Below are 57,671 nucleotides of genomic sequence, written 5' to 3'. Positions count from 1 at the left end.
TTACTGACCGTCTAGACGGCAGCTTCAACGACCTAATGAACTACGACTTCACTGCTCGTATGGAGCAGAAGTTGGACCAAATCGCAGAAGGCGAAGCAAGCTGGAAAGGCGTGCTAGATAACTTCTTCGAAGACTTTACTGGCGATTTGGAAAAAGCAGATTTAGACGAAGACGCTGGTGGCATGAAGCCAAATCATATCGTGGAAACCGATATTGAGTGTCCGACTTGTAGCCGTAAAATGGGTATTCGTACTGCTTCGACAGGCGTATTCCTTGGTTGTTCTGGTTACGCACTTCCACCAAAAGAGCGTTGTAAGACAACAATCAACCTTGGTGATGAAGAAGGCATTATCAACGTGCTTGAAGAAGACGTTGAAACAGCAGCACTTCGAGCTAAAAAGCGTTGTCCTATTTGTGAAACGGCAATGGATGCTTATCTGATTGATGATAAGCGTAAGATGCACGTATGTGGTAACAACCCGAACTGTGAAGGTTATGTGGTTGAGCACGGCGAATTTAAAGTGAAAGGCTACGATGGTCCACTTGTTGAGTGTGACAAGTGTGGTTCTGACATGGTTCTGAAGAACGGTCGTTTTGGTAAATACATGGACTGTACGAGTGAAGATTGCAAGAACACTCGTAAGATTCTGAAAAATGGTGAAGTTGCGCCACCAAAAGAAGACCCGGTGCATTTCCCTGAACTTCCTTGTGAAAATTCAGACGCGTACTTTGTTCTTCGTGATGGTGCTTCTGGTCTATTTATGGCTGCGAGCAACTTCCCTAAATCACGTGAAACACGTGCACCATTAGTGGAAGAGTTGGTTCGTTTTAAAGACCGTATCTCACCTAAGTTCCAATACCTAGCATCAGCGCCAGTTGCTGACCCTGATGGTAAGCCGACAGTGGTTCGTTTTAGTCGTAAGACTAAAGAAAACTACGTTCGTACTGAAGTCGATGGAAAACCGTCCGGTTGGACTGCGTTGTACATCGACGGTAAGTGGGAAGTTACGGATAAGCGTAAAAAGCCGAAAGAGAAGTAACTGAACGTTATTGATGAAAAAGCAGCCTAATGGCTGCTTTTTTTTGATCTCAATATGACTAATTATGCAACTTGTTGACTTGGTGTTTCGTCGGCGGGAATTTATTAAATTCACACCGCGAAATAAATGGCGTTAATTAATTATATCTTCTTATGCAACTTTAACGAGAATGTAACTTAATTAAAATATTGTAACTCACAGATCAGCGTTTAGTTGTATACCTGATGTGTGTCGGGTGTTAATGTAATGTTTCGTCTGGACGGTGTAGTGTGAGCTGCTTTAAGTCTTAGGAAAGCAATCAGCTTACGTACCACAGAATGGCGTATTAAAAATTGAATTCGGCCGAAAAGTCGATAACGTATATAAAACCAAGTGCAAAGAATAGTGCACACATAACAACGTTTGGCTTAGGATATTGTCACTGTATGTGAATGGATATTCGCTAAATACCGAAATAAGTGTTGGTGCTCATCCCCCTGAGGAAGATACCTCTACGAGTACTAACATCGACAAGCTATAGATATATGGAGAATAAAATGGCTGGTGTATTGGGAATGATTCTTGCTGGTGGTGAAGGCTCTCGCTTAAGACCTTTAACTGAATCTCGCAGCAAACCCTCGGTTCCTTTCGGTGGTAGTTACCGCTTAATTGATTTCGCTTTGAACAACTTCGTTAATGCTGATCTAATGAAGATCTACGTATTAACACAATTTAAGTCACAGTCACTGTTCCACCATATGAAAAAAGGCTGGAATATCAGTGGTATAACAGACCGTTTTATCGACCCAATTCCTGCGCAAATGCGTAAAGGAAAGCGTTGGTATGAAGGCACAGCAGATGCTATCTACCAAAACATGGGCTTTATGGAGTTGGAAGAACCTGATCAAGTATGTATTTTTGGTTCAGACCATATCTATAAGATGGACATCAAACAGATGCTTGATTTCCATAAAGAGAAGAAAGCGGCTCTAACAGTATCAGCATTGCGCATGCCGCTTGCTGAAGCATCAGAATTCGGTGTTATTGAGGTTGATGCTGACGGCCGTATGATTGGCTTTGAAGAGAAACCTGCAAATCCGAAGTCGATTCCGGGCGATCCAGAATCAGCGCTCGTTTCAATGGGCAACTACGTGTTCGAAGCGAAAGAGCTTTTTGCTGAACTAACGGAAGATGCTGATAGAGAAGGTTCGACACACGATTTCGGCAAAGACATTATTCCAAACATGTTCCCACGTGGTGACGTGTTTGTTTATGATTTCAGCACCAACCGTATTACTGGTGAGAAAGAAGAAGTTTACTGGCGCGATGTAGGTACGATTGACGCGTACTGGCAAGCGCACATGGACCTTCTTAAGAAAGATGCGCCATTCTCGCTATACAACCGTAAATGGCCTCTACACACTTATTACCCTCCACTACCACCAGCTACGTTTACTGATTCGGCAAATGGTCGAATTCAGATCATTGATAGCCTTGTGTGTAGCGGTAGTTATGTACGTGGTTCGCGTATTGAAAAGAGTGTACTGGGCTTCCGCAGCAATATCGCATCAGCGTGTGATATTAGCGAAAGTATCTTACTCGGTGATGTAAAAGTGGGTGAGGGTTGTATCTTGCGCCGCGTTATCATTGATAAAGATGCAGATATCGCACCGGGTACACAGATTGGTGTAAATCTGACAGAAGACAAAAAGCATTACCACGTATCTGACGATGGTGTAGTAGTGATTTCTAAAGGAGCACGAGTTGGTTACTAAGACTCTCTCTGTACTTTTTGTAGCGTCTGAAGTTGAAGGCTTGATTAAAAGTGGTGGCTTGGCTGATGTAGCCAAGGCACTGCCGAAAGCGTTGCAAACACTCGAACAGGACGTTCGAGTGACTATCCCCGCATATAGAAACATTCCAAACATTGATTCAGCAGAAGTTATTTTATCGACTGAACTCGATCATTGGCCTCATACGGCTTATCAAGTTAAAAAACTGAGTGTAGAAGGCGTTCCAGTTTTTGGTATTGAATGTGCCAAGTATTTCGACCGCCCGGAAATGTACGCAGAAAACAATCAAGCTTATGCTGATAACGGAGAGCGCTTCTCGTTCTTTAGTGCAGCCTGTCTTGATATGCTTCCTAAGCTTGGCTTCCAACCGGATATCATTCATGCAAATGACTGGCATACTGGTTTCGTACCTTTCTTGCTTAAATCGCGTTACCAACAACACGATTTCTTTGAAAATACGCGCAGTGTTATCTCGATTCACAATGCGGTTTTCAAAGGTGTGTTCGCATACGATGAACTTCAATTCCTGCCAGAGATGCACAGTTACCATGCGCCTGAAGCTTCAGTGAGTGACACTCATGTCACTATGCTAAGAGCTGGCGTGATGTGCGCGGATAAAGTGAACGCAGTAAGTCCTACCTATGCAGAAGAGTTGAAAACGGAATTAGGTAGCCACGGTATGGCTGCAGAATTCCAACACAGATCGGCTGATCTGTTCGGCATTTTGAATGGGTGTGATTACGGGGCTTGGAATCCGGAAACTGATGCTTTCCTACCTCGTAAATACAAAGCGACCAAGCACAGCATGGCTCGCGGAAAATCAGCTTGTAAGCAAAAACTGCAACAAGATGTAGGTTTACCCGTTGCCGACTGCGCGGTTTATGGCATGGTTTGTCGCTTGACGAATCAAAAAGGTGTTCATTACTTACTGCCTATCATCGAACAGTTTTTGAAAAATGATCTGCAGATCGTGATTGTCGGTACTGGCGATCCGGTTTTAGCGAGTCAATTGAAAGAGCTATCAGCGCTTCACTCAGATAAGTTCTCGTTCGTGGAAGCGTACAATAATGAACTTGCGCACTTGGTTGAAGCAGGCTCTGATTTCTTCTTGATGCCTTCGGAATTTGAACCGTGTGGCTTAAACCAAATCTACAGCATGGCTTACGGTACTTTGCCGATTGTTCGTTCTGTGGGAGGTTTAAAAGACAGCGTGAATGATTACGATCAGGATCCTGAAGTCGCGACTGGGTTTGCTTTTGAAGAGCCAACACCGCAAGCGTTATTAGCTGTGTTACATCGTTCATTACTGCTTTACGCACAAAACCCATCTGAAATTAAGCGTGTTCAGCTTTATGCGATGCAGCAAGATTTTAGTTGGGAAGATGCGGCTAAAGAATACCTAGCTATGTACCATTCAGCATTTTAACTTGTTGACTTAGTTTTAAAATTAGCTGGCGAGCAACAACCGCTCGTACTAAATGAAGGCGCTCTAATTGTAGAGTGCCTTTTTGTTTCCTGGTCAGAGCACATCACGTTTACGAAGACAAAGCTTGCAAACTCATTTTAGTCAGGTAGAAAAGGTGAGGTAGGTATTCACATGACTAATGATAGGTTTGACACTATTATCACTTAAAGTTCTTAATAGCGTGATATCCTTAGTCATCGCCTCGTGATGAGGCATAGCTCCATTCCAATAATTAAAGCGATAGGTATGTCTGAGAGTTTACTATTTCATAAAACATTTACTCACCCTACGAGCGATGAGTGGGTTGTATTTGTGCATGGCGCAGGAGGCAGCTCCTCCATCTGGTTCAAGCAGATCAAAGCGTATAAACAGCATTTCAACTTACTTCTCATTGATCTGAGAGGGCACGGTAAATCAGACAATATACTTAAAGGGCTGATTTCGAATCGTTATACGTTCAAATCGGTGACGCTTGATATTCTTAAAGTGTTAGACCATCTTAAGATCCGATCTGCACATTTCGTTGGCATGTCTTTGGGCACGATTATTGTGCGTAACGTTGCCGAGTTAGCGGCTGGCCGTGTACGTTCAATGGTACTGGGTGGCGCTGTCACCAAGCTAAACACTCGCTCTCAAGTGTTAATCAAGTTGGGTAACCTCAGCAAGCACATCATTCCTTACATGTGGTTATACAGCCTTTTTGCTTATGTTGTGATGCCACAAAAAAGCCAAAAAGAGTCTCGTCATCTTTTTATCCGCGAAGCTAAAAAGCTGTGTCAAAAAGAGTTTAAGCGTTGGTTTATCTTAACGGCTGATGTAAACCCATTGATGAAGTATTTCAAAGACAGAGAATTGCCGATCCCAACTCTTTATTTAATGGGCGAACGTGACTACATGTTCATTAAGCCTGTAAAAGAAATGGTCGCAGCGCATGAGTCGAGTGAGCTAGTAGAAATTCCGAATTGTGGACACGTGTGTAACGTGGAAAACCCTGAAGAGTTTAATCAGCGTTCGATTGCGTTTATTCAAAAACAAATTCAGTGATTTTCTAGACGCGAAAACAAAGATGATGGTTGAATCGAATTGAAATAAAAACGGGAAGCTAACTTTAGCTTCCCGTTTTTATTTGGAGGAGGTATCTGACCGAATCGCTCTATAAAGTCACTGAAACCTTGTTATTCAGGTGAGGCGGCACCGCACTGCCAGCACGAGCCGAATTGCGCTTCGTTGACTTCATGACACTCACCACAACGCCACTCTTCATAGATGATCGAATCTTGCTGCTTTTGGTAGTCATTTACGAGCATGCGAGCTTTACTGGCCAATTCTGGCTCATATAACCATACGTAAGGGTCAGTTTCTTCAGTGAATGGGATTTCCCCCTTTAATCCGAACAACCCCTCACCACGGACTTCACAGGCAACATTCTCGCTTTCTAACAATCCACAGATGATATGAGCTTCTGTCGGATTCGATGCACTGAAGATTTTCATTGAAATAGAACCTTATTCGGCTATCTGTGTTATTTAGATATTATAAACTATTCTGCTATATACATTATTCAGCTACGGGTGCTGAGCGAAACTTACCCATCAACCATTTAGCCACTATTGGGAATATCCCCAATAATGCAAATGACAATAGTACTGAAGGGGAGACGATGCCCGAAAGTGAATCAATTTCTGCGAGCTGAGTACCAGCATTCAAGAAAACCGCCGTCCCCGGTAACATCCCGATTTGACTCGTAAGGTAGTAACGACTCACTGACATGGGTGTTAGACCCATCAATAGGTTGATAAGGAAAAATGGGAATACAGGAATCAGACGCAGAGAAAACAGGTAAAACGCGCCGTCTTTTTCAACCCCCTTGTTAATCGTCGCCAATTTGTCACCAAATTTGGTTTGAATCCAGTCACGCAACAGGTAACGGCTACTTAAGAAGGCTAAGGTCGCACCGATGGCACTTGCGAAAGATACCAGCAGCAAGCTATTCCAGAAGCCAAATAGCGCGGCGCCTAACAGGGTCACAACAGCGGCACCAGGAATGGAGAAAGCCGTAATCATGACATACGCGACAAAATAGATAGCGGCAGCCGCTATAAAGTTGCTGTCAATGTAGTCATTCAACACAGCTTGTTGGGCCTTAGCATTTTCAAGCGTTAAGTACTGGCCGAAATTGATGCCTAACAACACGATGGTTACGACCAACACAATACCCAATATCATTTTCTTACTCATTGATACTTCCTCTAAATTTTCAATGCATACCGATAGTATAGATAGACAGGCAAAGCATAGATTAACTTTCACCAGATATAAAAAAAGCCGCAGTAAATGCGGCTTAGTTATGTATATTGATTGCACTGACAAAGTTAATTGACGCGATTGATAAGCTCTTCGCGACGCTGCTGCGGTATAACAGACCAATGTGTACCATTGATCGCGCCTTCTAGCGCCCAAAGTAGTTCAATACTGACAGAAGACGCATGCGATTCTTTGATGGCGTTAAATGCGTTTACAGAGCCAGATTCATATAAACGTTCTACAGAATCGATCCCTGCCTTTTTCAACATACGCTCGGTAGCGAGTCGAAGATTCGGCAGATCTTTGAGTCGGGTCGGCTTAGCAGAAGACTGCTCAGCTTTTTCTTCTTTAGCAAAACCTAGAGACGTGGTTGCAAGCTGCAAGATTTTCTCTTGGTCTTGCCAGAGGCCTTCAGGTAAAGCGAAATATTTAGTAACGACAGGGAAACCACGTTTTTTGTAGACGTACGGTTGAAACCCTTGTTGTTCGAATTGTTTCGTTGTGCCTTTGTCTGCGCGTATGTGCAGCTGGTCATTTACAACCAGAGCAAACATAGTGTCATCAGCAAAAAGACCGAAGCCACCAAACATTGAGCGTGATTTTATTTTTCCTAGGGACTCAAATAACTTCATCGAGTCCTTTAGTATCGGTTTATCCATGTTATTTATCTCGGTGTATTTGAACTACGCCACCAAATAAGCAGGTCCGAGAGATTAGCAAAATGTTGCAATTAAATTGTCAATAAGCCGTAAATTACTAAATTATTAGTAGTTACTGCATTTTGCCATCGGTAACCCCGCTACCATACCAACGAGTGGTTTAGGCCGGAAGCTTTGCGTCTCACTCTTTCGAGTGGTTTGCCCTGTGCGTGACTGATTGAATAGAATAAAGTTTTTGTTGAATGAAGCTCACAGTTGATATTTCAAAATGTGACATTGCTTCAATTAATGATCTTTCGTTTATGCATAAAGGTTCATTATAGTTGCTGATAAAAAAAGCGCACCTAAAGGTGCGCTTGATGAAATTAAACTCGAATTATCAATTAATTTAACGTTTTAACTGTACTTCGTTCAACAATTTCAGGGTGCATTTCGAAGACGCGTTTTTCGTGGTCTTTGTCTTTGATGCGCTCTAATAGAATTTCGAATGCATTCTTACCAACACGACGTTTTGGTTGGTGAACGGTCGTTAGCGGCGGAGAGAAGTATTCAGCGAGTTCGATGTTGTCGTAACCGATCACTGAGATATCTTCTGGAATGCGAATGCCTTTTTCTTGTAGGCGGCTCATTAGGCCGAGTGCCATTGTGTCGTTAAAGCAGAATACCGCCGTTGGACGATCTTCCATCTCAACGATTTGTTCTGCAGCAAGAACAGCCGTATCACACTCAAAGTTGCCTTCGATGATCATATTTTCATCAGCAGAAATCTTTGCTTCGTTCAGTGCGCGCTTGTAACCGGCAATACGTTCAACACATGCTGCTTTGTCTAAGTGGCCACTTAAACATGCAATCTTAGAGTGACCGCGTTCAATAAGGTATTTGGTTGCTAGGTAGCCACCTTCTTCTGAGTTATCGATGATCTTATCAGCCTGAGAGCTCTCAGGCCCCCAGTCCATGATAACTTTAGGGATGTCAGCGTGACGGTCCAACATCTCTCTTAGTTCTTCAGTTAGGTCAGAACACATAACTAAGATGCCATCTACACGTTTCTCTGCAAGCATTCGAATGTAGTCACGCTGCTTCTCATAGATACCGCCCGTATTACACAGGATCAAAGTGTAACCTTGACGGTAGCAGTAGCTCTCAACACCATCGATAACTTCAGAGAAGAATAGGTTAGTTGATTGAGTCACTAGCATGCCGATAGTGCGTGTTGTATTGCATTTCAAGCTACGAGCAACAGCACTTGGTGCATAGTTCAGTTCATCTACGGCTTTGTTTACTTTTTCTTGAGTTGCTTCTGCAACAAAGCGAGTTTTATTGATTACGTGAGAAACGGTTGTTGTTGATACGCCGGCTAAGCGAGCGACATCTTTTATAGTGGCCATGGTTTTATCCTATTAGAAGCTACTTTCCCAAAGTACGGAATAAAGTAGCCGTTAAGCTACCTAATTAAGAGCTTAAATTTGTAGGGCTCTTTGGGTACTAAAGTGCTAAAAAACAAAAAACCGCTATTGAGCGGCTTGTCTTAACACCGAAATGCTCTGAACTTTAATAAGCATAGCATTTCGTGAATGTTTCATATTTTATCGTTTGCGGTCACAATTTTAGACTGACTAGAAATTACTCGCAATAAAATTCACCCAGAAATCCGGGTGAATTGTCACATTCTACTGAATTTATTTACCTAGTCATCCAATAAGCTATTCACCAGCTAAATATTGAGTGTCTAATTGACAGAATGCGAGTAGCAAAGATGAGACACTAGCGTAGAAACCGAATTCATCAACGTCATGACATTTCACGTTGAACTTTGGTACCCAAGTCAGCAATTGTTGTTCGATAAACTGCTGTTGAATGGCAAATGAATTCTCTAGCTCTTCTTCAATATCCGTTTCGTTTGAACGAATGATCAAGTTACCAAGGAAATCGAGTTCGATAGCAATGTGGTCTGCTGGCTCTTTTAGATCTTGGTTCACGACTAAGTTGTGCTTAGCCATGATCTCTTCCATATCTTTTGCTGGCTTATCATTCAAAAGGCCAGTTTCGCCGATATACATAGAAGCGTAAGGAAGAGCGCCGTGTTTATCTGTCTTTAAGAAAAGGTCGCAAAAGTCTGCAGACAGTTCTAGCTGGGCATCTTCACGTGTTTGTAGACGGTTCAGCGCATCCACTAACTTATCAATCGCTGGCTTTAGTGTTTCATTTTCGCCTAAACCAGTTAGGAAAGAACGAATTTCAACAGAGTGGTAGTGATCGAGTTCTTCTTGAGTGAGCTCTTTGGCAAATAAGCTTGATAGCCACCAGTATATTTCTGCTCTTTGCTCGTTGAACGCTTTCGTATCTTTCATTTGTTAGATCCTGACTTAGTCTTGTGATGTTGCTTATAGGCATCTTGAAATCACTTGGGCATAAGCACACCAAGGCTGAATAACAAGGTTATTTGCGAAACGCAAAGTTACTCGTTAGTAGTAATGCCTATATTGAATTGCGATGGACGATAAATAGCAAGGTTTAAGATTGTCTTGTATCAAAAAAAATCCATGTTTCTGGCTTTTATCTTCTGTACCACTAGAATTGTTACTAGTTATGAATAGAATAGTCACTGAAACTATTAAATAAGAAAAGTGGTGTAGATGAGCTATCACGTATTAGTCGTAGAAGATGATGTGGTAACCCGCAGTAAACTGGTTGGATACTTCCAGAACGAGGGTTACACAGTGAGCGAAGCAGAAAGCGGCGCTCAAATGAGAAACGTGTTAGAAGAAAACAACGTTGACCTTATTATGCTGGACATCAACTTACCAGGCGAAGATGGATTGATGCTAACTCGCGAATTACGCAGTCAATCAGACATTGGAATTATTTTAGTTACTGGACGCACGGATAGCATCGACAAAATCGTTGGCCTTGAAATGGGCGCTGACGATTACGTTACTAAACCCTTCGAACTTCGCGAGTTATTAGTTCGAGTTAAAAACCTACTTTGGCGTATTTCTGCCGCTCGTAAAACAGCTGCGGGCACAGTCGAAGAAACATCAGATGAGTCTGTGGTTCGTTTTGGTGAGTGGACATTTGATATCCCTCGTCGTGCGTTAAGCAAAAACGGCGAACCGGTGAAACTGACCAAAGCAGAATACGAACTGCTAGTGGCTTTGTCTTCTTACCCTAACCAAGTATTAAGCCGCGAACGTATTCTGAATATGATCAGCCACCGAGTGGACGCGCCTAATGACCGTACTATCGACGTACTGATTCGTCGTATGCGTGCAAAAATGGAGTTCGATCCTAAGAACCCACAAATCTTTGTGACGGTTCACGGTGAAGGTTACATGTTCGCTGGTGATTGATTTCCTTCGGGAGTGATTAATCAACAACGACATTTAAACGTAAAAAGCCGAGACATCATTGATGTCTCGGCTTTTTTATTACTTAGCTTTTATTGTTAACGACCAGAGAATCTATAAATATATTTGGCGACTCTGTCTGATCAGATGAGCTTAAAGATTCAATCGGTTTACTGAGGCTGGGCCGCAGAAACCTCACCGTCATCTTCAATTAAGCTGGAAGCCTCTGGAATAACCGGTTCTTCAACAATGTTATTGCTTGTATCAAGCCAATCACGCAGGCTTTGCCAAACCAATCCCATGGTTTCGTGCCAGTAACGCTCAGTCTGCTCAAGATAGATCGCCTTTGGCATGTACTTATTCCAAGGTTGCAAAACCCCTTGTTGAGCAAGGTAGTTGGTTGGTGCCGGCAGTGGTTTCATGCCAGCAGCATTGAATTCGTTCAGTGCGCGAGTCATATGGCTCGCTGAAGTCACCAACACCATTCTTTTATTCTTAACGAATGCAGCGGCTTGACGGGCTTCTTCCCAGGTGTCTTTTGCTGTTTCAAGCAGAATGATGTCAGGCTTTGCGACGCCAAGAGCTAGCGCTACTTTAGCCATCATTCTTGCATTACTGACTTCAGTAGCTCCGCCATAGCCAGACAAAATAAGTTTTGCACCAGGATAAAGACGTAGAATACGAATCCCTTCACTTAAACGCATCAGGCCGGTGCGGCTAAGTTCTGATGTCGGTGGAATTTGGTCGTCTACGACGTGACCACTTCCGAGAACCATCACATAATCGACAGTTTCATCGACAGGTAAAAATGCGGTGTGTTGCCTTTCCATTGGCATTAAAAGTTGACTAGAAACTGGTTGGAAAGCGATTAGGAAAATACCACATAGGGCTGAAAGGGTGATTAGGCAACCAGTCTTCCTTTTGGTAGTAAACATCACTAGGGCTAAACCCAGAAAAGCGAGAATTAACATTGCTGGCAGTGGCATCAATAGCGAAGACACTACTTTTTTCAGCTCAAACATATCCGAATAGTCCGAAAAAACATCACTTAGTAGTAAAAAGAGACATCGCCTCTTTATTCCTGAAATTCCTGTGACAGAATAGCAGGCACGATAGGACATAATAACTCAAGTAGCCGTGACTGAAGACCGTAATTTCGACGATATTGCCCACAAATTTGCAAAAAATATTTACGGCTCTGACAAAGGAGAGATCCGTCAGATCATCGTATGGGAAGATTTAGAACAAGCTTTGAGCAAGTTTGAGCAATCAGCTTCGCCGCTGCATGTGCTTGATGCTGGAGGTGGCCTTGCACAGATGTCGCAAAAAATTGCGTCGCTTGGGCATAACGTTTCTCTGTGTGATCTCTCTTCTGAAATGCTGAAGCTCGCAGAAGAAAGTATCAGCGAAGCGGGTTTGCTAGAGCAATATCGATTTATTCATTCACCAGTACAAAAAGTCGCAGAACATCTCGATGAAAAAGTCGATTTTGTGATGTTTCATGCCGTAATGGAATGGTTAGCCGACCCTAAAGAGGCGCTTGATTTATTGCTTGAACAAGTTAAACCGGGTGGCGTTGCCTCGATAATGTTTTACAACCACCACGGATTAGTCCTGAAAAATGTGATTTGTGGCAACATTCCTCATGTATTGAATGGGATGCCACATCGAAAACGGTTTAAGCTGCAACCACAAAAAGGCTTGAAACCGGAAGAGGTTTATCAATGGATAGAAGACGCTGGTCTAGAAATCTGTGGTAAATCAGGCATTCGCTCTTTCAGTGACTACATAGGTAATATGGAGTACATGGGCGATTACCAATTTGAAGATGTATTGGAACTGGAAAAACAGCTATGTCGCCAAGAGCCATATCTGTCACTAGGCCGTTATATTCACGTTTGGGCTCAAAAACCTGCGCAATAACAGCGGTGAATGTGGTAAAAGAAGCCACAACATGCGCTATGCAATCGTAAGAAGCCCGCGTCATAAAGAAATAGGCGTCATATCTAATACATTCGATATGACGAAGAACAGTAACAGGAACCACAATGAGTGAAATGACTCAAACTGCCGAAGAGCAGCCAATTGATGAGTTGGTGGGCTGGGTCAAGCAGCATGATTTTTCATTAAACTTGCCACCAGAGCGCTTAGCATTTTTGATTGCTATCGCAGTACTAAGCAATGAAAGGTTCGATGAAGAGTTGGGCGAGGGTGAACTACACGATGCATTTACCATCGTCACTCGACTGTTTGAAGATACTGGCGAAGCGTCCGCGTTTCGTGCCAACAATGCCATCAACGAGTTAGTTAAACAGAAGTTGATTAGCCGCTTTACCAGCGAAATCACCGATGGTGCGAGTATTTATCGCTTATCACCACTGGCGATTGGTATTTCAGATTATTACTTACGCCACCGTCAGTTCTCTAAGTTAAAACTGTCTATCCAGCTTTCTATGGTTGCGGACGAGATGGCAAAAGCCATTGAAGCTGCACAAAAGGGCGGAACTCCAGGGCATTGGAGAAAGAATGTTTACGGCGTGCTCAAGTATTCTGTTGGTGAAATTTTCGATCAGATTGATCTTAACCAACGTGTTATGGATGAGCAGCAGCAAACCGTTAAACAGCAAATTGCCGACCTTTTAAACAAGGATTGGCGAGAGGCGATCAACAACTGTGAAACCTTGCTTTCAGAAACCTCGTCCACGCTAAAAGAGTTGCAAGACACCTTGCAGGCGGCGGGTGATGAACTGCAAACACAGATCCTCGATATTCAAGAAATTGTTTACGGTGACGATGAACTCGAGTTCGTTGGCGAAACCCTGTTCGGCTTGCAGATGAAGCTAGACCGAATCACCAGTTGGGGTCAACAAGCCATCGATTTATGGATCGGCTACGACCGACATGTTCACAAGTTTATTCGTACCGCGATTGATATGGATAAAAACCGTGCCTTTAGCCAACGCTTGCGTCAGTCGGTTACCGACTACTTTGATGCGCCTTGGTTATTGACCTACGCCGATGCTGAAAAGCTTACCGATTTGCGTGATGAAGCCTTAGTACTTCGTGATGACGAAGTAACGGGCCAAGCACCAATCGACGTAGAATACGAAGAATTTGAGCAAGTGAATGATCTGCTTTCAGATCGAATTGCAGAGATGTTAAAAGCTCACAAACAGCAAGGCGCGCCAATTGATCTTGGCCTTGTGTTACGCGATTACCTCGCTGCACACCCTCGCACACACCATTTTGATTTAGCCAGAATTGTTGTCGACCAAGCCGTGCGCTTAGGTTACTCAGAGTCTGACTATCAGGCTATTCAGCCAGATTGGCAGGCAATCAACGATTTCGGTGCAAAGGTACAAGCAAATGTCATTAACAAGTACTGATGATTACATGCCAGAGAAACTGGTAAAAGCGATAGCGAACCCACTGTTCCCTGCGCTAGACAGCATGCTGCGTTCAGGTAAGCATGTTTCAACAGAAGATCTAGATAACCACGCATTACTGTCTGATTTTGAAGTTGAGCTTCAGCATTTCTATCAACGTTACAATACGGAACTGGTAAAAGCGCCGGAAGGTTTCTTTTACTTGCGTCCGCGCTCTACGTCTCTAATTGGTCGCAGTGTGTTGTCTGAGCTCGACATGTTGGTTGGCAAGGTGTTGTGTTTCTTATACCTAAGCCCAGAACGTCTTGCTCATGAAGGTATCTTCACCAACCAAGAACTGTTTGATGAGTTGATGTCGTTAGCGGATGAGAAAAAACTCATGAAGCTAGCAACCAACCGTGCGTCTGGTTCTGATTTAGATAAAGAAAAGCTCTTTGAAAAAGTGCGTACTTCTCTACGCCGCTTACGCCGTATCGGTATGTTGATTGCGATTGGTGAAACCGGCAAGTTCCGTATCAGCGAAGCGGTATTCCGTTTTGGCGCTGACGTTCGTGTTGGCGATGATATGAAAGAAGCGCAATTACGTCTTATCCGTGATGGTGAAGCTGTGGTGCATACCCAAGAGCCTAACCAAGGTAGCTTGTTGAATGAAGAACAAGCGGAAGCCGTATCAGAAGTAGACGTGGACGAAAACGGTCAACAAGACATTTTTAACGATCAAGCTGACTTTGACCTTGAGTCAAACGATGGCGAACAAACAAAAGTAGAAGGTGAAGCATGATTGAAAGAGGTAAGTATCAATCATTAACCATGGTCAACTGGAACGGCTTCTTTGCGCGTACTTTTGATATTGATGGATTGGTTACAACGCTTTCTGGCGGTAACGGTGCAGGTAAGTCGACCACAATGGCGGCATTCATCACAGCACTGATCCCCGACCAAAGCCTTCTGCATTTCCGTAACACAACGGAAGCGGGTAGCTCGCAGTCATCTCGTGATAAAGGTCTTTACGGTAAGCTTCAGCCTGGCGCATGTTATGCCGCGCTAGATGTTGTGAACTCTCGTAATCAGCGTCTATTGTTTGCAGTAAAACTGCAGCAAGTTGCGGGTCGTGATAAGAAAGTCGACATCAAACCGTTTGTTATCCAAGGCCTTCCAAGCCATGTGAAACCAACGGATGTGTTGATTCAGAACGTTTCAGATAGCCACGCTCGCGTATGTCAGTTGAACGACGTGAAAGCGGCGGTTGCACAATACGAAGGCGCGCATTTTAAGGCCTTCTCTTCGATTGTTGATTACCACTCGCAAATGTTTGAATACGGCGTGGTACCGAAGAAACTGCGTAACAGCAGCGACCGTTCTAAGTTCTACCGTTTAATTGAAGCATCATTATACGGTGGTATTTCTAGTGCGATTACGCGTTCTCTGCGTGATTACCTTCTACCGCAAAATGGTGGCGTGAAGAAAGCATTCCAAGACATGGAATCAGCACTACGCGAAAACCGTATGACGCTAGAAGCGATCAAGACGACTCAGTCGGATCGTGACTTGTTCAAGCACTTGATCACTGAATCTACCAACTACGTGGCTGCGGACTACATGCGCCATGCCAACGATCGTCGTAACAAGCTTGATCAAACCATGAAGTTCCGTGGTGAACTGTTTGGCTCTCGTGAAACCTTACTTGATCAAAACAACTTGTTGAACCGCGTTCAAGAAGAACTAGAGTTACTTGTCGATCAAGAATCAGCACTAGAGCAAGATTACCAAGCGGCTTCGGATCATCTTCAACTGGTTCAAACTGCACTTCGTCAGCAAGAGAAAATTGCTCGCTACAGTGAAGATCTAGAAGAGCTTAACGAGCGTCTAGAAGAGCAGATGATGGTGGTTGAAGAAGCTCAAGAGCGAGTACTTCTTGCAGAAGAGCAGGCAACCATCACTGAAGAAGAAGTAGATAGCCTGAAAACTCAGCTTGCTGACTACCAACAAGCGTTGGATGTTCAGCAGACTCGTGCGCTTCAATACCAGCAAGCGGTTCAAGCATTAGAGAAAACTAAGCAGCTACTTGGTGATGAATCTATTACGGCAGAAAGCGCACTAACTCTGGTTTCTGAGCTAAAAGCACAAGAAGAATCAAGCACTCAAACGCTACTGTCGACCAAGCACAAACTAGACATGTCTTCTGCTGCTTCTGCGCAGTTCGACAAAGCGCTCGCTCTTGTTAAAAGTATTGTGGGTGACGTTGAGCGTAAAGAAGCCTCTTACAGCGCTAAACAAGCGTTAGAGAAAGGCCGTAACGCAAAACACGTTGTTGAAAATGAACAACAGTGGCGTGCTCAGCACCGCGATATGGCTCGTGATGTGGCTCAGCAGCGTCAAGCAAAAGAGCTAGCGACTGAATACCAAAAGCAACACAACATATCACTGACTGACGAAGCGGTTTTCGATGAAGAACGTGAACGTCACGCTATGCAGATCGAGTCTCTTGAGTACGCTCAAGAAGAGCTGCGTGAAGCGAAGAGTGAGCAACGTCGTGTACAACAAAACCACGACCAAGAGATTCAAAAACTTGAGTCTATTGCTCCCGCGTGGATCACGGCAAACGATGCGCTTGAAGCACTGAGAGATCAAACCGACGCTGAGCTAGAAGATAGCCAAGCGGTGATGACTCAAATGCAGCAAGTACTTGAAGACGAAAAGTCTCAAGCGGTAGCAAAAGATCAGTTGGCTACGCGCCGAGCTGAACTTGAGCAAGAGATTGAGCGTTTAGCTTCTCCTGGTGGTTCTAACGATCCTCGCCTGAAAGGCCTAGCGGATACGCTTGGTGGCGTACTGCTTTCTGAGATCTACGATGACATCACGATTGGTGATGCGCCGTACTTCAGTGCGATGTACGGCCCAGCTCGTCACGCAATTGTGGTTTCTGATCTTGATGGTATTAAAGAGAAGCTGGTGGATCTTGATGATTGTCCAGAAGACCTTTACATCCTAGAAGGCGATGTCGACGCGTTTGATGACAGTTCATTCAATGCCGATGAACTTGAAGGCGCAGTGTGTGTTCAGCTGAACGATCGCCAAATGCGTTACTCTCGTTTCCCTGAGATCCCACTGTTTGGCCGTGCGGCTCGTGAACAGCGTCTAGAGAAATTGCGCGAAGAGCGTGACGTTGTTGTTGAGAACCACGCGAAAGCAGCGTTTGACTCTCAAAAGCTGAATCGCCTATACCAAGCATTCAACAGCTTTGTTGCGAAGCACCTGCACGTTGCGTTTAACGCAGACCCAGAACAAGCACTTGCTGCGATTCGTGATAAGCGTAATCAAATTGTTCGTTCTCTGGCTGAGCTTAACTCTAAAGAGCAGCAGCAACGTAGCCAGCTTCTACAAAGCAAGCAGGCACTCGGTGCACTAGACAAATTAGCGCCAATGGTTCGTATTTTAGAAGACGAAACATTGGCTGAGCGCTTAGCGGAATTAGAAGCGCAACTAGAGCGTTTAAGCGAAGCTAAGTCTTACTTGAACACTCATGGCAAAGCGCTTACTTCTCTGGAGCAAATTGTTTCTGCACTAGACGCTGACCCAGAGCAATTCGAAGCTTTGGAAGCCGAATATCGTCAAGCAGACAACGCGCTACAAACGCTAAAAGGCAAAGTGTTCGCACTGTCTGATCTGATTGAGCGTCGTCACTACTTTGCGTACGCGGATTCTGTTGATTTGCTTAACAAGAGCAGTGAACTGAGCGAGCAACTAAAAGCGAAATTGGTTCAAGCTGAACAAGCAAGAACCAAAGGCCGTGATGGCTTGAAGCAAGCTCGCGAACAGATGAACCAATACAACCAAGTATTGGCGGCACTGAAGAGCTCACATCAAGCGAAGCAAGAAACGGTTCAAGAGTTCAAACAAGAGCTACAAGAGTTTGGCGTAAACGCTGATGAAGGCGCTGAAGAGCGTGCTGTACGTCGTCGTGACGAACTTCAAGAGCGTCTACACACATCTCGTAGCCGTAAGAGTGAATACGAGCGTACGATTACGTCAACTGAACTTGAGATGAAAGCACTGGCTAAGCGTCTTAAGAAAGTTCAAAAAGAGTACACAGAGCTTCGTACTTTCGTTGTTGCAGCAAAAGCTGGCTGGTGTTCAGTACTTCGCTTAGCTCGTGAAAATGATGTTGAACGTCGTCTGCACAAGCGTGAACTGGCTTACCTAACGGCGGGCGAGCTTCGCTCTATGTCGGATAAATCACTGGGTGCGCTACGTCTGGCTGTGGCTGACAATGACGACCTACGTGACTCGCTGCGTCTATCGGAAGACAACGCACATCCAGAGCGTAAGGTTCTGTTCTACATTGCGGTCTACCAACACCTTCGTGAGCGTATTCGCCAAGACATCATTCATACGGATGATCCGGTAGAAGCAATCGAAGAGATGGAAGTTGAGCTAGCTCGACTAACAGAAGAACTGACTCAACGTGAAAACCGCTTGGCGATCAGCTCTGAGTCGGTAGCAAGCATCATCAAGAAAACGATTCAGCGCGAGCAGAACCGTATTCGAATGCTGAACCAAGGTCTGTCTAACATCTACTTTGGCCAGGTTAAGGGCGTGCGTCTGAACGTTAAGATTCGTGAAAGTCACGAGATCTTGCTATCAGGGCTAGCGACTCAGCAAGAGCAGCACAAAGACTTGTTTGAATCAACGCGCTTTACCTTCTCAGAAGCGATGGCGAAGTTGTTCCAACGTGTGAACCCACATATCGATATGGGTCAACGTTCTCCGCAAGTTCTGGGTGAAGAGCTACTTGATTACCGTAACTACCTAGAGCTAAGTGTTGAAGTTAACCGTGGTTCAGACGGTTGGTTACAAGCGGAATCGGGCGCTCTATCTACGGGTGAAGCGATCGGTACCGGTCAGTCTATCCTACTGATGGTTGTTCAGAGCTGGGAAGAAGAGTCTCGTCGACTTCGTAGCAAAGACATCGTTCCATGTCGTTTGTTGTTCCTTGATGAAGCAGCTCGTCTGGATGCGAAATCCATCTCTACCTTGTTCGAACTGTGTGACCGTTTAGGTATGCAACTTCTGATTGCAGCACCAGAGAATATCAGCCCAGAGAAAGGCACAACCTACAAACTGGTTCGTAAGGTCTTTAAAGATCACGAACACGTACATGTTGTTGGCCTGCGCGGTTTTGCTCAAAACAAACCCGCATCCCCAGTTCAAGAGCTTATCGAAGAAACTGAGCTATAACCTTGATAGCGCAGCTATAAGCTCGAAAGCGACTCAATAAATTTATTCAAAGCCCCTAATCATTAGGGGCTTTTTTGTATCTTGAATCTAATTCCTTATTTCTTACTTCTACAGCAGAACCCCTCCCGCTTAATCCTCTCTTCGATACTGATAAGACCACTCATACCTTATGGTTATTATCAATGGAACTTGTTTGAGGTCACACGCACAAAACCGCAAATAATGTATGGTAATGACATAGATTTAATAATATTAATAATATTGTATTACTTAAATTTTAATTATTGATAACTCGCGTGTGCGAAAGGTAAAGGTAGGACTTAGGTATGATTCAAATCGTTATTGATGGGAAATATCGAATCGTCGAGCAAGGACAAACCGTTCTTGAAGCGGCAAAAACATGTGGTTTGGAGATCCCATCTTTATGTGGTTTGAACAAAACAGCGGATAAAGTGCCTTGTGATTTGTGTGTCGTTGAAGTTGATGGCGTTGGTGTTACTCGCTCTTGTGAGCTTGAAGTGTCTAATGGGCTGAATATTACCACTCAGTCAAAACAGTTAACGAACTATCGACAAGAAGCGTTGAATCGCATCATGACCGATCACTACGCTGACTGTGAAGCGCCATGCCAAACAGCCTGTCCTGCTGGGGTCGACATCCAATCTTACCTGCACCATATTGCTCAAAATGATCACATCAAAGCGATTGAAGTGATCAAAAAGACATTGCCAATGCCGCTTTCAATTGGTCGTGTGTGTCCTGCTTTCTGTGAAACCGAATGTCGTCGTAACTTGGTCGATGAATCCATCGCGATTCGCCAACTCAAACGACACGCTGCCGATGCAGATTTAGCGGCTCAAGAGAGCTACATGCCAGCTAAGAAACCAAATAAAGGTAAGAGCATTGCTATTGTTGGTAGTGGCCCCGGTGGTCTTACGGCGGGTTATTACCTATCTAACGAAGGCTATGAAGTCAGTGTCTATGAGTCGATGCCGCAAGCGGGTGGTTGGCTGCGTTACGGTATCCCTGAATATCGCTTACCTAAGTCGATTTTAGACAAAGAAATCGAGTTGATGTGTCGCAACGGAATGGTGGTTGAGTGCGGCAAAAAACTCGGTGTTGATTTTACACTGTCTGATTTAAGTAACGATTTTGATGCGATTTGTTTAGCGGTTGGCGCATCACAAGCGGTTGAGATGAATTACCCGGGTAGTGAATTCGGCGGTTGTTATTTGGGTGTCGATTATCTGAAAGATTACGTGACCGATCAGCAGTATGTCACTGGTAAAAAGGTTGCCGTGATCGGTGGCGGTAATACCGCGATTGACTGTGCTCGAACAGCGGTTCGTGATGGCGCGGATACTACGCTGATTTATCGTCGTACTCGAGATGAGATGCCAGCAGAAGATTACGAAATCGAAGAAGCTGAACATGAGGGGGTGAAGTTCCACTTCTTAACCAACCCTGCAGAAAACATAGCCGATGATAATGGCCATGTATCAGAAATACGATTAGAACGAATGGCTTTGGGTCCTGCTGATGCTTCAGGTCGTCGCAGCCCTAAACCAACGGGCGAGTTCTTTGTTGAAGCGTTTGATACGGTTATTGCCGCCGTGTCGCAAAAGCCTGATCTGAGCTTTATGGACAATGAAGCGATTGATATTCCTCTTACTCGTTGGAATACCGCAGATGCTGATCCACAAACCATGCATACCGGAACCGGAAATATTTTCAGTATTGGTGATTTCCGACGCGGCCCTGCAACTGCGGTCGAAGCGGTGGGGGATGGACGTATTGCTGCACAAGCGATCGATCGCTTCTTGCATGGTGATATGGACAATATTCCGGCCAAACCGTTTAACTCAATAAAGCACAAACAGCTCAAAGCGGTGGATCCTGAGCAATACCAGTCGATACAACGCATGGCGCGTAAGATCATGCCTGAGTTAACGCCCGAGCAGCGTGAACAAAGCTTCGATGAAGTAGAAACAGGGTTTGAGAATGCTGATGCAATAGCGGAAGCAGCAAGATGTCTAGAGTGTGGCTGCCAAGCCAATACCGATTGCGACCTACGAGACTACTCGACCGAATACAAAGCAACGCAAACGCATCCAGAGTACAAAATCGATGTGGCTTCGAATGAGAGTTGGCAAGCGATTCGCGCAGAAGAAGCAAAGGTCGGTTTAACAAGACAAAAATTTTCAGTCGATGACAGCTCTGAGTTCATTATCTTTGACGCTAACCGCTGTATTAGTTGTGGCCAGTGTATCCAAGCGTGTCGAGAACAGAATGTTCATGGCGTTCTAAGCTTCATGAATCAATCAGACGGCAAGCCTGCATCAAGACCGGAATGTCGCCCTAACTTTGGGGCAGACAAGACCTTAATGGGCGACTCAAACTGCGTTCAATGTGGATCTTGTATTCAGGCGTGTCCAACGGGTGCAATGGTCGATGCTCGTGATAGAAAGCAGGGAGACACAGACGTACTCAAGAAAGTCGATACCATCTGCACCTATTGCGGTGTGGGTTGTAAGTTAACCATGCATATCGATGAGCAGAAAAACAAAATCCGCTATATCGAAGGCGGAGACTCTCCGGTTAATGAAGGCATGTTGTGTGTTAAGGGACGATTTGGATTCGATTTTGTGGGCAGCGATGCGCGTTTAACCACACCATTAATTCGTAAAGATGGCTGGTTGCAACCTGCAAGTTGGGATGAGGCAGTTAAGCTCATTGCCGAGAAGTTTACTGCGATTAAGCAAGGCTTTGGCAGTAACGCTTTAGCGGGGTTCTCGTCGGCGAAAACCACCAATGAAGATAACTATGCCTTCCAAAAATTCATACGTCGTGAACTCGGCACCAATAACGTCGATCACTGTGCGCGCCTTTGTCACGCATCGACAGTTACTGGTTTAGAAGCTTCGCTGGGCAGCGGGGCGATGACCAATGATATTCCAAGCATCAAGCACTCAGATGTGATCTTTATTATTGGCTCTGACACGACTTCAGCACACCCAATTATTGGCTCGCATATCAAGCAAGCTGTGAGACATGGTGGAGCGAGATTGATCGTTGCCGATCCAAAACGAATCGATATTGCTGACCATGCTGAACTTTATTTAGCGCACCGACCGGGTACCGATGTAATGTTGATCAATGGTGTGATGCAGCAGATCATCAAACACGGTTGGTATGACCAAGAATATATCGAAGATCGTGTGGATGGCTTTGATACCTTGCTCCAAGAGGTCATGTCACCAAGCTATTCGCTAGACAAAGTGGAGCTAGTAACTGGCGTTAAAGCGGAAGACATCTTTGCAATGGCACGATTGATTGGTACTGCAGAACGAACAGCGGTGTACTACTCGATGGGCATTACGCAACACACTACTGGTCACGATAACGTTCGCTCTATCGCTAACCTACAGCTCTTGTGTGGCAACATTGGAATTGAAGGCGGTGGTATCAACCCATTACGTGGTCAATCCAATGTTCAGGGTGCGTGTGACATGGGCGCATTGCCAAACAACCTTCCGGGTTATCAGAAAGTGTATAACCCAATGGTTCGTCAAAAATTTGCGATGGAGTGGGGTGTTTCTGACTTACCGGCTGAAACAGGCTTAACGCTGACCGAAATTATTGATGGTGCGTGTCATCGAGATGTTCGTGGCCTGTACGTAATGGGCGAGAACCCAGTGCTGAGTGACCCGAACCAAGCGCATGTGATTGAAGGTCTTGAAGCGTTAGATTTCCTCGTGGTTCAAGATATTTTCTTAACCGAAACCGCTCAATATGCCGATGTGGTTCTGCCGTCTTGCTCGTTTGCTGAGAAGTCTGGTCACTTTACTAATACCGAACGTCGTGTTCAGCGTATTAACCCGGCGGTATTGCCTCCAGGTGAAGCGAAAGAAGATTGGGTGATTATCCAAATGCTAGCCAACGCAATGGGCGGTGATTGGGGCTATAAAACCGTTGCTGATATCACCAATGAGATAGCGCGTGTCACGCCACAGTATGGTGGTTTACGTTGGGAGAACATTACGGTCAACGGCGTGCAATGGCCAAGTAATAAGAACAACCCAGATGGCACTCGTATCATGCACCAGACTCAATTTACGCGTGGGCGTGGTCAAATGGAGGCGATTCCGTTTAGATACGCTGCTGAACTACCGGATGCGGAATACCCGTTAGTATTAACGACAGGCCGTATTCTAGAACAGTTCCACACCGGAACCATGACACGTAAAACAAAAGGACTGGATAACTTAGCAGGACCGCGTGCCATGGTGAGTGTTCATGATGCTGAAGCGTTAGGTATCTCGAATGGTCAGATGCTCAAGGTCTCGACACGTCGTGGTGAAATCGAAATCGCGGCCTTTGTGACTAAACGAATGCAAAAGGGTGTGGTGTTTATTCCATTCCATTTTGTTGAATCACCAGTTAACCGTTTGACTACCACAGCGACCGATCCACACGCGAAGATCCCTGAATTTAAGGTGGCGGCTGTGCGTATTGATCCTATTCGTGAGCCTGAAAGTGAAGTAACAGAGGCTTAGTCATGTTAGCTAGGTAAAAGACGGCAGACATTAAAAAGCCGCGTAACTCTCAAAGTTATGCGGCCTTTTTATCGAGCTAGATTCAGTATCAATGACTGAGTCGTTTCGCTTTTAATTTAGATGAGCTTAGTTTGGAACAATTTCGCTACCGTGAACACCAAATTGCTTAGCAGCGTAGGCAACGCGCTCTGCTGGTTTTGGGTATTCAGCGGGTGTGCCCAGGTTTTCAATATGATGCAAGCGAGGTAATAAACCTGCGCCGTTTGCAATCTGTATTGCTAATCCAGGACGAGCGTTTAGCTCCAGTACCATCGGGCCTTCTTCTTGGTCTAAAACCATGTCCGTACCCATGTAGCCAAGGCCTGTCATTTCCCAAGCACTTGATGCAAGAGTTAGCAGCTTTTCCCAATGTGGCACTTGTAACAGCGCCAACTCTTTACCCGTATCTGGGTGGTGAGTCACAGGGTGATCAAACTGAACCGCACGAACGGCTTTACCCGTAGCGATACAAATACCTACACCCACAGCACCTTGGTGCAAGTTAGCTTTACCATCAGAAGCTGAAGTCGATAGACGCATCATCGCCATTACAGGGTAGCCCTTGAATACAATGATTCGTACATCTGGTACACCCTCGTAACTGAAGCCGTCAAAACACTCGTCAAACTTGATGAGGTTTTCAACTACAGCGACATCGTTCTTACCACCGAGTGAGAAAAGACCCGCGAGAGCGTTACTGATGTGGCGCTCTACGTCTTCTTCATTGATAGTCGAACCTGATGGCTTGGTGTAAACGCCGTCCTTGTGAGAAGTCACAACAAGGATACCTTTACCACCACTGCCTTGAGCTGGCTTGATTACAAAACCCGGCCACTCTTTTACCATCTTGTGGATTGTTTTTACTTCAGCTTGATGACCAATCACGCCAATCAGTTTTGGTACAGTAGCACCAGCCTGTTCAGCAATGATCTTCGTCTTAAGCTTGTCATCAACGAGTGGATACTTGGAACGATCATTGTAGCGACCAATATAACTATGGTTGCGCTTGTTCATTCCCATTATGCCTTTGTCTTTCAACCTAAACGGTGAAGTAAACTGATCAAACATAACTTAGTCCTCCGCTAGCGGTTTAAAGCGACGAAGCTCGGTTAGACGGTATCCTGTGTAGTTACCTAGTAGCAAGATGGTCGCTAGAATAACAAGTTGTAAACCAATAAAGTTAAACGTTAAGTGCTGAATGAACGGGTTAGTCATGCCTAAGTAAACAAGAACCGCAGTAAATAGAGAACCACCACCTTGCAGCATTACTTCTTTCGCGCCTTCTTCTTCCCACAGGATAGACATACGTTCGATAGTCCAAGATAGGATAATCATTGGGAAGAACGTAATAGATAGACCTTCAGTCAGACCCACTTTAAACGCGACTACAGTAAACACAGAGATAATCATGATTACCGTGATGATTACGGCGGATATCCTGGCTACCAAGAGCAAGTTGAGTTTGGACAAGTAACTTCGAATAATCAGACCCGTACCTACAATAAGTAGGAAGCCAACAATACCCGTTACCAGTTGTGTTTGTACAAAGGCTACCGCAATCAGTACTGGCATGAATGTACCAGACGTTTTCAGACCGATGATGACACGTAGGAACACAACAATCAGAGCACCGATAGGAATCAGCATGATGGTTTTAAACATCGCTTGTTCTTCTAGCGGTAGGCTGTGAATGGAAAGGTTTAACAGTTGATCAGCAGAGACTTTGCTATTGGTTGCTTCAGTAGGAGTAATCTCTTGCGCAATCATAGAGAAGTGAACTTTACTGTTCTGACCGCCAACAACATCCAGTAGAGAAACGTTTGATTCGTCCCAGATGAGTAGGTTTGGTTGAACTTGTTGTTCGCTTGATTCAGGAGAGAAAAGAATCCACTCGTCGTTATCCCAGATCTGAATCATGTTTTGAATCGACTGACGACGACGACCATCTTCTAACTCGATAACACCAACCACTTTGTTGTGTATTTTCGCCGCTGAAAGTAGCTTGTGTGTCGCTTCCACTTTGGTCATGTTGTTCAGAATCAGCGCTGAGTTTTGGCTGTCTGGATCATTAAGTGTTTTGATGAGCTCGCGGGTAAAAGTGATATTGTCAGCAGAACGCTTTGTTGCTCTATCAATCAATGCCAGAGAAGCCGCTTCTTCAGGGCCGTCGAAGCTTGGCTGTGCAACTTCACCTTCTGGTGCGATAGCATCAACTTTTGCTTGGTTGTCGACTAGGAATTGTGTTTTGTAGTAGATGGTTTGAGGGCCATCTGCGTATCGAATAGACCACTCTGCACGGCGACCTGATTCGGTATTCAAGTAAGAGATACCGTAACCTGGCGATGAAGCCGATTCGCCGATAAGTGTGTAGTTAGACTGAGTATGAGGAGCTGCTAAGGAAACTTTTGCTTCTTTGCCTACTGCGTTGAACTCGATGCGAGCTTCAACGTCCCAAACCTGTCTGGTTTCCCCTGGAGTCCAAGGTACACCGTAGGTCGTATGTCTGAACATACTCAGTGTTATACCTGCCACGATAAGCAGGAATATAGAGATATAAAATGGAATTCTTGACGTCATAGCTTACCCTACTATTGTTATTTAACTTCCGTTTGTACGTACTTTTTACTTACATCTACCAGCGCTATGTCTTTGATAAATTCGCGCCCTAGTAATACAGGGTGACTCATTTGAGAGCGATCCGCCAATGTAAATTGCGCTTTTTCATGGATTTTTCCAACTTTCACCCATAATTCGATCACAGCTCGACGTTCTGCTTGATCATTGGTTGATTGACGGATTTTTACATAACGTACAACAGGCGCTTCAATCCATTTCTGGTCTTCTTCAGCTTGGGCTTTGTCGTCTAGGTGAAATTTAACCCAGTTCTTGCCGTTACGTTCGAATTCTTTGATATCGACAGCGTTTAAAGAAGAGGTGGTTGCGCCAGTATCAACACGAGCATCAAAACTTTGGGAGATCGAGTCGATAGACACTTTTTCGATACCGCCAAGGATAGTCGGTTGTGATGTAGGAGCGATAGGAGCAACGGCAACAGCGACAGGTTCTTCTTCCTCTAGCTCTTCGATGACCTTGTGTTCCATGCTCGTTAGATGGGTATCTAATTGATTAGAAAGGGTAGTGATTTCGTCTTCTAAGCTTTCAATATAATCACTTTGATTGCTTAGTTGCAGTTCAAGATTTTGAACCTTATTTGCGATGTTTGTCTCTGAGCTGGAAATAGCGTCGAGAGTTTCTTGGTGGTAGGTAGCACCGTTCGTGAGGGTACAACCAGAGAGCAAACCAACCGCCACAATAGGCGATAATCGCTTAAACATAAAAAAAACCTTTGAGAATTAGAGAATAGTTCAGACTATTTAGAAGTTTAGCCTACAAAAAAGGATGCGTGAAGCATCCTATTGTAAGAGTCTGGTCATATTGAATCGCAATGTGAGCGCTACGCCAATTATTGCTATTTGAAATAGCTCACTTATTAAACATAAGTCAATTTTTGTTCAATTCGTGAGCTCAGGAAGCAAAGTTCACCGCGAAATTAACGGTGGCTTTTTGACCATGCAAGCAATGGTTTTGCTGCCTTAATAGGCTTGTGCTTTATTTACTCAATATGCCACTGCTTTGTGGGCAGTAAATCTATGGTTTTGTTGCTACCAGAATCGCACGTCTCGGTGCAGGGTGACCTTCAACCGTTTTACTTGGATCGTTTGGATCTAGGTAATCTGGAAGAGAGTTATGTGTCATCCATTCTGTGGTGCGTTGTTCACCAATTGTCGTGACATTTTCGTCAACGATTCGTACGTCTTCAAAACCAACTTGTTCTAGCCAGCGTTTCAGTGCGCGAGCTGAAGGGAAGAAGTAGACGTTTCTCATTTGCGCGTAACGGTCAACCGGAACCAGTACCGCATTTTCGTCGCCTTCAATCACCAAGGTTTCAAGAACCAGCTCACCGCCAGACACCAATTGGTCTTTTAGTTGAATCAAATGGTCCAATGGCGAACGGCGGTGGTAAAGCACACCCATGCTGAATACAGTGTCGTAAGCTTCCAGTTTTGGCAGCTGCTCAATACCCAGAGGTAATAGGTGAGCTCGTTGGTCATCACCCATCAACTTACGAATCGCTTCAAACTGAACCAAGAACAGGTGAGAAGGATCGATACCAACCGTTAAGCGGGCACCTTCACCCAGCATGCGCCACATGTGGTAACCATTGCCACAACCTACATCGAGAACCGAACGGTTTTTCAATGGAGAGATATGTGGAAGCACACGATCCCATTTCCAGTCACTGCGCCACTCAGTATCGATATGAATATCGTGAACCGTGTAAGGTCCTTTTCTCCATGGGTGGAACGTCTTTAATAGGCTTTCTAACTTTTTAAGCTCGCCCGTATGAAACGGTGTTGAGCTACCAATCGTCACTGAATTTTTCAGATCAACTTGGTCTGGCACACCTTGTGGAATCTTGTTTAGTGCACGCAACCAGCGGTCGAAGTCACCGTGCTCTGCATTTTGCCAATCGGTCAGTTGCTGTGGCAGTACATTTAGCCACGGCTGAAGGCGAGTATCTTGGGCAATAAGTTGATAAAAATTGGCAAAATTAAACATAGGTTTTCACTGAGTTGGTGGTGTAGAAATTAAATTTGTCACTCGATTAAGAGTGTGGACAAACATGCTAGGGAATCTCGTTTATCGTGTTTGATAAGAGATCCCCAACTCGCTCGTTCCTCGCTCTTGAGGATGACATTTTAGTACGTGCTAACGGTGTCGCGACGGTTACGTAATCGAAAATGTTTACTTTATCGCGAACATTGAACCAAAGTTGAAACATTGGAACCAGACTTCGCTGCTTGAGAAGCCAATCTTATCAAATCGCTCCCTGTGAACAGGGATAGAATCTGGGCGCATCACGTTTTCAATTGCGCTGCGTTTCTGACTTACTTCTAGCTCGCTGTACCCGTTAGCACGTTTGAAATCATGGTGCAGGTCGATAAGCAGTTCATTTGAGCTTTCATCTTCGAATACGTATTTTTCTGACAGGATTAAGATCCCGCCTGGGCGCAAGCCAGCATGAATTTTCTCAAGCAGCGCGTATCGATCGTCTGGAGACAAAAATTGCAGCGTAAAGTTAAGCACTACAACAGAAGCGTCTTTGATTTCCACTTCACGGATGTCGGCTTCAATCACTTCTACCGGTGTGTCACTGCGGTAAGCATTAACGTGTAATTTGCAGCGCTCAACCATGGCTTCTGAATTATCGATCGCGAAAATCGTGCAGCCTTCTTGCTGAATGTGACGACGCATAGAAAGTGTCGCAGCACCAAGCGAGCAGCCAAGGTCGTAAATATTTGAGTGTGGCTTTACAAAGCGCTCAGCCAGCATGCCGATTGCAGAGATAATATTGCTATAGCCAGGCACCGAACGTTGAATCATATCCGGAAATACTTCAGCAACCCTTGCATCAAAGGTGAAGTCTCCAATTTTATCAATAGGAGCGGAAAAGATATTGTCTGTGTTGCTCATAGCATTTTCTCTCGACAGTTAGCGTAATTGGCACAAAATTCGTACCAAATAAAAGGGGACGTATTTTACGTAAAAAAAGCGCTACTGTCACGAAAACTGAGATTTAGCTCAAGGTTCGAAGTTACTTATAAGTGAGAGGTTAAAACATCGAGATTTGGTGATTGCCTTTTTGAGCCGGAAACTGAGCCAGATCGGGAAGTAATAATGATGTATTTTCAGACACTTGCTTTTGTAGCCGTTTATAGATAGCAATCGCAAGTTCGGGCGCATGGTTATTGTCTGGGGTGTGGATCATTAAATAGGGTTGTTTGCCTTCATTGAGCCAGTTTGGGATTTTGGCAAACCAAGGCTTAAAAAACTCAATGTTAGGTTCTTGATCTGGGTGACCAATAAAGCGAACCATCGGATTGTTTGCTGTAGCGATTGCATGAACAGGAACACGCGGTTTTTTCTGATGCGCATCGATCACCGCTTCTGTGGTGGGTGGCGCAGAAAAAACGGGGCGGCTGTCCATAATGATGCGATTGATGCCTTCCTCAACCAGCCATTGGTTGAAGCGTTTTTCCGCATCGCCCTTATCAAAGAAACCTAAGTGTCGAACTTCGACGCCAAGCTGCATATCTTTTGGGAATAAGGTGCAAAACTTTTGTAGGGCAGGCAGCATGCTGGGCTCAAAGCTATGTGGCAGCTGAATCGTCCATTGACCAATGCGGTCATGCAGTGGCGACATCGTCATCAAGAACTCTTTGAGTTCGGCTTGGCAGTGTCTCAGTTGTTGCTGGTGGGTGATGAATTTGGGCAATTTGAAGGTGAACTTGAAATCATCGTGACTGGCGGCTTTCCAATTGTGAACGGTAGACATACTTGGCGTAGCGTAAAAGGTCGTGTTGCCCTCAACGGTATGAAAAACTTGCGTGTACTTTTCTAAGCGTTCAGCAGGCTTGGTTCCCTTGCCATAGAACTGACTTTGCCACTCAGAGTGAGACCACATGGTTAATCCAAGTCTTAGAGGTAAAGTTTCTGTTGTTATTACACGATCATCCATCTATTACACCGTTATCCATCACGCCATCAGTCATTACAAAAAGTTTTTGGGTTGAAATTAGGGCGTGTTGATCTTTCGAGCTGGTTTTTGCAGCGAGTTGCTGGGTATTTATACAAGGCAGAGGCTTTGATGTGTAGCTAGTCTACATGAGAAGCCGATAACGTAGTAGAAATGACCAGCAAACGCTGCCGGAAGGGTTCGGCTAAAAGCGTTTTACTCTTTGTTGAGGGAGATTTGCTTAGAATGACTAGGCTACTTCCCCCTCGCCGCGATTAAAACGCTTTTATCTCGAACAAAATTTAACCACGAAAGGTCAACGCGCCCTAAAATCTACTTTACGAGAGTTTTGCTGATTAAGGTACTTTCGAGATATAATTATCGCAATTTTTTCGGTTTTGATGAATCTTTGCGCACTTGATGGGCTAAAAAGCAGCAAAGCCAGATAAAACACAATAAATTCGAATGTGGAAGGTCGATTTTAAGCGAGTTTCCGCGTATAAATGATCCTTTGCTCTGTAGGGCTATTTTGACACCTACAGCTTGGAAATTAGTAAATAATTAAGAGATTGGGAAATTCATTATGCGTACCCATTACTGTGGTAACCTGAACAAGTCCCTGGCGGGACAAACTGTAGAATTGTGCGGCTGGGTAAACCGTCGCCGTGATTTAGGCGGTCTTATCTTTATTGATATGCGTGATCGTGAAGGCATCGTTCAGGTTGTTGTCGATCCAGATATGAAAGATATCTTCCCGATCGCTAACCAACTGCGTAATGAATTCTGTATCAAGTTTACTGGTGAAGTACGTGTTCGTCCGGACAGCCAAGTAAATAAAGACATGGCTACTGGTGAAGTAGAACTTTACGCGACTGGTCTAGAGATCATTAACCGTTCAGAAGCGCTTCCACTAGACTTCAACCAAACGAACTCTGAAGAGCAGCGTCTTAAGTACCGTTACATCGATCTTCGTCGTCCAGAAATGAGCGACCGTATCAAGCTTCGTGCACGTGCTTCTAGCTTCGTTCGTCGTTTCCTAGATGAGAACTTATTCCTAGACATCGAAACGCCAGTACTAACGAAAGCGACACCAGAAGGTGCTCGTGACTACCTAGTACCAAGCCGTGTTCACAAAGGTAGCTTCTACGCACTTCCTCAATCTCCTCAGCTGTTCAAGCAACTGCTGATGATGTCTGGTTTTGACCGTTACTACCAAATCGTTAAATGTTTCCGTGATGAAGATTTACGTGCTGACCGTCAGCCTGAATTTACTCAAATCGATATCGAAACATCTTTCATGACTTCTCAAGAAGTACGTAACGTGACTGAGAAGCTTGTTCACGATATGTGGAAAGAACTTCTAGATGTTGAACTAGGTCAATTCCCAGTAATGCCTTTCTCTGAAGCGATTCGTCGTTTCGGTTCTGATAAACCAGATCTACGTAACCCACTAGAGCTAGTTGACGTTGCTGACTTGGTTAAAGACGTTGAGTTCAAAGTATTCTCTGGCCCAGCTAACGACGAAAAAGGTCGCGTAGCGGTTATCCGTGTTCCAGGTGGTGCTAAGCTAACTCGTAAGCAAATCGACGGTTATGCTGAACACGTAAACATCTACGGCGCGAAAGGCCTAGCTTGGATGAAGGTTAACGACCGTGCTGCAGGCATGGAAGGTATTCAATCTCCAGTTGCTAAATTCCTAAGCGAAGACGTAATCAACGGTATTCTAGATCGCACTCAAGCTGAATCTGGCGATATCATTCTGTTCGGCGCAGACAAAGCGGGCATCGTTGCTGAAGCAATGGGCGCACTTCGTCTTAAACTAGGTACGGATCTAGAGCTAACAGACACATCTGCATGGGCTCCACTGTGGGTTGTTGACTTCCCAATGTTCGAAGAAGACGGTGAAGGTAACCTACACGCAATGCACCACCCATTCACATCACCACTAGGTGTGAACGCGGAAGAGCTTAAAGCGAACCCAGCAGCAGCAAATTCTGATGCATACGACATGGTAATCAACGGCTACGAAGTAGGCGGCGGTTCTGTACGTATTCACAACGCAGAAATGCAAACGGCGGTATTCGGTATCCTAGGTATCGAAGCACAAGAGCAACAAGAGAAGTTCGGCTTCCTACTTGAAGCACTTAAGTACGGTACGCCACCTCACGCAGGTCTAGCATTCGGTCTTGACCGTCTAGCAATGCTGCTTTGTGGTACTGAGAACATCCGTGACGTTATCGCATTCCCGAAAACAACAGCTGCAGCATGTCTACTAACAGACGCGCCAAGCCTAGCGAACCCAGCATCACTGGAAGAGCTAGCAATCGCAGTTAAATTGGCAGAGAAAAAAGAGCAAGCGTAAGCCTGTTATCTTTTCTTGTTGATGAAGAGTTCCTACTTGATAGAGAGCTCTTAATTAATTAGCCAAGACTTGCCAGTAAATTAGAAAATGCCCGTTAATTTGACGGGCATTTTTTTTTGCGTTCGATATACTAAGCTCATAAAGCATGTATAAATAATCAGTATTGAAGTTATGTCTATTATCTTAGGGATTGACCCTGGCTCGCGTATTACCGGCTATGGCGTGATTCGTCAAAATGGTCGTCATCTATATTACTTAGGTAGCGGTTGTATCCGCACCTCTGAAAAAGAACTGCCGGGCCGACTTAAACAAATCTACGCCGGTGTGAGCGAAATCATCACTCAGTTTCAGCCGGATGTGTTTGCGATAGAACAGGTCTTCATGGCGAAGAATGCCGATTCAGCACTTAAACTTGGCCAAGCTCGTGGCAGTGCGATTGTAGCAGCGGTGAATGCAGATTTACCTGTACATGAATATGCGGCTCGTTTGATCAAACAAGCGGTGACAGGTAATGGTGGTGCTGATAAGTCGATGGTTCAGAACATGGTGATGAGCATGCTTAAGCTACCTGCTAAACCACAGGCCGATGCTGCGGATGCTCTAGGCGTAGCGATCACTCACGCCAACACCAATAAAACCTTGGTTGCGCTGGCAGGTAAAGCGACAGGCGCGAGAAAAGGGCGCTACCGTTAATCCCATCCCTCTATTTTCTGAAAGCTTCTATTACATGAGCCTGACGCCTCGTTTGGCTCATATCAAAACAATACGCACCTAAATCCTTGATGAAATGAGATCTTTCGTACAGAACCCAGATAATAACATTGCGTATCATTTAACATGTTATTAACATTGGTCGGAGGTCTAACAAGTTAATCAAGGATGATCACTGATGAACCCAATCAAGCTGTGGCGCGCGCTGTTTCTACCCAAAAGTAATGGGTGGAATAGCAACGAAGTCAGACAAGCGGATATCTTATTACTCTTCACTTTTATCGCATTCTTCGTAGGTATCTACAGCCTCATTAAGTGGACTAAGCATGAAGAGCAGCTGCTGGTTGCCACTTCCATATTTCTTATCGCCTTTGAATTAGTCTCTGCACTGCTATTACGCATTACCCGAAAGCCTAGCTTGGCATTGAACTTTGGCTTTGTCGGCATGGCGGTGCACGCCCTGAATATCATCTATCAAAGCGGTGGTGTGGTTGAGTCTACTCAGGCTTATTGGGTGCCGTTGTTAGTGGTTGCTTTTTTCCTGTCAGGAACTCGAATAGTCGCCCTTGTATGGAGTGGGCTAGTGATTGGTGTTTCATTGGTGATGACTTCCGCTCATCTTGATGGTTTTGAATTTCCGCAGTTAGTACTTACTCCGGAAGCCGTGGTGGTTGAAACATGGTCTGGTGTGATCATGCCGCTGGTGGTGATTTGCATTGCTCAAGCCTTTACAGCTAAGCAAAAAGAGGTGGCGATTGAAATGGCAGAAGGTGCGATTTCGGAAAGCCAACAGATTGCCAATCAAGCGACGCAAAGCGAAGGTCGACTTTCCATTGTCCTTGACCAAGCCAACTCAAACTCTGAAAGCTTACAGGGCGTATCTGTCCATTTAGACCAGCAGTCTCAAGACCTACATGTTCAAGTTGAAGTGTTGAACATCAATTGCGAATCTCAGGCGAGTGCAGCAGAACAGATGAGCCAACAACTGCATCAAATGACTCAAGGCATCGAAGAATCCAATTCATTCGTGGGCGAACTGAAAGAGCGCAGTGAAGCTGTGGGAACGAAAGCGCAAAAGAGCTCAGAATCACTAGAAGCCTCAACCAGTGCAATCAGCCAGATCATTCAAAGTAATCAAGAAATCATGAAAGTCGCTGATTTGATTACCTCGGTTGCCGAGCAAACCAACCTATTAGCTCTTAACGCAGCAATAGAAGCAGCACGCGCCGGAGAGCAAGGGCGAGGTTTTGCGGTAGTTGCAGATCAAGTGAGAGAGCTATCGGCGAAAAGCAGCCATTCCGCGATAGAAATTCGAACCTTATTAGACCGAAGTAAAGAAGAAGTGGAACATGGCAGAGCCATCATTGAAACCACGGCCAATGAAATGAACGGCATTATCTCCGAGGTTCAAACCATCTCGACCGACGTTAACCAACTGACCAATATTATGGCGATGCAGATGAGCTCATTGAAAGAACTCGATCTCGCGAGTTCAGAAGTGGCACAGAGCGTTGCAGAAACCAAATCCGTGTCAGGTTTAGTCGCTAATTATGGTTCTGAACTGACCGGGCATGTCACCTCAGTAAAAGAACTGGTCGAAAGCTTAAACAGCGTGGTTTCCCAAGCTAAGCAAGCTTAAATAAATCATCCTAATAAACACAAAGAACTGGATAAGCATCCAGTTCTTTTATATTCTGTCCCTCAAATTATATTCCATCAAGAGAGTGAATTGTGATCGGACGTCTACGCGGTACATTAATAGAAAAACAGCCACCAGAATTACTAATCGAAGTGAGTGGCGTTGGCTATGAAGTTCAAATGCCAATGAGCTGTTTTTACGAATTACCAAACGTGGGCGAAGAGGCAATCATCTACACGCACTTTGTTGTACGTGAAGATGCGCAGCTACTTTATGGTTTTAACACGGTTAAAGAGCGTGCACTGTTCCGTGAAGTGATCAAAGCGAACGGTGTGGGCCCTAAGCTAGGCCTTGGCATTCTTTCAGGTATGACGGCTAGCCAGTTTGTTCAAAGTGTTGAACGTGAAGACATCTCGACGCTGGTTAAACTTCCGGGTGTGGGTAAGAAAACCGCTGAACGTCTGGTTGTTGAAATGAAAGACCGCCTGAAAGGGTGGGGCGCAGGTGACCTATTTACTCCAGCGACGGATGCAGCTCCGATTGATTCTATGCCAACCGTTCATGACGCTGAAGAAGAAGCGGTAAGTGCACTACTTGCATTAGGCTACAAGCCGACTCAAGCTTCTAAGGTGGTTTCTCAAGTGGCTAAAGATGGCATGACCAGCGAGCAGTTGATTCGCGAAGCTCTGAAATCGATGGTTTAATACCCAATATACTTGTTCGACAAAATAGACTCATTCACTTTGCCTTTACACAGAGTCAAGAAGCGCAGAGTCAACAAGAGCATAGTTAGGAATAGCAGAATTTATGATTGAAGCCGATCGCCTTATTGCACCGGATAACCCAGTATTCAAAGATGAAGATGTCATTGATCGTGCAATACGCCCTAAAGCACTTGCTGACTATCAAGGTCAGGATCACGTTCGTGGTCAGATGGAGATTTTCATCAAAGCGGCACAACTGCGTAACGAGGCTCTCGACCATCTGTTGATATTTGGTCCTCCTGGCTTGGGTAAAACCACGTTGGCGAACATTGTGGCCAATGAGATGGATGTCAACATTCGTACGACTTCAGGCCCTGTTCTAGAAAAAGCGGGTGACCTAGCGGCGTTGCTGACCAATCTTGAAGAAAATGATGTCCTGTTCATTGATGAGATTCACCGATTAAGCCCTGTGGTTGAAGAGGTGTTGTACCCAGCAATGGAAGACTACCAACTGGATATCATGATTGGTGAAGGCCCAGCGGCACGCTCTATCAAGATCGACCTTCCTCCTTTTACTTTGATTGGCGCAACCACTCGTGCTGGCTCACTGACATCGCCGTTACGTGACCGTTTCGGTATTACTCAGCGTCTTGAGTACTACAAGGTTGAAGACCTACAAAACATCGTTCAACGCAGTGCAGATTGCCTTGGTCTTTCTATGGAGTCCGAAGGGGCGCTAGAAGTTGCTCGCCGAGCTCGTGGTACGCCACGTATTGCTAACCGTCTACTGCGTCGTGTTCGGGATTATGCGGAAGTAAAAGGCGACGGGCATATTTGTCCAGAGGTTGCTGACAAAGCGCTAAACATGTTGGATGTCGATGCTAAAGGTTTCGACTACATGGATAGAAAGCTTCTGCTTGCGATTATGGAGAAGTTTGGTGGTGGTCCGGTAGGTATCGACAACATGGCTGCCGCGATTGGTGAAGAGAGAGACACCATTGAAGATGTGTTAGAACCTTACTTGATTCAACAAGGTTACCTACAAAGGACACCAAGAGGTCGAATCGCGACCGACAGAGCGTATTTACACTTCGGAATAGATAAGCCGTCTAATCGTTAAATTATTCATTTTTAAAGATCCCAGTTGCATAAGCGCTGGGATTTTTTGCTTTTTACTGAATAACAACTCTTTGAGCGAGTCGATAAAAAGACTGAATAGCGATCATCAAAAATGAAAACTTTGATTGCAGGTTTGATTTAGCTAACAAAAAATGAAATAAGTTGTCATATTTTTTGTTAATACTTTATAGGTAGTTGTAATTCGTATGTTGAGGCGGTGCTGAGCTTTTGTCACAGATATCATGCGCTGTTATTAACTGAGGCTAAATTGGTGTGATTTTAATCATGATTGTTCAAAAATAACTCTAATTTGCTCGAATAAAATTGATACAAATCAACGCAAGGTTCTCCTATAAACCTTTTGAAACATACTGATTTTACCAGTAATATTAGCGCCAGCTATATTAGCTCATGCTTAACAATAATCTAACTATAACGGTACGTTTTTGCTACAAATTTCAATTTGTAATAACAATTACACAAATTGTTTTAACATGGATTTTTGCGGTGATTAATCACACAAGTGTCATTCAGCCGACACAAAGGAGTTACCATGATTGATGTTGTTGATCTGTCGCGATTGCAGTTTGCATTTACAGCGATGTATCACTTCCTATTTGTTCCACTGACACTAGGTATGGCATTTCTACTTGCCATTATGGAGTCAGTTTATGTAATGACTGGCAAGCAAATTTACAAGGACATGACTAAGTTCTGGGGTAAATTGTTTGGTATTAACTTTGCTCTTGGTGTAGCGACAGGCTTAACCATGGAGTTCCAGTTCGGTACTAACTGGTCTTACTATTCTCACTATGTTGGCGACATCTTTGGTGCTCCGCTGGCTATCGAAGCGCTTGTTGCATTCTTCCTAGAGTCTACTTTTGTTGGTCTTTTCTTCTTCGGTTGGGACAGATTGTCGAAGCGTCAACACTTAGCGGTAACTTGGTTAGTAGCACTTGGTTCTAACTTCTCTGCGCTTTGGATCTTGGTAGCTAACGGCTGGATGCAAAACCCAGTGGGTGCGGAATTTAACTTTGAAACTATGCGTATGGAAATGGTGAGCTTCGCTGAAGTTGTACTAAACCCAGTAGCACAGGTTAAATTCGTACACACAGTAGCGTCTGGTTACACAACGGGTGCAATGTTCGTCCTTGGTATCAGCTCATACTACATTCTTAAAGGTCGTGACCTTGCCTTTGCTCGTCGCTCTTTCGCGATTGCAGCATCTTTCGGTATGGCGGCGATCCTGTCAGTAATCGTGCTAGGTGATGAATCTGGTTACGAGCTTGGTGAAGTTCAAAAAGTGAAGCTAGCAGCTATTGAAGCAGAGTGGCACACTGAAGAAGCACCAGCCGCATTTACTGTTTTTGGTATTCCAAACCAAGAAACAATGGATACTGACTACGCAATTAAAATTCCTTACGTAATGGGTATCATCGCAACGCGTTCGCTTGATACTGAAGTAACGGGCCTACGTGACCTACGTGATGACCACGTTGATCGTATCCGTACTGGTATGTACGCGTACGAGCTGCTTGAAAAGCTACGTGCAGGCGATAAGTCTGAAGAAAACATGGCTGCGTTCGACGAAGTGAAAGGTGACCTAGGTTACGGCTTGCTTCTTAAGCGCTACACAGACCACGTTGTTGATGCAACAGAAGACCAAATCCAAATGGCTGCGGATGATTCTATCCCAACAGTTTGGCCTCTATTCTGGTCATTCCGTCTGATGGTTGCTTGTGGCTTCATCATGCTGTTTGTATTCGGTGCTGCGTTTGTTCAAACGTGCCGTCAGAAAATCGAACAGAAACCATGGGTACTTAAAGCTGCGCTATTCTCAATCCCACTTCCTTGGATTGCGATTGAAGCAGGTTGGTTCGTTGCTGAGTTTGGTCGTCAACCATGGGCGGTTGGTGAAATCCTACCGGTTAACGTTGCTGCATCAGCACTGACTATTGGACAGCTTTGGACTTCTCTATTCGCTATCCTGGCACTTTACACAGTGTTCTTGATTGCTGAAGTTTACCTAATGCTGAAATTCGCACGTAAAGGTCCAAGTAGCTTGAAGACAGGCCGTTACCACTTCGAACAAAACGATAACTCTGTTGAAGACAAAGTTAGCCGTTCAGTTGAAGTATAAGTGAGGGAATATTATGTTTGATTACGAAAGCTTACGACTTATTTGGTGGGTATTGATCGGTGTTCTACTGGTTGGTTTCGCCGTAACTGATGGCTTTGATATGGGTGTTGCAGCTCTGTCACCTGTTATCGGTAAGAGCGACACTGAACGTCGTATTATGCTAAACACGATTGCCCCTCACTGGGATGGTAACCAAGTTTGGCTTATCACTGCGGGTGGTGCATTGTTTGCTGCATGGCCACTGGTTTACGCGACGTCTTTCTCTGGTTTTTACTTCGCAATGTACGTAACGCTAGCTGCACTTTGGTTACGTCCACTTGCTCTTGATTACCGTTCAAAGATCGAAGATCCAAAATGGCGCAAAACTTGGGACTACGCACTTTGCTTTAGTGGCGCAGTACCACCAATCATTTTCGGTGTGGCATTTGGTAACCTACTACAAGGTGTTCCATTTGAACTGAACGAATTTATGATGTCTAAGTACCATGGTACGTTCTTCGCTCTGCTTAACCCATTTGCATTGCTTTGTGGTGTGTTGGCTCTGATGTTGTTCGTGATGCAAGGTGCAACATGGCTTCAAATGAAGACAACAGAAGAGCTGCACGCTCGTGCTCGTAACGTTGCTCAGATCACTGGCCTAATTGCTATTGCTCTATTCGTTATTGGTGGTTTCTGGGTTCAATCTATCGAAGGCTATGTAATTACGAGCACTATCGATACGTTTGCTGACTCAAACCCACTAAACAAAGAAGTATCACTTCAAGTGGGTGCTTGGATGACAAACTTCGAAACTTATCCAGCAATGTGGGCTGCGCCGATCCTTGGTGTAGCAATGCCACTACTTGCTGTGATTGCATCTCGTTTTGAGCGTGGTGGTTTCGCATTCTTGTTCTCAAGCCTATCGAACGCTGGTGTTATTTTAACGGCTGGTTTTGCAATGTTCCCATTCGTAATGCCATCAAGCCTGAACCCTAACCAAAGCTTGACTATGTGGGATTCAACAGCGAGTGAGCTAACGCTTGGTCTTATGACTGTCGTTGCGGCGGTAATGGTTCCTGTGATTCTTGGCTACACAACTTGGACATACTACAAAATGTTCGGTCGTCTAGATAAGAAACACATCGAAGATAACGACGTTTCAGCTTACTAAGCTAGAAGTTAAATAACTTAGGAGAAATTTTATGTGGTATTTCGCATGGATTTTGGGTGTACTTCTAGCATGTGCATTCGGCATCATCAATGCTCTATGGCTAGAGCATTCAGAAATGATGGACAAAGACAGTGAGTAATCTCGCAGAGCAAATTGCTAAGCTGCATCAACCAATGGATAAGACTCTGCTTAGAGCCTTATCCCTAGTATTGGGTTTCATGCATGTGGGTTTAGTTATGTGGGATCCTGAAGCGTATGCGACAAGCATAGGTGGCTTTAACGCGATCATCGGGCCAATGTTCATTTGGGCAGTATGCTCAAGCATGGTTTACGGTATCGGATTTAAGCCAAGAGCTTGGATGTGGCAGCTACTGTTTAGCCCATATGTTTCACTCACAATTTTGCTCTACCTAACGACGCTGCGCCTTCTATAAAAGGCAAAGGATTTAGGTTCATAATAACGTGAACCTTTATACTTGTTGGGTTTTTAGCCAAAAAGAGGTCATCTTATACAGATGGCCTTTTTTTTCGTCTCTCAAATCAAAAAATTCACAGCGATATACTATTAATGATAAGGAGTTAGGTTATAGTGAGATCTTTATCGTTTTGGATTGTGGTATCAAATTGCAGGGATTATCTAAGCCATTTCCGTGGCCAGTGACAGTGTATTACGAAGACACCGATGCGGGTGGCGTTGTATACCATTCAAACTATCTTAAGTTTTTCGAACGCGCTCGAACTGAGATGTTGCGCTCAATTGGCGTTTCTCAGCAAGTATTGTTAGAACAAAACATCGGTTTTGTAGTCCGACATATGGACATTGATTTTATTCAAGGCGCGCGTCTTGATGATTCTTTACAAGTCATTACAAATATTTACGAGTTGAAGCGAGCTACCTTGGTCTTCTGTCAAGAGATCGTAAATCCTGATGGCAAAGCATTGTGTAAAGCAATGGTTAAGGTAGCATGTATCGACAATCAAAAAATGAAACCAAAGGCAATGCCAACATTTATTCTTACGGAGCTAACGAATAGTGACTGCTGAAATCTCAATCTTAGGCCTAATTTTAGAAGCTAGTTTACTAGTGAAGATGGTCATGCTGACTCTTATGGGCATGTCTGTTGTTTCTTGGGCGATGATCATAAAAAGAAGTAAAGTGTTATCTCAAGCTTCTAAACAAACAGAAGTGTTTGAAGACAAATTTTGGTCAGGCGTTGATCTTGCAAAACTGTACCAAGAGAGCAACAAACGCAAAGACGAGCTTTCTGGTACTGAAGAAATTTTCTACGCAGGCTTTACTGAGTTCGCTCGCCTTCGTAAATCGAATGCAACATCACCTGACTTCATCATGGAAGGCACTGGCCGTGCGATGCGCGTTGCCGTTGCTCGCGAAGTCGATGAACTAGAAACTAACTTACCTTTCTTGGCGACCGTTGGTTCTATCAGCCCATACATCGGCCTATTTGGTACGGTTTGGGGCATCATGCACTCATTCATCGCATTAGGTGAAGTGAAGCAAGCGACGCTCGCAATGGTTGCCCCTGGTATTGCAGAAGCACTGATCGCAACAGCAATGGGCCTATTCGCTGCGATTCCAGCAGTAATGGCGTACAACCGCTTCAGCAGCCGAGTAGGCAAGCTAGAGCACAACTACGCGACTTTCTCTGAAGAGTTCCACAGTATTCTTCACCGTCAAGCGATGGCTGGCAGGGAATAATAGATGGCTGGATACCAACCTAAAAAACGCAAAATGACAGCAGAGATTAACGTTGTACCTTACATCGACGTTATGCTTGTTTTGCTGATCATTTTTATGGTGACTTCGCCGTTTGTTACTCAAGGCGTTGACGTTGAATTGCCTCAGGCTTCAACGGCTAAATCGGCGCAAGACTTACTGGGTGACGACAACGCAAGTTTCATCATCGTTGAAGTGAACAAAGACGGTGAACTTGGCTTGAGCGTTAATGACGAAGAAGTGCAGCGTGGCTTATCTATGGAAGATATTATCGTCCGAGTGAAAGCTGAGTTGTCTTTGAAGCCAAACTCTCCAGTGGCGGTTGGTGGTGATGCCGCAACGCCATACGCTGAAGTGGTTTTACTACTTGATGAATTAAGCCGTGCAGGTGTGCCAAAGGTTGGCCTTTTAACGGATATAAGGGAATAGCTCCGTAGCATTCATGAAAGCGAATAATAAAAAATCCAATAATTTCAGATCACCGCTTCTTATTTCTCTTGGGCTGCACGTCATTTTATTCGTTGCGCTCATTTGGGGAGCGGATTTCACGATGTCAGAGCCAAAGCCTACAGGGCAGATGGTTCAAGCTGTTGTGATTGATCCTCAGTTGGTTCGCCAGCAAGCTCAACAGATTCGTCAACAAAGAGAAGCGGCGAGCAAGAAAGAGCAAGAGCGTCTAGACAAACTAAGACGTGAAAGCGAACGACTTGAAAAGAATCGTAAAGCTGAAGAAGAAAATATTCGTAAGCTAAAAGAACAGCAAGCGAAAGAAGCTAAAGCGACTCGTGAAGCTGAAAAGCGCCGAGTTGAGAAAGAGAAACAACGCAAAGCTGAAGAAGCGCGTTTACAGCAAGAGCAAAAGAAAGCCGCTAAAGCAGAAGCTGACCGTAAGCTAAAAGAAGCTGCGTTAGTGAAAGCCGAGAACGAGCGTAAAGCCAAAGAAGCGGCAATCGCAAAAGCTGAACAAGAACGCGTGGCAAAAGAGCAAGCCGCGAAAGAGGCAGCCGACAAAGCTCGTAAAGAGAAAGAAGCCGCTGAACGCGCTGAAAAGCAACGCATAGCGAAAGAGAAAGAAGCGGCAGCCGCAGCAGAGAAAGCCCGTAAGGCGAAGGAAGCTGCAGCAAAAGCAGAAAAAGAGCGTAAACAACAAGAAGCCGCATTGAACGATATCTTTGCTGGCCTTGAAACGGAAGCGACTCAAAACTCTTCAGCAAGACAACAATTTATTAGTGATGAAGCGCAACGTTACGGTGCGATCTATACCCAACTGATTCAACAGAACCTGTTGTTAGAAGACAGCTATCGAGGACGCTCATGTCGAGTGAACCTTAAGCTGATTCCAACGGGCTCTAATGCGATATTGGGTAGCTTGAGTATCTTAGATGGCGATAGCCGTTTGTGTGCAGCAACCAAGCGTGCGGTGGCACAAGTGCAATCTTACCCGTTGCCTAAAGACCCAGACATTGTGAACTCACTGAAAGACATTAACTTAACTGTATCACCAGAGTAAAAGGACGAACTTGTGTTAAAGAAACTATTACTGAGTTTTGTTTTCTTAATAGCTACAAGCAGCCAGTTTGCACATGCAGCGCTGGAGCTGGTTATTACAGACGGTATTAACTCTGCAAGACCTATCGCTATTGTACCTTTCCGTTGGGAAGGCGCAGAGCCATTGCCACACGATGTATCAGCGGTTATCGCTTCTGACTTACAACGCAGTGGTAAATTCAGCCCAGTAGCAACTAGCAAAATGCCTCAAACGCCTTACAGCGAAGGTGAGGTGAATTTTGATGCTTGGACTAACCTAGGCGTTGATTCACTGTTAACCGGTAGCATCACTAAAAATGCCGAAGGGCAGTATGTGGTGAACTACCAACTGATCGACATTGTTCGTGGTCAACTGACTAAAGGACAAAGCCGCGCACTAAGCGATGAAGGCCAATTGGTACTTTCTAAAGATCACGTGTTGTTCAACAAGAAAGCGACAGTGCCTGGTAAACGCTTGAGAGAGTATGCACACCGTATCGCGGACTTAGTGTATGAAGAGCTAACCGGTGAGAAAGGCGCGTTCTTAACTCGTATCTCTTACGTAGTTGTGAACGACAAAGACCAATACCCATACCAACTGCGTGTTGCTGACTACGATGGCTTTAACGAGCGTTTAGTACTTCGTTCTAAGCAACCTCTCATGTCACCTGCATGGTCACCAGACGGTAAAAAGCTTGCTTATGTGAGTTTCCAAAATGGCCAAGCGGAAATATTCATCATGAATATTTACACTGGTGAACGTGAGAAGGTGACGTCATACCCTCGTCATAATGGTGCGCCAAGATTCTCGCCAGATGGTAAAACATTGGCATTGGTATTGTCGAAAACAGGCAGCCTTCAGGTGTACACACTTGACCTTGCTAGCCGTAAGCTGACTCAAATTACCCGCGGTCGTTCTAATAATACTGAACCATTCTGGCACCCAGATGGCAAGTCTCTTATTTTCACATCGGATCGTGGTGGTAAACCACAGATTTATAATGTAAATTTGTCCAATAATTCGACTTCTCGTATTACTTGGCAAGGTAGCCAAAACTTAGGTGGCCAGATCACTCCTGATGGTCGATTCATGATCATGGTGAATCGCAGTAACTCAGGTTTTAACTTGGCGAAACAGGATTTGGAAACTGGTGCGGTTCAGGTACTAACAAAAACATTGTTAGATGAATCTCCAAGTATTGCACCGAATGGAGGTATGGTTATCTATAGCTCTATTTACAATAAAACAAATGTACTATCGATGGTTTCTATCGATGGCCGTTTTAAAGCTAGATTACCGGCAACCAACGGACGCGTAAGAGCGCCGGCGTGGTCACCGTTTCTCTAGTTAATTTGATACATTCTTTTAGCTATTGATAGTGTTAACTATTGTGGCATTTAACTATCTATAGCACTCTTAGTCGCTGTAGAAACTAAGTTTGATAACGTAAGGAAAAAAAGATGCAACTTAACAAAGTTCTTAAAGGCTTGATGATTGCACTACCAGTGATGGCAGTAACGGCATGTAGCTCAACTGATGAAGCAACATCTGCAACATCTGGTACAGAAAGCAACCAAACAACTTCAGGTTCAGAAGGCAACGTAGACACAACTGTTGTAACGCCAATTGACGCTAACGGTCAACTGTCTGAGCAAGAGCTTAAAGAGCAAGCGCTACGTGAAACTCAAACAATCTACTTCGCATTCGATAACTCTACTATCGCTGGCGATTACGAAGAAATGCTAGCAGCTCACGCAGCATACCTAGTTAAGAACGTTGACATGAACGTTACTATCGAAGGTCACGCTGATGAGCGCGGTACTCCTGAGTACAACATCGCACTTGGCGAGCGTCGTGCACAAGCTGTAGCGAAATACCTACAAGCTCTAGGTGTTCAAGCTGACCAAATCTCTATCGTAAGCTACGGTGAAGAGAAGCCACTTCTTCTAGGTCAATCTGAAGATGTGTACGCTAAAAACCGTCGCGCAGTACTAGTTTACTAATTTTAGTAGACTATATAATTGAGGAATTGCCTCATGTTCAGTAACACAAAGCGAGTCATTTTGCTTTCGTTACTGGCAAGTGCAGCGAACACCGCGTTCGCTGCACCAGCTCCAGTATCCGATCTCAATAGCACCGCAACCAATTCATCATCTTCCTCTCGATCAGCATCTAACGAATCAGATATTGAGCGTTTAGAGCGCCTGCTTCAAAATCGCAATCTCGTTCAGCTTCAAATGCAACAGCAAATCGACGACATGGCACTGGAGATCAGTGAACTTCGTGGTGAGCTGGAACGAAACAGCTACGATATGAAGCAAATGCTAGAGCGTCAGCGTGAACTGTTCATTGAACTGGACCGCGTAAGAGGCGAGGTGAAAGCAGCAGGAACAGCAACGGTAGCAGTGGCGGCGAGCGAAAGCTCTAAAGACGCTTCTGGTACGTTCAGTACTGATGTGGATGAGCAAACTGCTTATCAAAATGCTGTAGATATGATTCTAAAGCAACGAGACTACACGGGTGCTATCGCTGCATTCCAAAAGTTTCAAAAAGACTTCCCAGATTCTACCTTCACACCTAACTCACATTACTGGTTAGGTCAGCTTTATTTCGCTAAGAAGCAGGATAAAGAAGCGGTGAAGAGCTTTGCTGCTGTTGTGTCTTACAAAGACTCAAACAAGCGAGCAGATGCACTGGTTAAGCTTGGTGACATAGCTGCGCGCAACAACAACGCGACGCAAGCTAAGAAATATTACCAACAAGTCGTAACCGAGTACCCAAACAGTGCTTCGGCTAAAGTGGCTAAAACCCACTTGTAAAACAAAATAGGGGTGCTTAGGCGCCTCTTTTTTATACCTATTCAATTCCGATTAGTGTTTACTCATCTTGTTAGTGATGCCAACACATTGCCTTGTTTATGCGTTTTAAGCATTAGCTAGCCACCGCTTGCAACCAATCCTTTTTGATCCCAATCGCTGTCCTGTGTAGAATACTCTAATTCTCGGAAGAAGTTGCGTAGAGCAAGAGCAATGAGTCATATACTAGATAAAATCGATACAGTTTACCCGTTTCCGCCTAAGCCAGTTCCATTGAGCGACGCTCAGAAACAGGCCCACATCGCAAACATCAAAAAACTACTTCAAGAAAAAGATGCAGTTCTAATTGCACACTACTACACCGATCCTGAAATTCAGGCTCTGGCAGAAGAAACTGGTGGTTTCGTTGGCGATTCATTAGAAATGGCTAAGTTCGGTAACCGTCACTCAGCAAGCACTCTGATCATCGCTGGTGTTCGTTTCATGGGTGAGTCTGCAAAGATACTTACTCCTGAAAAACGCATTCTAATGCCAACACTTGAAGCTGAATGTTCGCTTGATCTTGGCTGTCCAGCTGACAAATTTACAGAATTTTGTGATGCTCACCCTGACCACACCGTGGTTGTATATGCGAACACCTCTGCAGCTGTTAAAGCTCGTGCAGACTGGGTAGTGACGTCGAGCATCGCTTTAGAAATCGTTGAAAGCCTAGACGCTGAAGGCAAACCTATTATTTGGGGTCCAGACCGTCACCTAGGTTCTTACATCGCAAATCAAACTGGCGCTGACATGTTGCTTTGGCAAGGTGAGTGTATCGTTCATGATGAGTTCTCAGCTGATGCTTTGAAGAAAATGAAATCTGTATACCCAGAAGCGGCTATCTTGGTTCACCCAGAATCACCAGCAAGCGTGGTTGAACTGGCTGATGCTGTAGGCTCAACAAGCCAACTGATCAAGAAAGCAAAAGAGCTGCCTCATCCACAGATGATTGTTGCGACAGACAAAGGTATCTTCTTCAAGATGCAGCAATTGGTCCCTGAAAAAGAGCTGATTGAAGCGCCCACAGCGGGTGCTGGTGCAACATGTCGTAGCTGCGCACACTGTCCTTGGATGGCAATGAATGGCCTTGAAGCGATTGAAAACGCGCTTGAGAATGGTGGTGAGCAACACGAAATCTTCGTTTCTGACGAATTACGCGTTAAGTCTCTTATTCCATTGAACCGCATGCTAGATTTTGCAGAGCAGTTAAATGTGCAGGTAAAAGGTAACGCGTAAGTCGTTCTTTTATCTAACCCAAAAAACCAGCCAATAGTGCTGGTTTTTTTGTACCTGCGTATAGGCCGCCAATATCAATCTTGTGGTCATGTATCTTTTTCTGATGATACATCTTGTTGATATCAGGTATTTTTTCTAGCATGTAAGTAAGATCGAAGGATTAGAGGCTCGAATGATAATCTGGCTACAACTCAAACGCTGGATCAAAGCAAACATCTTTGTTTTGAACGGCAAAAACTTACTGTTCACTTTTCTTGGCTACATCGCTTTATCGTGGTCGATGCTGTATTTGGCGGGTGAAACAGATTTAACCAGTTCGGTTACCGTATTCGCTTACTATTTGGTGGTGACGGCTTCTACAGTTGGTTATGGTGATTTATCACCGACCACGGTCGCGGGGCAGTGGATCGTTATTCTATTTGTGATTCCAGGCGGGTTGAGCCTTTTCGCCGCGTTACTCGGTAAAGTGGCGACAGAAGGTGTTGAATATTGGCGAGCGGGCTTGCTAGGAAAAAGGAGAGTTAGAGTGGACAACCACATTTTGATGTTGGGGTGGAATGAGCAAAGAACCATTCATCTCATTCGCATGCTACAACACGAAGAGACGGGTAAGCGACCAATCGTGTTATGCACGCGTTCAGATATCGAGAACCCGTTACCCGGTGAAATCAATTTCGTTAAAGTAAACAGTTACACCGATGGCAAAGAGATGGAGAAAACGGGTATTGAGTCTGCAAGTTGCATCCTGATTGATAACCCAGAAGATGACATTACCCTATCTGCGGCGCTTTACTGCGCCAACCGAAATCCTAAGGCTCACCTTCTTGTTTACTTTAAAGATGAAGCGCTGAGCGATTTGCTGCACAAGCATTGCCCTAACTCAGAATGTATTCCTGCGGTGGGTGCTGAGATGCTAGCAAAGGCTGCGGTAGATCCAGGATCAAGTGCACTTCATCAAGAGTTATTGAGCTCAACAAGAGGCATGACACAGTATTCAACGTATTTCCCTGAAGACGCTGAGCCTGTCACCGTCGCGCCTATTTTCTCTGTGTTTAAAGAGAAGTATCAAGCAACGTTAATCGCCATTGATACGGGGAGTGGTATTGAACTCAACCCAGAGTTAGACCAAGTGGTCAGCAGTGGCACTAAGCTGTTTTATATTGCCGACGAGCGAATTGATGACTTCGATTGGAAAGGCTTCTAAAGCGACTATTTTCACCTCGTCTAGAAACTAAAAAAGGCCTCATAATGAGGCCTTTTGGCATGTATAAAGCTAACTTTTATTGAGCTTCAGCCAGTGCAATGCCACGCTGCGTTAGTCCGCAAAGCATCACAGGAACAGCGTTAAAGATCTCTTCGAACTGCTCTAGGCCTTCGATGCCTTGCTCTGCAAGCGTAGCAATTGACGTTTCTGGATCGTAAAGCATGCTCAGTGAAAGCAGTACACCGCCAACGAGTGCATTATCTTCGCTCTCTTCAGGCATCAGTGTTTCCCAATCGTCACGGGTAATCTGCCAGCCTTGAAGCAAGCCTTCACAAAAATCACGCGCGGCAGTGTTCACTACTTCTTCGTCGTCTAATTGACAAGCTTCAGGCCAAACCCAAGTCCCTTCAATCAGTTCTGGGCGGGTTTTATTCCAAAGCTCGATGATAACTTCAATGTAGCTTTCTAGCTGTTCACCATCCGTAAAAGGTGCGACTTCTTCGCCACCCCATAAGAACGGTAGCCACTCATGCGGGGTTAACACATTCGGTGCCGCTGCCATTGCAGTGACAAAGCCCATTGTTTTGTGTTCTGTGATTAGCTTTCCTTCCAACTCTGGAAGCGCAAGAATATCTTGTAAAGTCAAAGTGAGGTACCGTAAAAGGGAACATATTTGCGCTTATAGTACCAATGAACTTGTGCCAATCAAGCTTCAATCTAAAAAGGCTTGATGTCATGGATGATAAACACTAGGTTTAACAGAAAAGAAAACAATAAAAGAATTATGCAGATACGGTCGTCTTTAAAGAAAAAAAGTATGGTAGCGCTTGGATTATACCTTGCGATGTTTATTGCCATTGTCGGTAGTGTGACGTATTACGTCGTAGAATCCCCTGTGCGCGCCAAATTACAACAAAACCTCGATTTGCGTACGCAATTGTTATCCGCTTTGATTACAGAGCCACTCAGCAGCTCTCAAGGCTTTGTAGACAGTCTCGTTGGGTTTGCTCAAGCACATCGTAACGGTGATGATGTTATTCCACTCTTTAAGTCCATGTTGGCGGCGAGCGACGATACGATTGTCAGTGCCGGTATTTGGCCTGAACCTTATGCGCTCGATTCAAAAAAGCTTCTTAATAGTTACTTTTTTAATAAAGCCGACGATGGAAGAATCGATCAGATATATTCTTACAACAACCCCAAAAATGCCCCTTATCAAGAAGAGTATTGGTACACCTCTGTCGTCAACAAAAAACAAGGAACGATCTCTTGGAGCGATGTGTATATCGACCCATACACGCACGTTCGAATGATTACGGCGTCTTCCCCTTATTATTACGACGGTACTTTTGCCGGTGTTGCCACTGTGGATCTCTCGCTCGAAGAGCTGCTTGGTTTTATCAAGAATCACGCCGAAGAATATAACCTTGGCATTACGCTCAGAGATAAGCTCAACCAAGTGTTGGTTTCGCATAACTTCAACCTCGTTGAAGGCATTTACATCAGTAGCAATCAATTTGGTGATTTTGGCTGGCAAGTGGATGTGGTGAACTCCAAATCACGAGTAGCAGACGAAGTGTTTCGTCAGGTGATGAGCATTGAAGGCGGTATTGTTCCGCTATTGCTACTTTGTGTCATGGCGGGGTATTACTTATTGAACCGTTATTTGATTAGTCCAATCACAAGGATTGCAGCACAGGTTGATAGCTCCAAAGCGGGCGAAATCATTGATGTGGATTACTCGAGTGATGACGAAATCGGCCATTTGATTAAAACCTTCAACGAAAAGACCATTTATCTCGAAGCGGAAAAGGTTAAAGCTCAGGCGTCCACCAATGCAAAAACCGCTTTCCTTGCGACCCTGTCACATGAAATTCGCACCCCTATGAATGGGGTATTGGGTACTGCTCAGATCCTATTGAAAACGCCTCTAAATTCTGAACAAGAGAAACACCTTAAGAGCTTGTATGAGTCCGGTGATCACATGATGACTTTACTTAACGAGATCTTAGACTTCTCGAAGATCGAGCAGGGCAGGCTGGATCTTGATGAAACGCGTTTCCCTCTTGATTCGATCATCGGCAGTATTAACAGTGTTTACTACACATTGTCTTCCGAGAAAGGGCTTCAATTCAAAGTGTACTCTGAGGTGCCTTCGGGTCGTTGGTACTTCTCAGATAAAGCACGTCTAAGACAAATCTTGTTTAATCTATTGAACAACGCGGTGAAGTTCACTTCCAGAGGCTTTGTTGAGGTGTACCTAAAAGAAGTTGTAGAGGGGAGTGATACCTATCTGAGTATTCGAGTTCGTGATACCGGAATTGGTATTTCTAAAGAAGCTCAAAAGCGTATTTTTAAACCGTTTGAACAAGCGGAGTCTTCGACCACAAGGCGTTTTGGCGGTACTGGCCTTGGCCTCGCGATTGTGAAGAAAATTGCCCAGTTGATGGATGGCAGTATTACCGTCACCAGTGAAGAAGGGATAGGCACGAGCTTTGATGTTCGCTTGAAGATTCAACCATGTCAGCCAGGTGAAATCGAGAGTTTGCCACACAAGAAGTTGGACTACTCAGGCTTAAAAGTACTGATCGTCGAGGACAACCGAACTAACACGGTGATCATTGAAACCTTCATGAGCAGTAAAGGCTTTACCTGTAAGAGCGTCGAAAACGGTGAACTAGCAATACAAGCCGTGGTTGCTGAGCGCTTTGATTTGGTACTCATGGATAACCATATGCCCGTGATGGATGGCGTTGAATCAACCACTGCGATTCGTGCTTTGATAGGCGATGTGTCATCGGTATTGGTGTTTGGTTGTACGGCTGATGTATTTAAAGAGACTCGCGAGCGTATGCTGGGGGCGGGTGTCGATTATATTATCGCTAAGCCGATTGATGAGCGTGAACTGGATGATGCCTTGTTCCGCTACTCAAATAAGCTTTATCAATACCATGAAGTAAAAGCGGATGAGCTCGAAAGCCAAGACGTAAAACCACACGATTCGAAAAGTAAAAGCGAGTCACTGCCTAAACCTGATCTTCGAAACAAAGATAACACTGAAGAGCTGTTAGTGACGTTGTATGTGGCGCTAGAAGACAACAACCTAGAACTGATTCAATTTGCACTAGAGAGCCTACGTGTCCACGTTGAACCTATGAACAACGCGGAACTTACTTATCAAGTCGATAAAGCGTTAGAGCAGGTTGCTTTAGGATCACCACCTACACAAGATGTCATTAATATCATTACTGTAAATCTACCTATGGCTTAAATGTTGTTTAATTACGGTAAGTAAATGACGAATTGTCCAATATTTGACCTTGGTTGGATTTTTTGGTGAAAGTGACTGCTTTTAAAGTGGTTTTTGGTTGTTAATTTACAACTTGATTTTTAATTTGGAATGTATGACTACTAATCTTGTGGTTTAATAGCGACATTATCTGGTGAGGTGCAAATGTACCTTGTTTATATGTTACTAAATCACTAATTAAGCAGTGATATATTTTAGGTTTGTCGTCAATGAAGTCTCGTGGTCCATTTTGTATTCGAAACGCAGCTGCGGATACATTTGCTATGGTCGTTTTCTGTTTTATTTCTGGCATGATTGTAGAAGTGTTTATTTCTGGTATGACGTTTGAGCAATCTCTTGCTTCTCGAACGTTATCTATTCCGGTAAACATTGCTATCGCTTGGCCTTATGGCGTTTTTCGTGATTGGTTCTTGCGCAATGGTGCAAAACTTTCAGAAAGCTCATTGATGAAAAACTTGTCTGATTTGATGGCATACGTGTTATTCCAGTCTCCAGTGTATGCGGGTATTTTGTTGGCAGTGGGTGCTTCAGGCGACCAAATCGTTACGGCAGTAACCAGTAATGCAGTTATCTCGTGTGGTATGGGCGTACTTTACGGCTACTTCCTCGATATGTGTCGTAAATGGTTTCGAGTTCCAGGCTACTATCAACAAGCTTAAGAAAAGCAACAAGCGTAAGTGCAGCGAAAGAATGAAATTTGGTTTGTTTTTGATCTAATGAGTTAATTTGTAATCGAACAAACCGAAAAAGGCACTTTTTTTGAGAATGCCCCTTGACCAAAGCAAGCAGAATCAATAAAGTAGCGCCTCGTTGAGTGACATGCTCAACACAATTTGTGGAAGGATGGCTGAGTGGCTTAAGGCGCTCGCCTGGAAAGCGAGTATACGTTTATAGCGTATCTGGGGTTCAAATCCCCATCCTTCCACCACTATTCAAAACCCTAGCAGAAATGCTGGGGTTTTCTCGTTTCAGAGCCCCTATATTCCACCTCATATGTATACCTCCCTAATATCCGTTCCTTTAATCATTGCTTTATAGTTATAACCTCTATTAATACCGTCGCAGAATTAACCATATTAGATGTTTTTATCATCGATAATCGCTTGATTTTTTGGCCTGAATCTAGATTATTAATAGTACGCAATATTATGAATAATCTAACTATTAGGAACCCATAGCCCCATGACAGAAACCCTAGTTTCTCCAATGCTCTCTTTTACGATCGCGATTTCGTTACTGTTTATCGGTAAAGGTTTGATTGAGCGATCTGAAGTATTAAGAAAGTATTCACTGCCAGAGCCTGTGATTGGTGGCTTTGTCTGCGCAGCGACCGTAGCGGCGCTTTACTATATTTTTGAAATCCAAATCACTTTTAGCCTAGATGTCAGAGACTTTTTGCTTCTCTACTTTTTTGCTGGCATCGGGCTCCAAGCGGATATTAAAACACTGATTAAAGGCGGGCGACCGTTGTTCATCCTATTGTGTCTTGCTGCCATTTTTATCGTGTTGCAAAACGTAGTCGGAATGGCAGTCGCTTCTGGCTTTGGGATGGATGCGAAAGCTGGCTTGCTATCTGGGTCTGTTAGCTTGATAGGCGGCGTAGGCACAACGTTAGCGTGGGCGCCAATGTTTGTGGAAGAGTTTGGTATTGCTAACGCCCTCGAACTTGGTGTCGCTTCAAACACGGTTGGTTTAATTGCAGCGTGTGTGGTTGGTGGCCCGATTGCCAACTACCTGCTCAATAAACACAAAGTAAGCCCTTCTAATGAAGAAGAGGTTACGGTTGGTGCATTCCAAGAGAGTGAAACAAAAACAGAGCTTAGCCACTACGGCGTTCTGTGGGCGTGGTTGATTCTTAACTTAACACTAATGCTGGGTTACAGCTTGAGTGAAGTTATCGACTCGATGGGCCTAAAACTGCCGTTATTCGTTAGCTGTTTAATCGCAGGCATCCTAATCGGAAACGTCGGTCGCGCATTGTTCAAGAAGCGTCGCACGCAAGAGAAAATCGCTCAAGGCCGAAAAGGCTTAGCGATGATCTCTGATATCTGCTTAGGCATGTTCTTAACCATGGCATTGATGGGACTTCGCATCTGGGATCTTGATGGGTTGTTTGGCTACATCTCTGTGGTCATGAGTATCCAGATCTTGCTTTCCCTGTTGTTTACTGTGTTTGTCGTTTATTACTTGATGGGAAGAAACTACGATTCTGTGGTGATATGTTCAGGCTTCGGTGGTATCACTCTAGGCTCGACAGCAACAGCAATTGTGAACATGACCGCAGTAACTCACCGCTATGGCGCAAGCCCACAAGCGTTCATTGTGGTGCCATTAGTGTGTGGTTTCTTTGTTGATTTGATCAACGCGCTAGTGATCAGTTTCTTTGTTGGTATGTAACTTTGTCGGCTAGTTCATAAACGTAGATTTCAAAGCCTAGCGGTGATGCTAGGCTTTGTTGTATTCAAGTATGAGCATTCTCTTCTACTAAGTGTATGTTTAGCTCCGAAGGTAATTGGCTGCTATTGGTGTATATGCGGTCAAAGTCATTCAGTGACGCTACCTTTAGTGCAGCAAAGCGTCCCCATTTACTAGCATCCGCGACAAGCCAGCTTTCGCGGCTGTTCTTAATAATCGACTTGGATAGGTCTGCTTCAACTTGCTCATGCTCCATGGCGAAATGACTGTCTGTTACTGAGCCACACCCACAGATGCCAATGTCAGCTTCAAAATCGGAAAAGAAGTGAACTACGCTACTGCCTACCATGTCTTGGTGTTCTCGTCTGAACAAACCACCGGCCAAATACACTTCGATTTGTTCATTTGCTTCAAGGATGCGAGCCACCTGAAGGTTATTGGTGATCACTCGTAACGCTGGCTTTGCTAACAAATACTGCGCAATTCGAGTGACGGTGGTACCAATGCCCATCATGACGGTTGAGCCTTCAGGTATCGCGTCGGCAACCGCCATCGCAATACTGTCCTTTGTCTCTGACTCAACACCAGCACGGAATCGGTAGCTCGTGTTGGTGAGCGTTGTGGGTAAGCTAACGCCTCCGTGCACTCTTCGTGCTAGGCCTTGCTCACACAGGTGGTTTACATCACGACGAATGGTTTGAGTGGTAACAGAAAACAACTCGGCTAAGTGGTCTATCTGTATATCTTGGTTAGCCTTAAGCGTTGCGAGTATTTCTTTCTGACGATGGTTCAGTTCCATAGAAGCTCACTAAAATTGGTTTGGTACGTCGGTGATGATGTTATCGACACCAAGGTTGAAATATTTAGCCGCCAATTGAGGATCGTTCAGTGTCCATATTTTAAGAACTGCGCCAGAAGCTTTGATTTCTTTGGCCGTTTTCTCATCAAGAATTCGGTGGTCAATATGAATGCTGTAAAGGTCGAGTGATTTGAGTGATTCCAAGCTGTAATCATTCCACACTTCGCAGATAAAGCCTCGTTTAACTTCTGGCATCAACTGTTGGCAAAGGCTTAGTGCTTCCTTTTTGAAGCTTGAGATGAGTAGCTTTTCAGTAGGGAACTGCTTTTGTTCAATCAGTGCCGCGACTCTCTCAACTAAAGGTTGGATAGCCTTATCGTCGTAAATTTTGATTTCAAGGTTCAAAGTCACATCGAGCTCTAGGCACTTGTCGAGCGCTTCACTCAACGTAGGAATAGTTGTCCCCGCGAACTCGCTACCAAACCAACTGCCAGCATCTAACGCCTTGAGTGCAGTTAAATCTAAGTCGGCGATATTGCCCGTTCCGTTAGTACAACGATTTACCGTCTTATCATGAAAAACCATTGGGGTGCCATCAGCGCTTAACTGGGTATCAATTTCAATCCATTTAGCACCAGCTTTCGCTGCTTGTTCAATACTGACTAACGTATTTTCTGGTGCTAAAGAAGCGGCACCGCGGTGGCCTGTGATCATAATTCAATCTCGATGTTCATTTGAAAATTCAGGAAACAGTAGCTCTACTTTATTACAGATTTATTATCTATCCGCCATATCTGCTTACTTTAAATGAGAGCTAGCTTAAAGGTGTTGTACAGAGTTTATACAATAGTGAGACCTTATACTCACAATGTTCAAATCGCTAAGATTAATGTTCATATGAATGTAATAATTCGCTTACATACTCTACGAAAACTTAATAACACCCTCTATATTTAGAAAACGATAGCCAAGAAAAGGTGATTAGAAATGAAAAAGCTATTAGGTACAGTAATTATGGCGGCAACGCTGCTTGTTGGTTGTGGTGAAGCTGACAAGGCTGGTTCTGAAGCTAAAGATGAGCCGATTAATATCAACATGAGCCTTGTATTCACTCAAAATGAGTTGTTAACACAAGAACTTATCAAAGCGACCGACAAAATTAGAGAAAGAACCGACGGCTCGGTAAACATTAAAGTTTTCCCTGGCGGTCAGTTACCTGTTTACAAAGATAACTTGGAACAAGTGGTTAACGGCGCAAACTGGATCGCTGTAGAAGATTTGACTTACTTAGGTGATTACGTGCCTGACTTTGCTGCACTGGCAGGTCCAATGCTGTACAACACCTACGATGAATATTTAGCGATGATGGACACTGATTTCGTCGCTGGCCTTAAGGCTAAAGCCGAAGAGAAAGGCATCAAAGTACTGAATGCAGACTACATGTTTGGCTTCCGTCACATGATCACTAATAAAGAGATCGTGAACTCTGAAGACATGAAAGGCATGCGTATTCGTGTTCCACAAAGTCAGCTGTTCATCAGTACACTTTCAGCAATGGGCGCAGCTCCAGCTTCTCTTCCATTCCCTGAAACCTATGCAGGCGTTCAACAAGGTGTTGTTGACGGTCTTGAAGGTTCTATCCTGACCATGTACTCAACTAAAATCTATGAAGTGGCGAAGAACATGTCTTTGACTAAGCACTTCCTAGGCACTGTGGGCATCTACATTTCACCAACGCTTTGGGACAAATTCACGCCAGAGCAACAGCAGATCATTAACGAAGAGTTAGAAGCGGGTGCTGAATCTAACACTGCTGAGCTAGTTAAACTGGATGTTGAATACACTCAGAAACTTGAAGAGCTAGGCGTTACCTTCAACGAAGTGAATTCTGATGAGTTCAGCCAACTGACTGCGGACGTATACAACCAATTCCCAACATGGAGCGAAGGTATACACGCGACGATCATGAAAGAGCTAGAAACGATCCGAGCGGCACAGTAGTTCTGCATAAATTAATTAGTTAATGATTACGGCCTAAATATTCTTAGGCCGTTTTATTCCTGAAATACCCACGTTGTATTAGGTATTTCGCTGGAGAAGTCTTTTGTTTTTATTGAAAAATATTGAAGAAATCCTCGCTTCTATCGCTATTTCGATCACCGTTTTGGTTGTTATCGTTAACGTCGTCTTGCGTTATGGATTTGGCTTTGTTGTCCCGTGGAGTGAAGAGCTGTCGGTTATTTGCTTCATCTGGGCTGTCTACTTAGGAATTAGCTCCTGTTACAAACACAAGCTTCACATGGGAGTCGATGTGGTGGTTGCCATGTTGCCAGAAAAAGCAAAAATCCCATTTAGGCTATGTGTTTCCGTTTTCCTACTGG

48 protein-coding genes, 1 tRNA gene and 1 riboswitch (2 of these 50 cut by a window edge) are annotated in these 57,671 nt (G+C 44.5%); of the genes, 34 read left to right on the top strand and 15 right to left on the bottom strand.

Annotation, left to right across the window (positions count from 1 at the left end; genetic code table 11):
- The 4 genes from topA to HRQ85_RS12480 form a co-directional block, all read left to right on the top strand.
- Positions 1 to 1,040 carry the 3' portion of a type I DNA topoisomerase gene (gene topA, locus HRQ85_RS12495; protein ID WP_017062103.1) on the top strand. 1,591 nt of this gene lie to the left of the window's left edge, so only the last 1,040 of its 2,631 coding nucleotides appear in the window; its start codon lies off the left edge, out of view; the stop codon is at positions 1,038 to 1,040.
- Between the two features lie 524 nt (positions 1,041 to 1,564).
- Positions 1,565 to 2,794, top strand: coding sequence for a glucose-1-phosphate adenylyltransferase (gene glgC / locus HRQ85_RS12490; protein ID WP_080582251.1), 1,230 nt, complete (start codon positions 1,565 to 1,567; stop codon positions 2,792 to 2,794).
- The gene (gene glgA, locus HRQ85_RS12485) at positions 2,784 to 4,238 is read left to right on the top strand and encodes a glycogen synthase GlgA (RefSeq protein ID WP_086969474.1); all 1,455 of its coding nucleotides are present in this window, start codon (positions 2,784 to 2,786) and stop codon (positions 4,236 to 4,238) included. The genes glgC and glgA overlap by 11 nt, the downstream gene beginning before the upstream one ends.
- A gap of 285 nt (positions 4,239 to 4,523) precedes the next feature.
- Entirely contained in the window at positions 4,524 to 5,321 is a 798-nt protein-coding gene (locus HRQ85_RS12480) for an alpha/beta fold hydrolase (protein WP_017062100.1), read from the top strand.
- 131 nt (positions 5,322 to 5,452) lie between these two features.
- Here HRQ85_RS12480 and HRQ85_RS12475 read toward each other — a convergent pair whose 3' ends face one another.
- The 5 genes from HRQ85_RS12475 to torD all read right to left on the bottom strand — a co-directional run bounded on the left by HRQ85_RS12475 (position 5,453) and on the right by torD (position 9,591).
- Complete coding sequence (locus tag HRQ85_RS12475; protein ID WP_172379750.1) at positions 5,453 to 5,770, bottom strand: putative signal transducing protein; 318 nt, start codon at positions 5,768 to 5,770, stop codon at positions 5,453 to 5,455.
- 64 nt (positions 5,771 to 5,834) lie between these two features.
- Positions 5,835 to 6,515: a TVP38/TMEM64 family protein gene (locus HRQ85_RS12470; protein ID WP_059020315.1), complete on the bottom strand. Its 681-nt coding sequence runs from the start codon at positions 6,513 to 6,515 to the stop codon at positions 5,835 to 5,837.
- 134 nt (positions 6,516 to 6,649) lie between these two features.
- The gene (locus HRQ85_RS12465) at positions 6,650 to 7,240 is read right to left on the bottom strand and encodes a TfoX/Sxy family DNA transformation protein (protein WP_019820997.1); all 591 of its coding nucleotides are present in this window, start codon (positions 7,238 to 7,240) and stop codon (positions 6,650 to 6,652) included.
- Positions 7,241 to 7,367: 127 nt separating this feature from the next.
- Positions 7,368 to 7,453, bottom strand: a riboswitch (cyclic di-GMP riboswitch).
- Between the two features lie 170 nt (positions 7,454 to 7,623).
- Positions 7,624 to 8,628 carry an HTH-type transcriptional repressor PurR gene (gene purR / locus HRQ85_RS12460; RefSeq protein WP_017062096.1) on the bottom strand — a complete coding sequence of 335 codons (1,005 nt, stop codon included), beginning with the start codon at positions 8,626 to 8,628 and terminating at the stop codon, positions 7,624 to 7,626.
- Between the two features lie 315 nt (positions 8,629 to 8,943).
- A complete protein-coding gene (gene torD / locus HRQ85_RS12455) occupies positions 8,944 to 9,591 on the bottom strand; it encodes a molecular chaperone TorD (RefSeq protein WP_172379749.1) in 648 nt (215 codons plus the stop codon).
- A gap of 285 nt (positions 9,592 to 9,876) precedes the next feature.
- Between torD and torR the strand changes: the two genes are divergently transcribed.
- The gene (torR, locus tag HRQ85_RS12450; protein WP_172379748.1) at positions 9,877 to 10,590 is read left to right on the top strand and encodes a two-component system response regulator TorR; all 714 of its coding nucleotides are present in this window, start codon (positions 9,877 to 9,879) and stop codon (positions 10,588 to 10,590) included.
- 167 nt (positions 10,591 to 10,757) lie between these two features.
- Here the strand turns inward: torR and elyC are convergent, their stop codons facing one another.
- A complete protein-coding gene (gene elyC / locus HRQ85_RS12445; RefSeq protein WP_172379747.1) occupies positions 10,758 to 11,609 on the bottom strand; it encodes an envelope biogenesis factor ElyC in 852 nt (283 codons plus the stop codon).
- 115 nt (positions 11,610 to 11,724) lie between these two features.
- On the opposite strand from elyC, the gene cmoM reads away from it, so the two are divergent.
- The 5 genes from cmoM to fdhF all read left to right on the top strand — a co-directional run bounded on the left by cmoM (position 11,725) and on the right by fdhF (position 23,767).
- Complete coding sequence (cmoM, locus tag HRQ85_RS12440; RefSeq protein WP_017063509.1) at positions 11,725 to 12,510, top strand: tRNA uridine 5-oxyacetic acid(34) methyltransferase CmoM; 786 nt, start codon at positions 11,725 to 11,727, stop codon at positions 12,508 to 12,510.
- A 125-nt stretch (positions 12,511 to 12,635) separates the two neighbouring features.
- Entirely contained in the window at positions 12,636 to 13,973 is a 1,338-nt protein-coding gene (gene mukF, locus HRQ85_RS12435) for a chromosome partition protein MukF (protein ID WP_172379746.1), read from the top strand.
- Positions 13,954 to 14,754 carry a chromosome partition protein MukE gene (gene mukE, locus HRQ85_RS12430; RefSeq protein ID WP_061018447.1) on the top strand — a complete coding sequence of 267 codons (801 nt, stop codon included), beginning with the start codon at positions 13,954 to 13,956 and terminating at the stop codon, positions 14,752 to 14,754. The genes mukF and mukE overlap by 20 nt, the downstream gene beginning before the upstream one ends.
- Positions 14,751 to 19,211, top strand: a complete 4,461-nt coding sequence (gene mukB / locus HRQ85_RS12425) for a chromosome partition protein MukB (protein WP_172379745.1) — start codon at positions 14,751 to 14,753, stop codon at positions 19,209 to 19,211. The genes mukE and mukB overlap by 4 nt, the downstream gene beginning before the upstream one ends.
- Positions 19,212 to 19,537: 326 nt before the next feature.
- On the top strand, positions 19,538 to 23,767 hold the full coding sequence (gene fdhF / locus HRQ85_RS12420; protein ID WP_172379744.1) for a formate dehydrogenase subunit alpha: 4,230 nt from the start codon (positions 19,538 to 19,540) through the stop codon (positions 23,765 to 23,767).
- A 126-nt stretch (positions 23,768 to 23,893) separates the two neighbouring features.
- Here the strand turns inward: fdhF and HRQ85_RS12415 are convergent, their stop codons facing one another.
- The 6 genes from HRQ85_RS12415 to HRQ85_RS12390 form a co-directional block, all read right to left on the bottom strand.
- Positions 23,894 to 24,874: an alpha-L-glutamate ligase-like protein gene (locus HRQ85_RS12415; RefSeq protein ID WP_029235462.1), complete on the bottom strand. Its 981-nt coding sequence runs from the start codon at positions 24,872 to 24,874 to the stop codon at positions 23,894 to 23,896.
- Positions 24,875 to 24,877: 3 nt separating this feature from the next.
- Complete coding sequence (locus HRQ85_RS12410) at positions 24,878 to 26,383, bottom strand: inactive transglutaminase family protein (RefSeq protein WP_172379743.1); 1,506 nt, start codon at positions 26,381 to 26,383, stop codon at positions 24,878 to 24,880.
- A gap of 17 nt (positions 26,384 to 26,400) precedes the next feature.
- On the bottom strand, positions 26,401 to 27,141 hold the full coding sequence (locus HRQ85_RS12405; protein WP_172379742.1) for an ATP-dependent zinc protease family protein: 741 nt from the start codon (positions 27,139 to 27,141) through the stop codon (positions 26,401 to 26,403).
- 313 nt (positions 27,142 to 27,454) lie between these two features.
- Positions 27,455 to 28,426: a tRNA 5-methoxyuridine(34)/uridine 5-oxyacetic acid(34) synthase CmoB gene (gene cmoB / locus HRQ85_RS12400; RefSeq protein ID WP_009846365.1), complete on the bottom strand. Its 972-nt coding sequence runs from the start codon at positions 28,424 to 28,426 to the stop codon at positions 27,455 to 27,457.
- A gap of 186 nt (positions 28,427 to 28,612) precedes the next feature.
- Complete coding sequence (gene cmoA, locus HRQ85_RS12395; protein WP_017062083.1) at positions 28,613 to 29,341, bottom strand: carboxy-S-adenosyl-L-methionine synthase CmoA; 729 nt, start codon at positions 29,339 to 29,341, stop codon at positions 28,613 to 28,615.
- 139 nt (positions 29,342 to 29,480) lie between these two features.
- Entirely contained in the window at positions 29,481 to 30,386 is a 906-nt protein-coding gene (locus HRQ85_RS12390; RefSeq protein ID WP_172379741.1) for a DUF72 domain-containing protein, read from the bottom strand.
- Positions 30,387 to 30,966: 580 nt separating this feature from the next.
- On the opposite strand from HRQ85_RS12390, the gene aspS reads away from it, so the two are divergent.
- From aspS to HRQ85_RS12300, 18 genes are all read left to right on the top strand, one after another.
- Positions 30,967 to 32,745, top strand: coding sequence for an aspartate--tRNA ligase (gene aspS, locus HRQ85_RS12385; protein ID WP_017062081.1), 1,779 nt, complete (start codon positions 30,967 to 30,969; stop codon positions 32,743 to 32,745).
- Between the two features lie 171 nt (positions 32,746 to 32,916).
- Positions 32,917 to 33,438 (top strand): crossover junction endodeoxyribonuclease RuvC, encoded by a 522-nt coding sequence (gene ruvC, locus HRQ85_RS12380; protein WP_004736470.1) that lies wholly within the window; start codon positions 32,917 to 32,919, stop codon positions 33,436 to 33,438.
- A 196-nt stretch (positions 33,439 to 33,634) separates the two neighbouring features.
- Positions 33,635 to 35,095 carry a methyl-accepting chemotaxis protein gene (locus tag HRQ85_RS12375; protein ID WP_172379740.1) on the top strand — a complete coding sequence of 487 codons (1,461 nt, stop codon included), beginning with the start codon at positions 33,635 to 33,637 and terminating at the stop codon, positions 35,093 to 35,095.
- Between the two features lie 92 nt (positions 35,096 to 35,187).
- Positions 35,188 to 35,799 (top strand): Holliday junction branch migration protein RuvA, encoded by a 612-nt coding sequence (ruvA, locus tag HRQ85_RS12370; protein ID WP_017062079.1) that lies wholly within the window; start codon positions 35,188 to 35,190, stop codon positions 35,797 to 35,799.
- A gap of 103 nt (positions 35,800 to 35,902) precedes the next feature.
- Positions 35,903 to 36,919, top strand: coding sequence for a Holliday junction branch migration DNA helicase RuvB (gene ruvB / locus HRQ85_RS12365; protein WP_017062078.1), 1,017 nt, complete (start codon positions 35,903 to 35,905; stop codon positions 36,917 to 36,919).
- A 552-nt stretch (positions 36,920 to 37,471) separates the two neighbouring features.
- Positions 37,472 to 39,058, top strand: a complete 1,587-nt coding sequence (gene cydA, locus HRQ85_RS12360; RefSeq protein WP_172379739.1) for a cytochrome ubiquinol oxidase subunit I — start codon at positions 37,472 to 37,474, stop codon at positions 39,056 to 39,058.
- A 13-nt stretch (positions 39,059 to 39,071) separates the two neighbouring features.
- Positions 39,072 to 40,208: a cytochrome d ubiquinol oxidase subunit II gene (gene cydB, locus HRQ85_RS12355; RefSeq protein ID WP_019821033.1), complete on the top strand. Its 1,137-nt coding sequence runs from the start codon at positions 39,072 to 39,074 to the stop codon at positions 40,206 to 40,208.
- A 31-nt stretch (positions 40,209 to 40,239) separates the two neighbouring features.
- Positions 40,240 to 40,347 carry a cytochrome bd-I oxidase subunit CydX gene (cydX, locus tag HRQ85_RS12350; protein ID WP_000270284.1) on the top strand — a complete coding sequence of 36 codons (108 nt, stop codon included), beginning with the start codon at positions 40,240 to 40,242 and terminating at the stop codon, positions 40,345 to 40,347.
- Complete coding sequence (gene ybgE / locus HRQ85_RS12345) at positions 40,340 to 40,642, top strand: cyd operon protein YbgE (protein WP_017067532.1); 303 nt, start codon at positions 40,340 to 40,342, stop codon at positions 40,640 to 40,642. The genes cydX and ybgE overlap by 8 nt, the downstream gene beginning before the upstream one ends.
- A 172-nt stretch (positions 40,643 to 40,814) precedes the next feature.
- On the top strand, positions 40,815 to 41,252 hold the full coding sequence (gene ybgC / locus HRQ85_RS12340; protein ID WP_172380063.1) for a tol-pal system-associated acyl-CoA thioesterase: 438 nt from the start codon (positions 40,815 to 40,817) through the stop codon (positions 41,250 to 41,252).
- A complete protein-coding gene (gene tolQ / locus HRQ85_RS12335; RefSeq protein WP_017062073.1) occupies positions 41,242 to 41,925 on the top strand; it encodes a protein TolQ in 684 nt (227 codons plus the stop codon). The genes ybgC and tolQ overlap by 11 nt, the downstream gene beginning before the upstream one ends.
- Before the next feature lie 3 nt (positions 41,926 to 41,928).
- On the top strand, positions 41,929 to 42,372 hold the full coding sequence (tolR, locus tag HRQ85_RS12330; RefSeq protein WP_017062072.1) for a protein TolR: 444 nt from the start codon (positions 41,929 to 41,931) through the stop codon (positions 42,370 to 42,372).
- 13 nt (positions 42,373 to 42,385) lie between these two features.
- A complete protein-coding gene (gene tolA, locus HRQ85_RS12325) occupies positions 42,386 to 43,453 on the top strand; it encodes a cell envelope integrity protein TolA (protein WP_050634906.1) in 1,068 nt (355 codons plus the stop codon).
- A gap of 12 nt (positions 43,454 to 43,465) precedes the next feature.
- A complete protein-coding gene (gene tolB / locus HRQ85_RS12320) occupies positions 43,466 to 44,818 on the top strand; it encodes a Tol-Pal system beta propeller repeat protein TolB (RefSeq protein WP_172379738.1) in 1,353 nt (450 codons plus the stop codon).
- A gap of 113 nt (positions 44,819 to 44,931) precedes the next feature.
- Entirely contained in the window at positions 44,932 to 45,474 is a 543-nt protein-coding gene (pal, locus tag HRQ85_RS12315) for a peptidoglycan-associated lipoprotein Pal (RefSeq protein ID WP_017062069.1), read from the top strand.
- Positions 45,475 to 45,507: 33 nt separating this feature from the next.
- Positions 45,508 to 46,290: a tol-pal system protein YbgF gene (gene ybgF / locus HRQ85_RS12310; protein WP_172379737.1), complete on the top strand. Its 783-nt coding sequence runs from the start codon at positions 45,508 to 45,510 to the stop codon at positions 46,288 to 46,290.
- Positions 46,291 to 46,500: 210 nt separating this feature from the next.
- Complete coding sequence (gene nadA / locus HRQ85_RS12305; protein ID WP_017062067.1) at positions 46,501 to 47,562, top strand: quinolinate synthase NadA; 1,062 nt, start codon at positions 46,501 to 46,503, stop codon at positions 47,560 to 47,562.
- A gap of 172 nt (positions 47,563 to 47,734) precedes the next feature.
- Positions 47,735 to 48,766, top strand: a complete 1,032-nt coding sequence (locus HRQ85_RS12300) for a potassium channel protein (RefSeq protein WP_019821052.1) — start codon at positions 47,735 to 47,737, stop codon at positions 48,764 to 48,766.
- A 76-nt stretch (positions 48,767 to 48,842) separates the two neighbouring features.
- Here HRQ85_RS12300 and HRQ85_RS12295 read toward each other — a convergent pair whose 3' ends face one another.
- Positions 48,843 to 49,412 carry a UPF0149 family protein gene (locus HRQ85_RS12295; RefSeq protein ID WP_172379736.1) on the bottom strand — a complete coding sequence of 190 codons (570 nt, stop codon included), beginning with the start codon at positions 49,410 to 49,412 and terminating at the stop codon, positions 48,843 to 48,845.
- A 138-nt stretch (positions 49,413 to 49,550) separates the two neighbouring features.
- On the opposite strand from HRQ85_RS12295, the gene HRQ85_RS12290 reads away from it, so the two are divergent.
- The 4 genes from HRQ85_RS12290 (at position 49,551) to gltS (ending at position 54,473) form a co-directional block, all read left to right on the top strand.
- Positions 49,551 to 52,037, top strand: coding sequence for an ATP-binding protein (locus tag HRQ85_RS12290; RefSeq protein ID WP_444823271.1), 2,487 nt, complete (start codon positions 49,551 to 49,553; stop codon positions 52,035 to 52,037).
- Between the two features lie 248 nt (positions 52,038 to 52,285).
- Positions 52,286 to 52,735 (top strand): L-alanine exporter AlaE, encoded by a 450-nt coding sequence (locus HRQ85_RS12285; RefSeq protein WP_017062062.1) that lies wholly within the window; start codon positions 52,286 to 52,288, stop codon positions 52,733 to 52,735.
- Between the two features lie 178 nt (positions 52,736 to 52,913).
- Positions 52,914 to 53,004 (top strand) — tRNA-Ser (locus HRQ85_RS12280).
- Between the two features lie 254 nt (positions 53,005 to 53,258).
- A complete protein-coding gene (gene gltS, locus HRQ85_RS12275; RefSeq protein ID WP_172379734.1) occupies positions 53,259 to 54,473 on the top strand; it encodes a sodium/glutamate symporter in 1,215 nt (404 codons plus the stop codon).
- Positions 54,474 to 54,537: 64 nt separating this feature from the next.
- Here the strand turns inward: gltS and HRQ85_RS12270 are convergent, their stop codons facing one another.
- Together HRQ85_RS12270 and HRQ85_RS12265 are read right to left on the bottom strand one after the other, a co-directional pair.
- Positions 54,538 to 55,290 carry a DeoR/GlpR family DNA-binding transcription regulator gene (locus HRQ85_RS12270; RefSeq protein WP_052879051.1) on the bottom strand — a complete coding sequence of 251 codons (753 nt, stop codon included), beginning with the start codon at positions 55,288 to 55,290 and terminating at the stop codon, positions 54,538 to 54,540.
- A gap of 9 nt (positions 55,291 to 55,299) precedes the next feature.
- On the bottom strand, positions 55,300 to 56,004 hold the full coding sequence (locus HRQ85_RS12265; protein ID WP_172379733.1) for a glycerophosphodiester phosphodiesterase family protein: 705 nt from the start codon (positions 56,002 to 56,004) through the stop codon (positions 55,300 to 55,302).
- Positions 56,005 to 56,277: 273 nt separating this feature from the next.
- Between HRQ85_RS12265 and HRQ85_RS12260 the strand changes: the two genes are divergently transcribed.
- Complete coding sequence (locus HRQ85_RS12260; protein ID WP_172379732.1) at positions 56,278 to 57,291, top strand: C4-dicarboxylate TRAP transporter substrate-binding protein; 1,014 nt, start codon at positions 56,278 to 56,280, stop codon at positions 57,289 to 57,291.
- Positions 57,292 to 57,394: 103 nt separating this feature from the next.
- Positions 57,395 to 57,671, top strand: the 5' portion of a protein-coding gene (locus tag HRQ85_RS12255; protein ID WP_052879053.1) for a TRAP transporter small permease. 188 nt of this gene lie beyond the right edge of the window; 277 of the gene's 465 nt are visible here — the first part of the coding sequence; the start codon lies at positions 57,395 to 57,397; the stop codon falls past the right edge of the window.

Source organism: Vibrio sp. Vb339, from assembly GCF_902751245.1.
Classification (GTDB): Bacteria; Pseudomonadota; Gammaproteobacteria; order Enterobacterales; family Vibrionaceae; genus Vibrio; species Vibrio coralliirubri.
Note: the sequence above shows the minus strand (reverse complement) of the source record. Positions and strands in the feature narration are given on the sequence as shown.

Bases quoted from the DNA above. Each gene is read 5' to 3' on its own strand.
- elyC (WP_172379747.1), bottom strand. From the start codon at position 11,609: ATGTTTGAGCTGAAAAAAGTAGTGTCTTCGCTATTGATGCCACTGCCA.
- HRQ85_RS12300 (WP_019821052.1), top strand. From the start codon at position 47,735: ATGATAATCTGGCTACAACTCAAACGCTGGATCAAAGCAAACATCTTT.
- tolA (WP_050634906.1), top strand. From the start codon at position 42,386: ATGAAAGCGAATAATAAAAAATCCAATAATTTCAGATCACCGCTTCTT.
- cydX (WP_000270284.1), top strand. From the start codon at position 40,240: ATGTGGTATTTCGCATGGATTTTGGGTGTACTTCTAGCATGTGCATTC.
- ybgF (WP_172379737.1), top strand. From the start codon at position 45,508: ATGTTCAGTAACACAAAGCGAGTCATTTTGCTTTCGTTACTGGCAAGT.
- HRQ85_RS12465 (WP_019820997.1), bottom strand. From the start codon at position 7,240: ATGGATAAACCGATACTAAAGGACTCGATGAAGTTATTTGAGTCCCTA.
- tolR (WP_017062072.1), top strand. From the start codon at position 41,929: ATGGCTGGATACCAACCTAAAAAACGCAAAATGACAGCAGAGATTAAC.
- HRQ85_RS12390 (WP_172379741.1), bottom strand. From the start codon at position 30,386: ATGGATGATCGTGTAATAACAACAGAAACTTTACCTCTAAGACTTGGA.
- HRQ85_RS12290 (WP_444823271.1), top strand. From the start codon at position 49,551: ATGCAGATACGGTCGTCTTTAAAGAAAAAAAGTATGGTAGCGCTTGGA.
- aspS (WP_017062081.1), top strand. From the start codon at position 30,967: ATGCGTACCCATTACTGTGGTAACCTGAACAAGTCCCTGGCGGGACAA.
- HRQ85_RS12480 (WP_017062100.1), top strand. From the start codon at position 4,524: ATGTCTGAGAGTTTACTATTTCATAAAACATTTACTCACCCTACGAGC.
- ruvB (WP_017062078.1), top strand. From the start codon at position 35,903: ATGATTGAAGCCGATCGCCTTATTGCACCGGATAACCCAGTATTCAAA.
- mukB (WP_172379745.1), top strand. From the start codon at position 14,751: ATGATTGAAAGAGGTAAGTATCAATCATTAACCATGGTCAACTGGAAC.
- pal (WP_017062069.1), top strand. From the start codon at position 44,932: ATGCAACTTAACAAAGTTCTTAAAGGCTTGATGATTGCACTACCAGTG.
- purR (WP_017062096.1), bottom strand. From the start codon at position 8,628: ATGGCCACTATAAAAGATGTCGCTCGCTTAGCCGGCGTATCAACAACA.
- cmoA (WP_017062083.1), bottom strand. From the start codon at position 29,341: ATGAGCAACACAGACAATATCTTTTCCGCTCCTATTGATAAAATTGGA.
- HRQ85_RS12405 (WP_172379742.1), bottom strand. From the start codon at position 27,141: ATGTTTAAGCGATTATCGCCTATTGTGGCGGTTGGTTTGCTCTCTGGT.
- gltS (WP_172379734.1), top strand. From the start codon at position 53,259: ATGACAGAAACCCTAGTTTCTCCAATGCTCTCTTTTACGATCGCGATT.
- HRQ85_RS12270 (WP_052879051.1), bottom strand. From the start codon at position 55,290: ATGGAACTGAACCATCGTCAGAAAGAAATACTCGCAACGCTTAAGGCT.
- HRQ85_RS12475 (WP_172379750.1), bottom strand. From the start codon at position 5,770: ATGAAAATCTTCAGTGCATCGAATCCGACAGAAGCTCATATCATCTGT.
- HRQ85_RS12260 (WP_172379732.1), top strand. From the start codon at position 56,278: ATGAAAAAGCTATTAGGTACAGTAATTATGGCGGCAACGCTGCTTGTT.
- HRQ85_RS12470 (WP_059020315.1), bottom strand. From the start codon at position 6,515: ATGAGTAAGAAAATGATATTGGGTATTGTGTTGGTCGTAACCATCGTG.
- torD (WP_172379749.1), bottom strand. From the start codon at position 9,591: ATGAAAGATACGAAAGCGTTCAACGAGCAAAGAGCAGAAATATACTGG.
- HRQ85_RS12375 (WP_172379740.1), top strand. From the start codon at position 33,635: ATGAACCCAATCAAGCTGTGGCGCGCGCTGTTTCTACCCAAAAGTAAT.
- mukF (WP_172379746.1), top strand. From the start codon at position 12,636: ATGAGTGAAATGACTCAAACTGCCGAAGAGCAGCCAATTGATGAGTTG.
- glgC (WP_080582251.1), top strand. From the start codon at position 1,565: ATGGAGAATAAAATGGCTGGTGTATTGGGAATGATTCTTGCTGGTGGT.
- HRQ85_RS12285 (WP_017062062.1), top strand. From the start codon at position 52,286: ATGAAGTCTCGTGGTCCATTTTGTATTCGAAACGCAGCTGCGGATACA.
- nadA (WP_017062067.1), top strand. From the start codon at position 46,501: ATGAGTCATATACTAGATAAAATCGATACAGTTTACCCGTTTCCGCCT.
- mukE (WP_061018447.1), top strand. From the start codon at position 13,954: ATGTCATTAACAAGTACTGATGATTACATGCCAGAGAAACTGGTAAAA.
- HRQ85_RS12415 (WP_029235462.1), bottom strand. From the start codon at position 24,874: ATGTTTGATCAGTTTACTTCACCGTTTAGGTTGAAAGACAAAGGCATA.
- HRQ85_RS12265 (WP_172379733.1), bottom strand. From the start codon at position 56,004: ATGATCACAGGCCACCGCGGTGCCGCTTCTTTAGCACCAGAAAATACG.
- cmoB (WP_009846365.1), bottom strand. From the start codon at position 28,426: ATGTTTAATTTTGCCAATTTTTATCAACTTATTGCCCAAGATACTCGC.
- cydB (WP_019821033.1), top strand. From the start codon at position 39,072: ATGTTTGATTACGAAAGCTTACGACTTATTTGGTGGGTATTGATCGGT.
- ruvC (WP_004736470.1), top strand. From the start codon at position 32,917: ATGTCTATTATCTTAGGGATTGACCCTGGCTCGCGTATTACCGGCTAT.
- cydA (WP_172379739.1), top strand. From the start codon at position 37,472: ATGATTGATGTTGTTGATCTGTCGCGATTGCAGTTTGCATTTACAGCG.
- torR (WP_172379748.1), top strand. From the start codon at position 9,877: ATGAGCTATCACGTATTAGTCGTAGAAGATGATGTGGTAACCCGCAGT.
- fdhF (WP_172379744.1), top strand. From the start codon at position 19,538: ATGATTCAAATCGTTATTGATGGGAAATATCGAATCGTCGAGCAAGGA.
- HRQ85_RS12410 (WP_172379743.1), bottom strand. From the start codon at position 26,383: ATGACGTCAAGAATTCCATTTTATATCTCTATATTCCTGCTTATCGTG.